We start from the raw sequence: 56724 nt of genomic DNA, 5'->3' as shown, positions 1-56724 counted from the left end.
TGAATGCAATGGAGACGCCCGAGGATGGCTAGACCCGAGGTCATTACAGTAAGCATGCGTGAGTTAGACAGGCTCAAGACCGTTCAGGCGGTCGTGGATGGTCAATTGCGGCCCAGCGTGGCCGCCGAACGGTTGGAGATCACGGATCGGCAGTTCCGGCGGCTGCTAGAACGCTATAGGCAGGAAGGCCCATCCGGGCTCGCGTCGCGGCGGCGCGGCCGGCCCAGCAACAACCGCATGCCGGTGGACCGCGAATCCGTAGCCCTTGGCCTGATCCGGGAACACTACGCCGACTTCGGCCCGACCCTGGCCGCCGAGAAGCTGCGCGAGCGCCATGGGCTGACGTTGTCCAAGGAAACGATCCGCCGACTGATGGTGAGCGCCGGGCTTTGGGTGCCAAGGAAGCAGCGCCCGCCCAAGGTCTACCAGCCACGCAACCGTCGCGCATGCCTGGGCGAGCTGATTCAGATCGACGGCTGCGATCACCGCTGGTTTGAGGAGCGCGCGCCGGCCTGCACGCTGCTGGTCTATGTCGACGACGCCACCAGCCGGATCATGGAACTGCGTTTTACCCACTCGGAGGCAACCTTCACGTACTTCGCCGCGACACGCGCCTATCTGGAGCGCCATGGCAAGCCCGTGGCGTTTTACAGCGACAAGGCCAGCGTGTTCCGCGTCAACAAGCCGAACGCAACCGGTGGTGACGGCCATACCCAGTTTTCCCGGGCCCTGTTTGAGCTGAACATCGAAGGCATCTGCGCCAACAGCAGCCAAGCCAAGGGGCGTGTGGAACGAACCCACCTGACCCTGCAGGACCGCCTGGTCAAGGAACTGCGTCTGCGCGCGATCAGCACCATGGAGGACGCCAACGTCTTCATGCCGGAGTTCATCGCTGACTACAACGCGCGCTTTGCCAAGGTGCCCCGGAACAGTCATAACGCGCATCGTTCGCTGCGACCTGATGAGAACCTGGACCTGATCTTCACTTGGCGCGAACCGCGCTGCGTATCCAAGAGCCTGACGATCCAGTACGACAAGATGCTCTACCTGCTGGCCGATACGCCAGAGCATCGGAAGCTTGCTGGGCGCTATATCGACGTCTATCACTATCCGGACGGTAGGATTGAGCCACGGGCGAATGGCGCTACCCTGCCCCACACCATCTATGACCGACTGTCGGAGATCGATCAAGGCGCCATCGTCGATAACAAGCGACTCGGAGCTGTGTTGCAGATGGCGCAATATGTCCAGGAGAAACGCGACAACACACGATCGCTCTCTTTGCCTGCCACGGAAGGCGTTGTCCGCAAGCGTGGACGACCACCAGGCAAGAAGTCGCAGCGCTCGCTGGATCAGAACGATATGTTGGAAGCGCTAAAACGCTTACAGCGGCAACCGTGGCCGCTTAACGGAACTGAGAATTGATTCAGCTTGACACCTGGGAATTCAAATCCGCCCTGCTGGCATGACAGCCCCACCCTGATCACAACTCTGCCGCTTCAGGCCAGCACCACCGCCCGACGGGAACCTCATAAGCAGAACAAACAACACTGAAATGACACCGAACAACCGGACATTTCAACTTTGCTGGCGCCCGGACATTTCAACTTTGCCTGGACAAATTGATGTTGGCCCCAATTAGTAATGTCACGTGCGCCATCTGACCATCGCCGAGGGTACCAACCAGATCCAGTCGATGCTGATGGCACAAAGCGCGCTGGAACTGTCCGCCCTGCGTTGACCCGGGCCAGACCACTTCGTCATCATTCCGTTCTGATCAGTAACCATGCCTCAAGTCGTTCCCACTGCCAGCCGTGTCCTGCAAGTCTTTGAAGTCTTCGCGCGCGAAGGGCGCCCGCTGAGCAACTCCGAACTGGCCCGACACCTCGAACTGGCTGACAGCAGTTGTTCCGATCTGCTGTTCACCATGCGCGAGGCTGGCTATCTGTTGCGTACGCCGAAGTCGCGCCAGTTCTACCCGACGGCACGCCTGAGCGATGTCGCGCAGCGTATCGCCGCACTGGACCCGCTGCATGCGTTCGCGACCGAGGCGCTGGAGATTCTGACCAAGGAGTCTGGGGAGACTTCGTTGTGCGGTTACCTGGAGGGCAACCACGTCAAGATCTTTGCCTGCCAGGAGAGCCCGCATGCGTTGCGCTACGTCGTGCGGCCCGGAACGGTCTATGACCTCCACTCGGCCGCGCTGGGCAAGGCCATTCTCGGGGCCATGCCGAAGACGGAGCGGGATGCGCTGATCGACGCCCTGCCCTTGCCGGCGGTCACTCCCAACACCATTCGCGACGTCAGCGTCCTTCGCAGCGAAATTGAGAAGTGCGCTCGTGAGAAATGGTACCTGGCCAAGGACGAAGGCAGTCAGGGCGTCGCCGCCGTGGGTATCGCCGGCGAGGTCGGTGGCAGGTTGACTTCACTGTCACTGGTGGGACCCACGCAGCGGGTCGAAGATAATCTCGACCGATACGTGGCGATCCTGCTCGATGCGCGCAAGGAGTTCTTCCCCTGAAGGCGGAGTCTCGCGGGCCAAATGGATAGCGCAGGATTCTCCGTCCGTGCGCGATAAATTCCGCGCCTGGCAAGGAGCACCGCATCATCGAATGCGAGGGGGGCTTGCACTGCTGTGTGGTCCCGCTGGCAGCCTTGCCATCGATGTAGCGAAGGAAATCTGCGGCCTGCTAGAACTTGTAGCCAGCCGAGACATAGGTGAAGTTAGTGTTGTGGCCGCCAACGCTGCTCAGGACCTTTGCCACGTCCACATGCACGATGCCGGCATTGATGGCTATATGCCGGTTGACTTGCCAGGACAAGTCGACAGAAAGCTGACTGCCCGTGTAGCGACCAGGGCGTCCCGCCGTACCGGCGATCGGAGTGGCTATCGCCGTATAAACTGCGTCGTTTGTCGTCTCTCTCCAAATGAAGTCGCAGGCGATGGTGATCTTGACCCGCTCATTGGGTCCCAGCGTTACGGATGGCTGTACGTCCAGCACGTTGGAAGCGCCGAGGAGACCGGCTTGATTGAAGTACGCAAGTTTTGGAAACAGGCCACCATAGGTACCAAGCCGGCCATCGCGGGAGTCATGGTCGCCGCTCCCCGCAGTGGCCTTGAAGCCCCCGCGGAGCTTCCAGTCGGCGACGGGAAATGTATAGCCGGTGTCCGTTGAGAACCCCCACGCCCGGATGTCTTGTTGGCCAAGGCTTCCGAATTGTGCCAGGGCCTCCCAGTCCCAATCCCAGCCCTTGCCGCTGCCGAAGATGCGCGCGCCGATCGAATGCCGTCTCTCGACACCAGCTCCTGCGCTGTACAGCGCTCGGCTGTTTTCGAAGCCCAGATAGTAGACATCGAGGCCGGATGCGGGGATGAAGCTCCTGGGAAAGGTCGTATACAGGCCCCAGAAGCCCTGCGCATGATTTGGATGGTCGTCGAAATTGCCCGTCTGCAGGAGAACCGGACGTGTGACGAAAGCATCGATGCGCACCTTGTCGACCGCGCCCCCCAGGCGAACGCCATCGAAAGCGCGACGGACGTTTGGCGCATCCCGAACCGAAACGAGGCGTTGCGATCCCAATGCCATCTCCTGACGGCCGATTCGCAAGTCGGGGTCGGCATTCGCGTCGCCCGTCAGTGGTGCCCTAAAGTCGACGAAGGCTTGCTGTACGTCGAGGCGGTCGACATAGGGCGGTGCCGCCGCGGTCTTGCCCGCTGCCAGTTGATTTCCCAGTTGAAGAAAGCCGCGGAAATAGTCACCGGCACGCAGGTCGGCGTGGAGCAGCAGGCGATGAAGCAGGTATCCGTCGGCGGATTTGCCCGGCACCCCGAAGTTGGCCTCGGAGTAGTTCTCAAACCGCTCCCGCAACTCGCCGCCAAGGCTTAGTGACCAGTCATGCGGTCCAATCGGGATGTATTTGACAGGATCCCAAAGATCGCCGCGATGAGTGGGATCCCGAAGGTATGTGAAATCCTCATCGTAGCGTAGCAACTTGTACGGCGGCGGCGCGCTGCCTGGAGCGACAAACGTCTGCTGGGCAACTGCATCGTTCGCGAGAATAAGAAACCCCAGGCTGGCAAGTATCGATTGAGCAATACTGTACTGCCCCACTTGGCGAACCAGCCGCCGGCTAACCGCCTGGACAAGTTTTGTCATCATGGGCATTCCGCATCGCAAGGATTCGCCGGCGACCGCTGAGATACCGCGTCAGCACAAGAATAGGATTGCGAGAGCAAGATCACCAGAAGAACCGGGTGACCGATTCGCCTTTACCTTCCTGCAGCCGGCCAAGGCCTGGATGCGGGCTTTGAGGAGCGTGTCGCGTGCCCCTCAAAGCGGGATTCAATCCGCGCGTGGCTACACCCAGTTCGGGCGGGCCGCTGTTCGAGCTCAATATCGACATCCTGTGCGCCAATTCCAGCCCCGCCAAGAGCCGTGTCGAGCGGATGAATGGCACCTTGCAGCAGCGCCTGGTCAAGGAACTGCGGCTGCGCGGGATCAGCGCCATGCCAGCCGCCAACGTCTTTGCGCCAGCCTTTATCGCCGACTTCCATGCTCGCTTCGCCAAGCCGCCGCGCAGCGACTTCGATGCTCACCGGCCGCGGCCCCGCACCGGCCGTCCGGACTAGTCGCCTTGCTGCTGGCAGGCGGTAGATTCGCGGTCCTGGATGCCGGGACCGAGGTGCCGCCGAACATGCGCCCCCCCTTTGTGGAGGCGTCGCCATGGCGCCCCAGCGCGGCTGCAATTGCTCCGCTATCACTTGCCGGGCGTGCTGCCTTTCTGCAAAAACCTGGTAAATATTGCCACCGTCTATTGCACCAAACTTCCGCAAATGAACAAGGTCTTCATCGCAGGTAGCGCTGCGTGGCCTGTTGGTGCTCCGACAACCATGCAAGTAGTCGTGGGACGATTGGCTGGACCAAATAATGCTTCGCTCTGGCTGCCATGCCGGGACTAGCCTGCCCCGGAAAGCGCGGGATAGGCCGATATCGACCGGCTTCATGGGCGGCCGCTGCAAGGGACCGGCGGCGCCACGATCGACCAGGCCCGGGACGCCAAGTGCCGTTAATCCGGTCATTCCATACTGCGGCGCGCGGCCGGCTGACAGCGCAAGGCAAGCGTGCGGCTTCCAATGCGATGACGGAAGGCGCGAGGCAGATGATGGCGGCCTGGACCGATGGGATGACAACCACGAAGCCGGTGAAAAGGCGCAAGCGCCGTTGAGCGCGCTTGACGCTCCGCGCAGCAATACCCCAACAGTGCGCATCCGCAGTGCGCAACTTTCCCCTACGGAGGTCCTCATGGACAAGTCAAAAATACCCGTTGAACAACGCACGACCCTCGGCCTCCTGATGGATGACCATCGTGCCGTGAAGAAGCTCTTCAAGCAATTCGAAGCCACCAAGGCCGTCGCAGAAAAACACGCGATCGCCACGGAGACATGTCAGAAGCTGTCAGTCCATGCGCAGATCGAGGAAGAGATCTTCTACCCTGCCCTGCGCGGCGTGTCGGAGAAGCTTGACGACATGCTTGATGAAGCCAAGGTCGAGCATGGCGTGGCGAAGGCACTGATTGCCAAAATCGAAGCGGGAGACCCGGACATGCTCGATGCGAACTACAAGGTCTTGACCGAGTATGTTGGCCACCATGTCGAGGAAGAGGAAAGCGAACTCTTTCCCGCGGTGATCAAGGCAAAGATCGACCTTCGCGAAGTTGCCATGCAACTGGAGGCACGGAAATCGGAGCTGCTGGGCGAGCCAGCGTGAGTGAGGATGGCTCTCTGCGGCGTTGCGTTTGGCTTGCGATGGACTGAGATGCCGTTCGTGTTTTCGTTCTGGCCGCGTTGCCACGGATGCTGAGGAACGCAGTAGACCTTGATGTCCGTGGCCACGATGAAACGCTTGTGGATCTGGATCTGGATCTGGCGTGGCGCCAGGCATGCAGCCGATCCACGATACCGCCTGTCCCGCACTGCCGGCTGAGCTTACCACCCGCGCAATGTGCCGGGCGCTTCGCCGGACTAGACAAACAGGGTGACGATGAGGCCGACGACAGACAGCGCCATGGCTGCCGTGGCAACCCAGCCGACCGCCTGAAGCCACGGCGACGAGCAGAACGAGCCCATGACAGCCTGTCGTCGCGAGAGCAACTGCAACATGATCATGACGGGTACGGCGGCCACGCCATTGAGAACCGCACTCCAATAGAGCATCTTGAATGGATCGAACGGCAGGAGGCACATCGCGGTGCCGGCCACCATCACACCGGTCAACACCAGGTAGAACCATTTGGCACCCGCCGGCTTTTCTTCAAGACTGCGCCGCCACCGAAACGCTTCGGCCACCGCATACGCCGCGGAGCCGGCCAATACGGGCACCGCGAGCAGCCCGGTTCCAATGACACCGGCGCAGAACAGCGCTTGCGCAAAACGACCTGCGACGGGCACCAGCGCTTTTGCTGCCTGGGCTGTCGTCTGTATCTCGGTCACCCCGTTGGCGTGAAGCGCAGCCGCCGCTACGATCATGATGAAATAGGCGATCGCCGCGGACACAACCATGCCCACCGTCGTGTCAAATGTGATACGGGACAGGTGATAAGGCGCTTGCATCGGGGCGTCCTTGAGCGGCCTGGCCTTTGGCTCAAGATCTACTTCCTCCACCTCCGAGGCGGCCTGCCATACGAACAGATATGGGCTGATGGTGGTGCCGAAGACCGCGATCAGGGTTGTGAAGAACTCCTTGGACCAGACTACGCGCGGCATGAACGTGCCCCGCAGTGCAGCGCGCCAATCGACGTGGAGCAGGAAGGCCGCGAAAACGTAGACAAGTAGTGAGAGTGCCAGCCATTTGAGATAGGCGGAATAGCGCCGGTACGGCAAGAACAGTTGGACCAGCAGCGAGAACAGCGCAAACAAATAGACGTACAGGATATAGGAGCCGCCCGCCAGAAGCTTCATGCTTTGCCCCATGGCAGACACATCGGCGCCCACGTTGATAACGTTTGCCAGCACAACCAGGACCGCGAAGGGGAGCGCCATCAGCGGGGAATAGTGTTTGCGGATATTCGACGCAATGCCGCGGCCTGAAACGCGTCCGAGTCGCGCACTGACCAGTTGGATGCCAATCATGAGCGGCAGCGTCAGAGGAATGGTCCATAGCATCAGGTAACCGAACTGCGCGCCTGCTTGAGAATAAGTAGCGATCCCGCTCGGATCGTCGTCCGAGGCGCCGGTGATCAGGCCGGGACCGAGCCGATTCACGAGAAAGCTCCGCCGATTCTTGGTCGTCCTTGTCACAGGCATTCGCCCTCCTTCTGACCGCGGTCCGATCTGCCGCCGCGACGGAGCGCTTCATTGACGGTTCCTTCTGGTCAGCTTCACATGCACAACGAATGGCATCTGCCGGTTGGTCATCGGGTTGAGGCGGAGCAAGTCTTCGGCGAGTTTGGGCCACCCACGCGGTGTTCGGTACTCAAGCACGCGCAGGGAAGAGATCCCGGGTGACCAGGTACGAAGCCGCGCCTCTATCTCATCCCTATCGACACCCCAAGGCATCGGAGGCAGGCGATAGCCGGACGTGAGCATGACGCCCCAGTCCGTTAATTGGGCGAACCAGCGCGGAACGGCGTCGAACGCTATTTCGGCACCTGGAACACGATTTGCTATGTGAATAAAAATGCCCTTCACCGCCTCCGGCTCAAGATACATGAACAGGCCTTGTGCGACGATAAACACCGGAGTGCCCGGTTTGATTCCGTCTGCCCAGCGCGCCTCGCAGGCACTCGACGTGACGTGGCGAAACCGTGCGCACGATGGTAGAAAGCGCTCCCTCAGCTTGATCGCGGACGGAAGGTCGACCGTAATCCAACTCATTCGGCCGTTGTCGACACGATGCGCTTGCGTTTCCAGGCCTTCACCCAGGGAAATGATCAGACCGTCAGGATGCCGCTCGAGCCAGCGCTTCAATAAGCGGTCGAACTCCACGGCGCGCGCAGAGAATGAGCCAATGGGCGTGCCGAAGCGGCCGGCGAAGTCATATTCCAGGGCGTCGCAGATGCGCACGCTATGGGGGTCTGCAATGATACTGTCAGCGCGGCGCGCTTCGCATGCGCGGTCGTATAGCGTCCATAGCATGGTTTCCGAAACCCCTTCGAGGGTCGGCGAGATCTTGATTCCGTCTTCGATGCTACTGGTCGCACGTCGCTCGCCGTTGCTCGCGAGATGTGCTTTCGCGGTCCGGACAGCGTTCATGGCGCCCCTAGGCGTTTCGCGTTGGCCGTCGCCCGGACGTGGATGGGTGCGAGAACCTCCTGCATCAGACATGTCCCCCAGTTGGTGAGCTGCAGCGGACTGGCGGGATGGTCGCAAGCCACTTTAAAGAACGCCTCCTGACGCTCGAGCCACTGAGATGTTGAGCGGCTGGCTACCAGCGTGGATGCCGCTGCGGAGGCGGCCCAAAAGTGATTTGTGGTCTCGCTCGCCAGCACCACGGTCAGGCTGAGCAAGCCTGCGCCCAAAGCACCTATCGACTCGGACGCGGCCTCGCCCTTCTCTCGGCCCATGAGGCTAAACTCGTGCGGGTCCCGCTCGTCCGGAGCCACCAAAGCCTTTGCCATGCGAGCCGTGCGAACAGAAACGACTTCGACGGTCGCGTGGAGCAGTTCAAATATTTCAGTGTAGAGGCGCGAGAAGTTCGAAGACGCGTCCGTGACAGACTTCGAGAGAATCGATGAAGGCATAAGGGGTTCCCAGGGCAACGCAGTGGAAAGGCGACTCGTGGCGGAGGAGAAAAGTCAACGCCGAGCTTTGCGCATCGGCGCTCCGAACTCCCGCGCAGGATCTATGCCATGCGCGCCCTATCGGGCACACGACAGCGGTGGCTCGAAGCAAGCCGTACGGAGCGTGCAAATGAAGGGCACCGTCTGCCAGGCCACCTGCCCAGATAGTAGCCTCGGCCGGTCAGTTAGCCATCTTTTTGTAGAAAATGCCGCAACGCAGCAACGTTCGTTGAAAAGCGGTGAAATGACGTCCAGGCTTGAGGACGCGTTGTTCGTTTGACCGGTTAAACGAACAAGGATGGAACTGGCAGCACATCCGAATCCAGGCGCTCAATATTTTCGTGGGCACTGTATATACATACAGTGCACTGGATCGCGAGGACTCAACCGCCAAATTTTCCCCGCCGCCGTTTGGCGAGGCAGTGGAGGTCATCATCCAGACCAACCCCGGGACATGTCCCGGGTGTTTCTCGGCCTCGCATCGGATTGTCGAAAAAAGCGCGAGGCGGTCCGCGGACCGGACAGGATCCGGCATTCACACCGGCGCGCCTTCGGGTCTCCAGGGCAGCGGCCCACTGCCCCACATCCTCAGCCACTAAAGAATTCCGCGTCGCTGCCGATAAGCGGGTGCAGCAACGCTGCGTCCGGCGTCGGCGAACTTTCGCAGCCAGAGCGCGGCCCCTTCTGTGCCCAGAAGCAACCGGGCGTGGAGCCCTCCACAACCTCGGATGCGGGCGTGCGCCGGGCGCAAAGCGAACGGAGCTACCAGCGGCCCCATCACGCGACAACCGGAGAGGCAAGACGGTCAACAAGAAAACAAAGAAATCACAAAAAACAATCAAGCGGCAAGTCTACTTCGCAATTTACCGATCACCGGGTCCTCGTAAGACATGAAACAGCATCGCAGCATTCGAGGGCAGGCACGCCCTGCCATCCGCAGCACCTCAGCAGCATCCACCCTGTGCGCGGCCACGCCGCCGTCCATACCCCGCTCGATCACCAGTGCCGCGCTGGTGGCGCTGGGCGCGATCGCGTCGATGCCGGCCCTGGCCGTGCCGCCGGCATGCGCGCCCCTGGGCGCGAACACCGTCGCCGGCTCGATGGCCCAGACCTGCGTGCTGGGATCGGCCGGCAGCGTGAACGTCACCTCGCCGAGCGGGCTGATCAGCGTGGCGGGCGCCGCCGGCGTCTCGGTGACCGGGCCGCTTCTCTCGCGCGCCATCAACATCGAAAATCACGGGCGGATCGAGAGCATCGGCACGGCCGGGATACCTGCCATGCCGACGCCGATGAACAACGGCGGCAGCGCCACCGCAATTACTGTCGTCAGCAACAGCGCCACGTCGGACACGCTGGGCGGCATCCTGAACGTCGCCGGCGGCACCATCGCCGCGTCCGGCGGCAACGGTGCCATGGGCATGCCGGGCCTCGACAACGGTGCCGGTGGGGCCGCCACCGGCATCAGCATTGCGACGGCCAAGGTCGGTAACATCACCAACCAGGGCGGCATCGCGGCTACCGGCGGCGCCGCTTTTATTAGCGGCGGCATTCCGATGCCGGGTACCAGCCCCGGCGCAGCCACCGGCATCAACCTCCAGTCGGCAACGGTTGGCGCGCTGGTCAACGATGGTGCGGCAAGTTCGATCACCGCCACCGGCGGCAACGCCATTGGCGCCGGGATATTCGGCAGCGCCGGCGGCTCTGCGACCGGCATCAATATTGGCGCCAGCACGGTGGCGTCGATCCGCAACGACGGCACGATCACCGCGACCGGCGGCACGGGCACGGTCCTCGCGGGGCTGCCGGGCATCAGCCTGGGTGGCATGGCATACGGCATCAACGTCCAGAACAGCACGATCACCGGCAGCATCAACAACAACGGCACCATCAACGCCACGTCGCCAGGCGGTTCGGGGACCGGCATCAACGTCGTGAACAGCACGATCGACGCGATCAACGTGGCCGGCACGATCAATGCCGCCAACGCGATCTCGATCGACACGGCCAGCACGATCACGCACGGCGTGAGCCTGACCGGCACACTCAACGGCGCTGTCTCGCTCGGCAACGCCATGCTCAACATCGACCTGAACAGCGCCGCGGTGACGGGCGCAGTCAACGGCAGCGCCAATTCCGTGGTCAATGTCAACGGCACGTTCACGTCGGGCAATACGTTCAATGTCGGCACGTTCAACATTGCCGAAAACGCGGTGTTCAACCAGCGCCACACGGTGAGCGCATCCGCAGGCGTGAACAATGCCGGCACGCTGGCGGTCGCGGCCGGCACCACCGCTACCATCGCGGGCAACTACACGCAAGCGGCGGGCGGCGTGTTCCAGACCGGCATCGGTGCCAACGGCGCGTACGGCAAGCTGGCCGTCACCGGCACCGCCGATATCTCGGCCAGCAACAAGATCGGCGTGAACGTCATCGGCGCGCCATCCCTCGTCGCCGGCACCAGCGTGCAACCCGGCGTGCTCACCGCCGGCACCCTGGTGGCCGGCCCGGCCCTGACGGTGACCGACAACAGCGCGCTGTTCGACTTCATCGCCACCCGCAACGGCAATGCCGTGGACCTGTGCGTTGCCCGCGCCGGCGCCACCTCGTGTTCGGCCGCGCCAGTCACGCCGACGTCCCCGACGCCACCGCAGGAGCCAACGCCCACCCCCGCGCCCGTGATCACCGTGGTGAGCAGTGTCACCGGTGCGCGCAACACGCCAGGCCTGGGCGCCGCGCAGGTCCTGGACGCGCTGATCTCGCAAGGCTCGTCGGCCCCGGCTGCCATGGCTCCGGCGATCACGGCGCTGGGCACCTTGTCCACGGAGCAAGCCGTATCGGACGCCGTCAAGCAGACCCTGCCGCTGATGACCGCCGGCATGACGGAAGTCAACAGCGCCGCCATGCACGCCACCAACCGCGTGATCCAGTCGCGTCAGGAAGCCAACCGCGGCTTGTCCTCGGGCGACGAGTTCGTCTCCGACCGCCAGCTCTGGTTCAAGCCGCTAGGCTCGTGGGCCAAGCAAAGCGACCGCGACGGCGTGGCCGGCTACAAGGCCAACACCTACGGCATGCTGCTCGGCGCCGACGGCGTGGTCAGCGACAAGGTGCGCGTGGGCAGTGCGTTCTCCTACATGCACAGCCGCATCGACGGCAACTCGCCGGTGGCGGCGCAAAGCGCCAGCGTCGACGGCTACCGCCTGATCGGCTACGGCAGCTACAGCCTCGATGCCAGCACCGACATCAGCGTGCAGGCGGACGTGGGCACCGGCCATAACGAAGGCCAGCGCAACATCAACTTCGGCGGCCTGAACAGCCGCGCGTCCTCCAGCTACAACAGCTGGAACGCCCACGTCGGCGTCGGCCTCGGCCGCATGCTGAACCTCGCGGCGAAGACTACCGTGACGCCGTCCGTGCGCGCCGACTACACGTTCATCCAGGATGCGGCCTACACCGAGAACGGCGCGGATGCGCTCAGCCTGGCGGTCGGCAAGAACTCGACGCGCGAGCTGATCCTGTCCACCGAAGCCCGCCTGAACCAGGGCATTACCGAGCACGCCATGTTCACGGCCAACCTCGGTTTTGGCTACGACGCGATGGCGGGCCAGTCGGCCATCACCGCTTCGTACGTCGGCGGCGGCGCGCAGTTCGTCACGCGCGGCATGTCGCCGGCGCGCTGGCTGGCACGCGGCGGCCTCGGCTTCGTCGTGACCAACAGCAAGGCGATGGAAGTGAGCGTGCGTTACGACGCCGAGGTGCGCGACCGCTTCACCAACCAGACGGCATCGGTGAAGTTGCGCCTGCCGTTCTAAGCCAGCGCAGTGACGGGGAGAACGCCGGGAGGCGTGCTCCCTTGTCTCCCTTGTCTGCCTTGTAGGAACCTCATCCCCCGATCGAGCAGTCCAGTTCGAGCGCCACGAACGCCGTCGCCGGCGGCTCGTCTCACCGTGGGCACCAGTGGGCTTGCCGCGCAATATTCTCCTGCCCGACCCCGGCTCCATCCTGTCGGACATACTCCAAGGCGCGCCAGCCTGGGTTCGGGCGGGGCCTCAGGCTGGCCTGCGGGCGATCATTTCCTCCACCTCGTCACACCAAGCGATATAGGCCTGTTCGGCCAGCACGCCGCGGCGTGTCACCAGCAGCGGTCCAGGCTGCTGCTCGGTCAGCACGGCCTGCCTTGCGAGAAAGAACTCAAGCTGGGCCTGGTGGTCCGAACGCACCTCGCGGATCTGCTGCAACGCTGTCTCGCGCGGCAGCAAATCGAAGCACAACACCCGCAGTATCTGTTCGTCCTTGATGGCCGGGCGCGGTGAACCTTTCGCCACCCAAGCCGTCAGCTTCTCGCGTCCAGCATCGGTCATGCTGTAGATCGAGCGTTCCGGCCCGCGCGTTCCCGGCAAGCGCTCCGATTTGATGAGTCCATCCGTCTCCAGTTCTCGCAAAGCCGGGTACACCGAGCTGTGCTCTACCGACCAGCAATGCTGGCCCGCCATCTGCAGCCATTTGGTCAGTTCGTAGCCGGAACGTGGCTGGCTATGTATCCCGGCAAGAAGAACATGCTTCAGCGGTTTTTCCTTGCTTGCCTTGGCTTCCTTCAGATCACTCACTCGCATTGCTCCTTGATTGCGTCAAACGCGCACGCGGGATGACTATGTTTTTTTTGACATAGTCAAAAAACCGTGACACTATGTATTTTTCCACATAGCCGATTTTACCCTATTCGCCGGCCAGCGACTGCGCCAGGCGTAGCAGCGTCGACCGGGTGCGGCCGCCTCCGAGCGCCAAGGTTGCCTGGCCGAGGCGGCGCCGGCAGGTGCCGACAGCATCAGCTACACCGGCTTCACTTCGCTCATTGATACAAGGAAGACAATGATGTCCCAAGAAACCATCCTCGTCACCGGCGCCGCCGGCAGCGTCGGCTCGACCGCGCGCGCGGCCATCGGCATCCTGCTGGAGCAAGGCCATCGCGTGCGCGCCATGGTGCGCAAGCTCGACGCGCGCGCCGACATGCTGCGTGACCTCGGCGCCGAAGTCGTGGTCGCCGACATGCTCGACATAGTCGCCGTGCGCACGGCCATGCGAGGCTGCTCCGTGGTGTATTTCACGATGTCGGTATCGCCCACATACCTGGAAGCAGCCGCCACCGTCGCGGTCACAGCCAAAAGCCTGGGTGTGAAGGCCTTCGTCAATCTGTCGCAGATGACGCTGTCACAGATGAGCGAGACAGAGACCACCGGCAGCCCGCAACAGCAGCAGCACTGGCTCGCGGAGCAGATGCTGCGCTGGTCCGGCCTGCCGGTGGTCTACCTGCGCCCAACCGCTTTCTTCGAAGGCTTGTTCCTGCCGGCAGCCAAGGGCATCCGCGACGACAACGCCATCCGCCTGCCGTTCGCCGACGGCAAGACCTCGCCGATCGCCGCCGCCGACGTAGGGGCTGCCGCCGCTGCTGTGCTGGCCAACCCAGAGCCGCATATCGGCAAGATCTACGAATTGACCGGCCCCCAGTCGCTGACGATGGCCGAGCTCGCGCAGGAGTTCAGCGGCGCTCTGGGCCGCACCATCCAATACCTCAACGTCCCACCGCAGATCTGGGAGGCCAAGCTCCAGGAGTTCCAGCAGCCGGCGCATCTGATCTCACACCTGGTCATCATGGCCCAGTTGCATCGCGACAACCGCTACGACCGTATGACCGACACCTTCCAGCAGTTAGTCGGCCGTGCGCCGATTTCCGCCGCCGAATTCGCTCGCCGCCACGCGGCCGCGTTCACGCCTGCCTGATCCTCCCTTTCAAAAAGGAAGCAACGATGGAATTTGTTCTCGCTTTTCAACAGCCACCGAACAGCTATGAAATCCACGCCGATCCGCTCAAAGGGCAGCAAGTCTCGCTAGCGTGGAAACAATATATGGACGCCATGGCGGGCGCCGGCGTCATGCGGGTCGGCACCCAGCTCGATCCGCGCAACGCCAGCACCGTGCGGGTGCGGGACGGCCAGCGCCAGGTCCAGGATGGCCCATCTCCGGACGGGCACGCACTGTTTGGCGGCTTTGTGGTGATCAATGTCGAGACGCTGGAGGAGGCTTTGAACTGGGCTGAACGCAGCCCCAGCTCATCGGCCGGATACACGGAAGTCATCCCGGTCGTGCCGATTATCCGCGGGTAGGCGGGTAGGCGCGTAGGCGCGCGTCGGCGCTTGCATATGGCACTGTCATCGCCCGGCCATTGTCGGGCGGTCCCTTCTTCTTGGCTTACATAAAAATCATGTCCGCTACTCTTGCTAGTCAGGCCGAGAAGATGTCTCCGCCTCCTGACAACCTGCCGGCCAACAAACTGCTCCACGGTCCGCTGTTGTCGACATTGATCCGCCTTGCCTTGCCGACAGTCGTCGTGCTGTTCATGACGACCTTGCTCAGTGTCGCCGAGACCTATTTTGTCAGCTCACTGGGCCTGGAAGCGATTGCCGCTGCATCGCTTGTGGTTCCCGTCACGGTGCTGATGGCCACGATGGCGAGTGCCGGCATCGGCGGCGGCGTGTCCTCGGCCATCGCCCGCGCCACCGGCGCCCGCCGCCGGGACGAGGCGGAAAGCCTGGCTTGGCATGCGGTGGTCATCGCCGCCATAGCAGGCGGACTGTTCTCCCTGGTGGTGGTGCTGGCCGGCCCGGCTCTGTACCGCAGCCTTGGCGGCAGCGGGCCATCGCTGGACCAGGCGGTGCGCTACTCTAACCTCCTGTTCGGAGGTGCGATCCCATTCTGGATATTGTTGCTACTGCAGGCGGCGTTGCGCGGAGCCGGCAACGTCAAGGTGCCGGCGATGATCATACTGGGCGGCGCGGTCGCCGGCCTGATACTGTCACCGGTGCTGATCAACGGCTGGCTGGACGCGCCGCGCATGGGCGTGGCGGGCGCCGGCGTCGCCCAAGTGCTGTGCAATATCGCCGCGCTGAGCGTTGTGGTCCTCTACATGCGTTCGCCCTCGTCGACGCTGCGCCTGCGTCGCTATCCCCTGCAACGTAAGCATTTCAGCGCGATCCTCGGCGTCGGCTTGCTGTCGGCGATCAACGCCGTCATGTCGGCCATGTCCGTCACCGCACTGACCGCTGCCGCCGGCGCCGTGAGCGTCACCGCCATCGCCGGCTACGGCATTGCCTCCCGCCTGGATATGCTGCTGGTGCCGGTGATGTTCGGATTCGGAACCGCGGCGATCACGCTGGTTGGCACGAACCTGGGCGCAGGCAACGTGGCGCGTGCCCGGCGCGCGGCGATGGTGAACGTGCTGTTCGTTGCCGGCGTGGTTGGCATAGTCGGGCTCGTTGTCTCCCTCTTCCCGCAGCTGTGGCTAGGCCTGTTTACCAGCGACAGCACCGTTGTGGCGGCCGGCGCAGGATACCTGCATGTGGTAGCGCCGTTCTACGCGGTGATTGGCGTGATCTTCGAGCTCTACTTTGCAGGTCAGGGGGCACAACGCATCCTCTGGCCGATGATCGCAAGCGTGGTGCGCTTCGTATTTGCGCTGGCTGCCATGGTGCTGGTCCTGCAAGGTTACGCGAGCCTGCATACCGCTTTCGTACTGGTGGCCGCCAGCATTGTCGTGGCAGCGACCATCAGTCTGCTTGGATTTCTGCGGACCCGCTGGGACCGCTAGACACCAGGGCATTGGCCAGGCCGCTCAACTGGCCGCGCCTGCCCGGGGGCCTCGGGCGGCGCTCGCAGGTATGCGTGCAGCCGCTGGCCAACCGCTCATGAAACCTGCGTTCTACAAGATTCCTGCTGCAGGCAGTCCTTTCCTATTCAACCAAGGGAGTTCAGATGATCCGCACACGCATGCCAATGCTGGCGATTACAGTCGCCGCTTTCGCCGCTGCCGCCAGCGTGGCTTTGGCCACGGTCAATGACCACACAGGGGGGCCACCGGCCGGCACGGTTCAGCCGAACGGCAATGCCCGCAGCGAACTTGCGGGCGACCCGCTGGACAACGCGCGCGAAGCCGACGGCACACTCTACGGGTATCGCGTCTGAGGGCGCGTCTGGAGACTGGTCATCTGCGACCCGCCCGCGTTCTGCCGCGGGCGGACATTGAGAGCAATCGAGGTGCGACGGGGGCATGGATGAAGACAGGTGGCCTTGGGAATCTGGCAGTTGCATTGGACGCGGCGCTCGACAGGCCGGCTATCCGGCTGCTGCGGCTGCTGCGGCTGCTTCGCTGCAAGCTGCGGTGGTGGGCGAAGTATCTGATCGCCCTGTTGCCGGTTTCCCTCACCTACCTCGGCTGGTGGCTGGTGGCCTTGCTCGAGCCGTTATCCGACAGCAAGGGAAGGCCCAAATGCCTCTACGACTGCCACGGGCCCGGCACCGACCTGACGTGGCTTACTGGCTTCGGCTTCTTCATGATGTTCGTGTGCATCTGTGTTGCTACCCGGCACTCATGCGGGCTCGTCATTAGCACGGTTGCAGAGGAATTCGCCATGCGCGACAGCCCCAGGCCACCCGCACGACGGTACGGGTGTGGCGGCCGCATTCTCCTTCGCCCGCAGCATGGCGACGTTCTTCCTTCGAAGTCGCCTCACAGCCCGGATTGAGTCATGCGCGCCCGGAAGCGCAATGGGGAAGTCTCTTCTCGCAAAGAGTGGTGGCCCCTTCCCTCATGCTCACCCGCATTGCCAGGAACCCGAAGCTGCCCGGGGAGAAAAGCATGGCGGGGCCTGGCGGCGGCCCCGGTGGCGATGTGCTCAGCCAGCTGCGCCGCGGCGCACGCTGGCAAAATCCACGGGCCGCTTCTCCAGAAATGCAGCAATGCCTTCGGCGGCTTCGGCGCCGCCCTGGGCCACGGCCATCGCGATGCGCTCGGCTTCCAGCTGGTCGTCGAGCGTGCGCTCATGGGCATGCCGGCACAGCGCCTTGATCGCCCCCATTGCCTGCCGGGGCCCTTGCGCAAGCCGCGCCGCCAGCGCGATCGCCACCGCGCCGGCTTGCCCGGCCTCGACCAGCTGGTTGACGACGCCGAACTGCTGCAACTGCTCCGCCGTGATGCGATCGCCGGTCAACGCCAGCTGCGTCAGCAACTGCCGCGGCAGGCTCTGCGCCAGGAGGCCCGTAATGCCGCCATCCGGCGTCAGCCCCACTTTCACATAGGCAATCGAAAAGGCGGCACCGGCGGATGCCACGAACAGGTCGCAAGCCAATGCCAGCGAGAAACCCGCGCCCGCCGCGCCACCATCGACTGCCGCCACGATCGGCTTGGGAAAGTCGCGCAGCTTGCACACCACGTCGTGCAGGTGTCCCAAGCGCTCGATGCGCTCCTCATAGGTCAGTTCCCGCCGCTTGCTGATCAGTTCCAGGTCACCGCCGGCACAGAAGTAATTGTCGGCGCCGGTCAGCACGATCGCGCCAATCTCCGGATTGTCCGCGGCAGCGGCCAGTGCGGCACGGATGTTGTCATAGAGGTCTGCCGCGATGGCGTTGCGCTTACCGGGATTGTTGATGGTGAGCACCAGCACGCGGCCGTCCGTGTGCTGCAGCAAAGAGGAGAAGGTGGTCATATCGTGAATTCTGTACGCGGGGCGAGGTTTGATCAGCCGGCAGTCTGTCGGGCAGCGCGCTGCCCCTCACGGAGCTGCGGGTGGCAATAGGCCATGCGACTCAACGGGAGTCGGCCGCGCGTCGTAGCGGCCTCCCATGGCGCAGGCATCGGGTATCAACTCTTCATGGCGCTCCCCCGTCTACGCGTTGCCAGTGGGACGGCACCGCACGACCAGGTTGACGACGCCGGCCTGCACGGGTTCGTCATGCTGGTTGAAGGTTGTGATGCGTACTTTCACGATGCCTTGGTCAGGACGCGACTTGGACGTCCGCACCTCCAGGATCTCGCTCTCGACATGCAATGCATCTCCAGGCCGCACCGGCTTGGGCCAACGCAGCTCCTCAAAACCCGCCCCGATGATGCCGCCCGCGGGCCGGAGTTCGCCGTCGACGAGCAAGCGCATGGTCAGCGCCGCTGTATGCCAGCCGCTCGCGGCCAGGCCGCCGAACAAGGTATCGCGGGCAGCCGTTTCGTCGAGATGGAAAGGCTGCGGGTCGAACTCGGCAGCGAAGGACTTGATCCTGTCCAGTTCGACGGGCAGCCGCCCTGAACCGTATTTCTGGCCCGGCGCCAGATCCTCGATGTATTGGATGTTCATGTTTGCTCCTACATATTTCCGCGCATGGCCGACCGTCTGGCGGGCGATGCCACATCTGCGCGGCAGCCGCGGTCTCGCACGTCCTCAGCCAAAGCGAAAATGGCTGAGATCGATCGAGACCAGCAGCAGGTCGCGGATCGGTTGCAGGTCGGGGCCACGCAAATAGGCACGGCGCCTGGTCGGAAAACGAAGGCCGTTCACCTCCACGATATCGTGGACATATTGCGCAGCCGGGAAGCCGCCCGCGACATCGACATGGTAGTCATGCCTGCGCAGCAGCAAGTCGTCGCCGAAGTAGAAATCCTGCACATTGCCATGGCTGGCAATGTGGTCGGGAAACTGCGCGCGCAACCCACGCCAGAGCTCCCTGCCCTCCCGCCATGGCGGGATCTCGGTGACATCGAACCCAGGCATCGCCATGAGAAAGGGCGTCGTCAGGTACGTCCACATCGCGTAGCCATTAAAGTATGCCCGGTGCAGCGGATCCCACGGCGTGTCCATTCCGTGGCCGGCGAACGAGGCCCTGGGATTGGCGCGCTCGCGAACGGTCGCGCCCGAGGTGGTCTCGATCGCTATCCGGTCTGGCCTGAAGGCAGTGCGCCAGTCCTGCTGCCCGAACGGAAAGACGGAGGCGGTTTGCTCGTGGAGCGCAACTGTCATCTCACGGGGAGTGGGGTCCTGCACCAGGCCCTTCATCCCCCACAATCCCCCGCCAGTAACGAGCGTCGCCGTCACCGAACTCAGTTTGTTCCATCGTTCAAGGCCACCATGTGCCTCAATGACTTCTGCCAACAGCTTGTTCAAGTGCAACTCCTTTGATCGCCCGAAAGATCCGGGGGCCGTGAGACCGGCCGCGACAAGTCGTCAATCAGCATCTTGCGGGTCCCTCGCGCGGCCACCGCTGGCCGCGCAGGAAAAGGCCGGGTCTGGCCACTTTTGTCGCCTGCGCGACTTGTTCTGGCGGTCGCCGGCTAGTTGCCTTCATGATAATCAGCGGAACTTTCAAATTGCAAGTTTCGCTGCTCCTCGTCGCTCCTTGGTGGGGAGAACGATTCGCGGTACCTGCCTTACAGCGAAAGACGATTGCGCGCCTGCTTGTACTCTTCCCGGAAGCGGCCAATCAGGTCGGCAGCGGGGACCACTTCCTTGATTGCCCCGATGCCCTGTCCTGCGCCCCATACGTCCTTCCAGACCCGGACCTTCGCATTGCCGCCCGACCCGAAGGTCATCGCCGAAGGGTCGGATTCAGGCAACTCATCCGGATCAAGGCCGGCTGCCACGATGCTCTTGCGCAGATAGTTGCCATGCACGCCCGTGAACAGGTTCGTGTAGACGATATCGGAAGCAACACTCTCGACCACAGCCTGCTTGTAGCCATCGACGGCGCTGGCTTCTTCTGTGGCAATGAAGGCGCTCCCTATGTAGGCAAGGTCAGCGCCCGCTGCCTGCGCCGCCAGGATGGCATTGCCGCCGGCAATCGCCCCCGATAGCAGCAGAGGACCATCGAACCACTCGCGGATCTCCTGGATCAGCGCAAAGGGGGACAGCACGCCGGCATGTCCGCCGGCACCCGCCGCCACGGCGATCAGGCCATCGGCCCCCTTCTGGATCGCCTTCCTCGCGAAGGTATTGTTGATGACATCGTGCAGCACGATCCCGCCCCACCCATGCACGATATCGTTGATTTCCTCACGTGCACCGAGCGAGGTGATGACGATCGGAACCTTGTATTTTTCGCATATCGCCATGTCCGCTTCGAGGCGATTGTTGGACTTGTGAACGATCTGGTTGACGGCATACGGTGCGGAAGGACGATCCGGATGCCTCGCATCGTGCTCGGCCAATTCCGTCGAGATCCTGTCCAGCCATTCGTCGAGCGCGCCCTCGGGACGCGCGTTCAGCGCGGGAAAGGAACCGACGATTCCGGCCTTGCATTGGGCAATGACGAGATCCGGATTCGAGATGATGAAGAGCGGCGAGGCGACGACGGGAAGCGAAAGGCGATTCGCGAGGACGGACGGTAGAGCCATGGTTTTCTCCGAAGCTAACACACTGTGTACAGGCGCACGGCCTCATCTTAACACCGGTAATATAGATTGCAAGTCGTTGCATGCCGCAGACCGCCGAACGACATGCCATCAGGCGACCCTAAGCGTTGGCAAGTTGTCTTTCCCGCCAGGATTGAAAACCAGATCGCCAGGGCAAGCGCATGCAGAAGCCCCCGCGCGGCGATGACCGAACAGGGTGGTTCCGAAAATGCGTTTGGCGTGCTGAGCCAGGAAGCTGGCCAGCGAGGAGAAGAGCCGGCGTTCCGGCTAGATGCCAATCCGGCCCTTGATGCCGGAAAAGATGAGATCGAGTGCATGGTTGACCAGTTGCTCACGGCTGACTTTCGGCGCGCCCCAGGGGTTGATCCTCTTTTCGATGATCAGCGTCGCGACGCCATGCATGGACATCCATGCGACGCGGGCTACTTCATGGGCCTTGTCCTCGTCCGTGTTGCCGTTCTCGGCAAGGTATTCGGCGGTAGCCCGAGCGACCGTCTGGTACGACTGGCTCGCCGCTATATCGAGTTCGGCGTGGGACTCCGCCGAGAATAGTTGCGGGGCGAACATCAGATGGAACAGCGTGGGGTGCAGCTTCGCAAAGGCCACATAGGACGACAACAGCGAGCGCAGCCGCTGCTCGGGGGACATGCTCGGGCGCAGGTGCGAGAGACGGAATTCCGTGAGATCACGGAAGCCGCTGGCCGCGATGGCCGCAAGCAAGCCTTCCTTGTTGCCGAAATGGTGCCGGGGCGCGACCTGCGACACGCCGACGCTGCTGGCAATACGCCGCAGACTCAACTCCGCCAGGCCGACTTCCTTGAGCTGTTCCTTGCCGCAACGCACCAGCTCTTCCCGGAGGTTGCCGTGATGGTAAGGGCGCGCCCCGGCCAGCTCCGCGCTCTCTGCGTTTGCCGCGCGGGCGCGTTTCGCAGCGGGAGGATCGGCCGCGCCTTCTTCGTTTTTCGCCGGTTTGCGCGCCGCGGTGGTCTTTGTCCGGACCGCGCGCCTGGCTCGTGCAGTGTCTTCCATGTCGGCGATCTTAACACTAGTCAGGTTGGGGAAAGACAACTTCCACCCGGCGATATCCGGCCCAAGGTTTGCTATGCTGCCTCGTTTTCCGCGCTGGATTCGGCAAGCTGCGCCCGCTGGTATCCGGCCCTGGCCCGCAGGCGTTCGTAGTAGCGTGCGACGGCCACCGGAAACTCATTCTCCAGGCCGTTCATGGCCGCGAACTGCAGCGCGTAGCCAATCGATATATCCGCAGCTGTGAAGCGATCCCCGCAGATGTATTCCCCCTCGCCTACGATTGCCTCGACACCGCGCAATCTCCCCAGGAAAAACCGCTTGTAGTCGGTCGCCGCCTGCGGCAGCTTGCGCGCATCCGGCTCGAGGCGGGAGTAGCGCATGAAGACGGCCAGGGGAAATGTGAGGGTGGCTTCCCCGAAGCTCAGGAAGTTGAGGTAGCGGGCGTACGCAGCGTCGCCAGGCCGGATGCCAAGCCGGTCCGGCGCATAGACGTCGGCCAGGTACTGGCAGATCGCGCTCGACTCGGTCATCCTGACGGCCCCGTCGATAAAGAGCGGGACTGTCCCGAGCGGGTTGACCGTCAGGTACTCCCTGGCCCGGACGCGCGGCGGGAACGGAAGCAGGTGAAGCGCGTAGGGAATCTGGAGCTCTTCAAGCATCCATAGCGGCCGGAACGACCGCGACCTCGCACAGTGATAGAGCTCCCTCATTCCCGGCGCTCCTCGCTTTCAAATGCCGTGCGCGGCGCGCCCTGGCCCGCTTGCCCGACGCCGCCTGATGCAGCCCATTCCCGCAATGTCGCCTTGGCAAGCTTGCCGATGCCGATACGGGGTAGCTTCGCCACCACGTGGATTTCCTTCGGAATCTTGAAGCGGGCGATGTTGCGCGAACAGTGCTCGAGAATCGTGCCGGGCAGCGCCTGCGCCTGGTCGTCCGACAGCCCGGCCGCCTGCCCGACAAACGCCACCACGTATTCACCCTGCATCTCGCTCGCCTTGCCGACGACTGCCACCTCGCGTACACCGGGGACTTTCAGGATGACTGCTTCGACCTCGGCGGCCGACACGTTCTCGCCGCGCACCTTGATCACATCCTTGACGCGATCGGTGAACTCGAACCATCCTTCCTCCTTGAGGCGGACACGGTCGCCGGTGATCAGGAAGCCCTGATCATCGAAGGATGCATCGGTCGCCGCGACATCGCCATCGTATTCCCGGAAGATCGACAGCCCGCGCACCCCCTTCACCAGCAGGTTGCCCGCTTCGCCAGGACGGACCGGAGAACCATTGTCATCGACAACCTTGACGCCGCAGAAAAGGCTCGGGCGTCCGATGCCTCCCGTGAGCGCCCCCTGCTCCGGCCGGGAGACCAGCACCTGGATCAGCACCTCCGTCATCCCCCAGCCGGCAACCATGTCGACGCCATAGTGGGCCATCGCTGCACGGTCGTGCGTGGAAGTCACCCAGCGGCGGAATGCGTGGTCAGGAACCGGCTCGGCCCGCAGGGCCGCCAGCGTGAAGTGAACGTGCGAGCCGACGGTCGCCCGGTGTTTCATCGCCACGGGCCAGTATCGGCTGCGGGAGAAGCCGGGCTGGAGAACGATGGTCCCGCCTGCCCACATGGTCGAGAAGAAGCACCACGAGAGGCCCACGACATGGAACAGCGGGAGAAAGAGCAAGTGGATATCGTCCTCCCGGATTTCCTGCTGCCGGCAATTTGCTTCCGCCGCCCAGAGCACATTGGCATGCGTCCACATGACCCCCTTGGGCCGGGAGGTCGACCCGGTGGTAAACATCACCGATGCCGGCGCGAGAGGGTCCGCGATGCGTTGCGGAAGCGGCTCGCCGATTAGCGAGGAAAAGGGCACCATTCGATCCGTCTCTGCGCGCGAGTGCGAATCTGCCGGCCCCTCATCGACAACGGCAATCCATGACAGGCCCGGGCAGTGCTCCGCGAACATGTCCGCGAACTTAGGCTGCGTGACCGCGCAAACGGCCCCTGAGGACTGCGCAAAGTACGCCACCTCCGGACCGGCCGCGAGCGGGTTTGTCGCCACACATACGGCGCCCGACCAGGCGCAGGCAAAGCGCATCAGTATCGTCTCAGGGCAATTCTCCATATGGACGATCACCCTGTCTCCCGGCTTCACCCCACGCGATGCGAGACCGCCGGCGAGCTTCCGGACGAGGTCGAGAAACGCCTCATACGTATAGGTGCGCCCCTCTGCGTCCATTGGCTCCCAGACCAGGAACGGATGGGCGCCGCGGCGACGAGCGAGTTCGACGAGCCACGATGCGATGTCGCAGCCTTCATAGGGATTCGCCAGATCCATGCCCGGCTGCCCAACTGCCAATGACGTCATGTTGCCTTCCTCTTCCTTGTGCTTCCTGTGCGTGTTGAGAGTGGAGCAGACCTTAATCGAGCGAGGCGCCGGAGTCTTTCACGACGCTCTCCCATACCGGAAGCTCGCGCTGATAGAGCGCCGCGAATTCCGCCGGCCCCGCGTAGTTCACGTTAAAGCCCAGTTCGCTGATACGCTTCTTGACCTCCGGACGATTGGCAGCCAGCTGGAACTCGTCCGCCAGGCGCTGGACGATCTCCTTGGGCGTGCCGGCAGGCGCGGCAATCGCGGACCAGCCGACCGTCTTGAACAGCTTTTCATCGAAGCCCTGCTCCGCCAGCGTCGGCACATTGGGCAAGCTCGGAAGCCGGCTGGTGCCGGTCACGCCGATCGCCTTTACCTTGTTGGTGAGGAGAAAGACGCTGGCCTGCAACGCAGTGGCGAAGCCGAGTTGCACATTGCCGGCGGCAAGATCCTGCACCATCGGCACTTCGCCACGATAGGAGGCATGCACCATCTGCGCGCCGGTCACTTCGTTGAGCTTGCTGCCGCTCAGATGGCCGACGGTTCCGACACCCCAGGAGCCATAGGACAGCTTGCCCTGATTCGCCTTCAGGTAGGCGCGCAACTCCCTGGCGTCCTTGACGGGTACCTTCTGGTTCACCAACAGCACAAGCGGAGAGTCGGCGATCTTCGCCACCAGAACAAGGTCGCGCCGCGGGTTGTACGGAAGATTCTTGTACAGGAACTGATTGACCAGCAATTGCGAACTCTGGGAGACGGACAGCGTATAGCCATCCGGAGCGGCCTTCGCTACGGCATCCACGCCGACGATGCCGGCCGCGCCCGTCCGGTTGTCCACGATGACCGGCTGGCCCAGGCGCGAGGACATGCCATGCGCCAGCTCCCGCGCCATCGAATCCAGCGCGCCGCCCGCCGAGAACGGCGCAACGAGCCGGATGGGCTTGCTGGGATACTTCTCGGCAGCGGCCAGCAGGGGCGTGGCAAGGAGTCCAAAGACTGCGACGCCCAGGCCGCCGATGCATAACTTCCTGATCATTTCCTGTCTCCATCGTGTATTTCGGAAAAGTGGGTGTGCGGCCGGGCCGGTTGCAACGATGCGAGCACCGATTCCCGAAGCGCCTTCTTCTGCAATTTCCCCGTCGGCAGACGCGGGAAGTCCAGGACGAAGGAGAACGACTTCGGCATCCGGACCGGACCTAGCGTCTCCCGGCAGATCGCCCTGAGTTCGGCGGAGAGCGTCTCAGGCGCAGCAGGCGAGCGCTCGACGTGGACCACCGCATGGACGGACTCGCCGAACTCCTCATCGGGAACGCCAAAGACCGCTGCATCCAGGACACGCTTGTCTGAGAGCAGGGCTGCCTCGATCTCCTGGGGATAGATGTTCACGCCGCCCGAGATGATGGTGAAATCCCGGCGATCCGACAGGTACAGGTAGCCCTCTTCGTCGAGATGCCCGATGTCTCCGTAGGTCCACCACCCTTGCTTGCTGCGGCTGGACGTGGTCTTGTCGGCGTCGTTCCAGTAGGCGAAGCTGGAGCGGTTCTCGAAGAACACCGTCCCTGTCGTGCCAGCCGGCACTTCGTCGTCGTCGAGGTCCAGAATATGAATGACCCCGTCCGTCGCCCTGCCGACGGAGCCCTTGTGTTCCAGCCATTCATGCGAACTGATGGAGCAGGCGCCGATGCCTTCCGTTCCCGAGTAATACTCCTCGAGGATCGGCCCCCACCACGCGATCATCGCCGTCTTGACGTCCACCTGGCATGGCGCGGCGCCGTGACGCGCGACGCGATGACTGGACAGGTCAAAGCGGCTGCGCGCGTCGGCATCCAGCCTCAGCAGGCGATGGAACATCGTGGGCACCCATACGCTGTGCGTAACGCGGAATGTCTCGATCGCGTGCAGAGCGGCAAGCGGGTCGAAACGCTCCATCACGACCGCGGTGCCGCCCAGCGCCAGCGTCGCCGATACGGCCCGGTGCGGCGCCGCATGATAGAGCGGCGACGTGCAGAGATGAACCATGGAGGCGTCGGCGCCCGGCCGCCGCGCGAATGGCACGTCGCGCGGATCCATCGCGTCGAAGGGAATCGGCGGAATCGGCTTGCGCACGCCTTTCGGCCGTCCCGTCGATCCGGACGAATACATCATCTCCCTGCCGCGCGCGGGATCGGCGATGGGCGCGACGGGACTATCCCGCAGCGCATCCTCCAGCCGCAGGAAGCCCGGGATGTCGCCGCCCAGTGCGAGGCAGGGAATGGCGTCGAAGTCGGACGCGGCCAGGCTTTCGCTGCCGACGGCAGTCACCGAGACCACCACCATGCGCGCGTCGCAATCCCGCGCAATGTAGCGAAGGTCCGCCGCGCTCAACCTGGTCGATGCCGGGGTAAAGATGACGCCAGCCCGCTGGCAACCCCACGCGAGGTAGAGGAATTCCGGGCAGTTGTCCACGGCGAAGAGCACGGCGTCGCCATTCCTGATGCCTGCCTGGCGCAGGAGATTGGCGACGCGATTGGACCCCTCATCCAGTTCCAGATAGCCAAGCTCACGCCCACCGGGAATGAACACGGCGGCAAGCTTGCCCGGCGTCGTCCGCGCGAAGTGCGATGGGTGCGACATGACAACTCCGTCACCAGGCCTCGATCCACGGACGCAGTTCGAGCTCGTGCGTCCACGCATCCTTCGGTTGCTGGTGCAGCATCCAGTAGGTATCTGCGATGTGGTCGGGATTGACGATGCCTTCCTGCTCCTTCAGCGCATAGCGTTCCGGGAACGACTCGCGAATGAACTCGGTGTCGATGGCACCGTCGATGATCAGGTGCGCAACGTGAACGCCCTTGGGACCGAGCTCCTTGGCCATCGACTGTGCCAGTGCACGCAATGCGTGCTTCGCGCCGCTGAACGCGGCATAGCCCGCCCTGCCTCGCAGGCTGGCCGTCGCACCGGTGAAGAAGATCGAACCGCGCTTCCTCGGCAGCATCACGCGGGCCGTCTCGCGCCCCATGAGGAACCCGCCGAAGCACGCCATCTCCCACACCTTGTGGTAGACGCGTGCGGTCGTTTCCAGGATGTCGAAACGCACGTTGGCGCCGATGTTGAACACCGCGACTTCGATCGGCGCGATCCTGGATTCGATTTCCTGGATGAGCGCAACCATCTGTGCTTCGTCGCGCGCGTCCGAGCCGAAGGCATGGGCTACCCCGCCCTCTGCCTCGATCTGTGCGACCAGCGGCGCCAGCTTGTCCGCGTTGCGCCGTGTCACGCACGCGATATATCCCTCACGCGCAAATCGTCGTGCGATCGCGCCACCGGTTGCGTCGCCAGCGCCGATGACAAGCACGGCCTTTTTCTCGTTCATGAATTGCTTCCCTAGTAGTCGTGTCCGACGGTGCCGGCAGTTAGCCGGCCTTGACCCGATCGATTTCCTCTTCGACCTCTCGCAGCCGATCCTTGCCGAAGAAGATCTCGTCATTGACGAAGAACGTGGGCGAACCGAAGGCGCCACGCTCGAATGCCCGCTGGGTGTTGGCCAGGAGCACTTCCTTGACGTCCGCGTCCTGGATCCTTGCCAGCGTCCTGGCGCCATTCAGTCCTGCCTGGTCCAGCGCCTCCCGAATAACGTCGGGGTCGTCCATCTTCTTTCCCTGTTCCCACATGGCGACGAAAACCGCTTCCACATAGGCGTCGAAGTTGCCGTCCAGCTGGGCGGCCACAGCGCCGCGCATGATCTGGATCGTGTTGACGGGAAAGTGCGGGTTGTAACGGTAGGCCGTGATCCCGTGGCGCTTCACGAAGCGCTCGGTCTCGAGCTGGGCGTATTCCTGCTTGTTCCTGATGCCCGCGAACGCTTCGGACGGCGCGCGATTGCCAGTGAGGCGAAACAGCCCGCCAAGGAGAATGGGGATGTACTCGAAGCGGGCGCCCGTACGGTCTTCGATCGCCGGAATGACGCGATGGCTGAGGTAGGCGTTGGGACTACCGAAATCGAATAGGAAATGGGCACGCAATGCGGCCATGGCTTGTCTCCTGGATCAATGTGCCTGGCTTTCGACACCGATGCGCAGATGCGCGGATGTTCGCCAGATCGGCCTGCTCCGGCATGGCGCCGCCATCTCTGCTGACGCCGTCCGGGAATGAATGGATCCTATACTACCACCGTTAAGATCGCAAGCGAGTCGCGGTGCGCACTGCTCGTATCCACAGGCCCCGTGCATCTTCCGCGACTTGCCTGGCAATGCGGTATTTCCGCGCCAATCGCGTCGAAACTCTGCTGCCATTGTCCGCTGACGTCCCGCAGATTTTTATATTACCATCGTTAACATTGATGCCATATCCAACCATGTCTGAAGGATGAACCCGCATGCCCGCCTATGAAGCCCCCCTGGCCGAGTTCCGCTTCCTGCTGCAGGAAGTTCTCGCCTACGAAAAGCGCCTTGCCGTGCTGCCCGGCTGCGAAGACGCAACCATGGACCTGGTCCTCCCGATCCTGGAAAGCGCCGGTGTGTTCGCGCGCGATGTGCTGTTGCCGATCAACGGTACGGGCGATGACGAAGGCTGCACGCGCCAGGACGGCACGGTGCGCACCCCTTCCGGCTATGCGCGGGCGTACGCCGTCTATCGGGATGCCGGCTGGACGACGCTGGCGGCGGATCCGGCCTACGGTGGGCAGGGACTGCCCGTCACGCTGGCAACCATGGTGCGGGAAATCGTCGGTGCCGGCTCGATGGCGTTCGGCATGTATGCGGGCTTGTCGCAGGGGGCGTACCGCGCACTGCTGGCCCACGGCACGGACGAACTGCGCGAGCAACTCCTGCCCATGCTGGTGAGCGGACGCTGGACGGGAACCATGTGCCTCACCGAGGCAGGCAGCGGCTCCGACCTCTCCAGGCTACAGACTCGTGCCGCCCCTGTCGGCGACGGCACCTACCGTATCAACGGCAGCAAGATCTTCATTTCCGGTGGCGATCACGACCTCGCGGAGAACATCCTGCACCTCGTGCTTGCCCGGCTGCCGGACGCCCCGGCAGGCACCCGGGGAATCAGCCTGTTTCTTGTCCCCAAGACGCTCCCCCGCCGGGACGGGACGCCGCTGCCGGCATTGAGCGACAACCATGTGTCATGCACAGCCATCGAGCACAAGATGGGCATCCGTGCATCGGCCACGGCAGCACTGGCGTTCGATGATTCGCTGGGCTGGCTGGTAGGCGAGCCCAACGGCGGCCTGATGGCGATGTTCACGATGATGAACTCCTCGCGCATCGGCGTGGCCGTACAGAGCATCGGCGCGGCGGAACTGTCTCTCCAGAATGCCCGGGCCTATGCCCTGGACCGCCGCCAGGGCTACGCCCCGGGCTCCGGACGCACTGCGAACGACGGGCCGGACCTCATCGTCCGTCATCCCGACGTCCGCAAGAACCTGTTGACGATGAAGGCACTGACCGAAGGCGCTCGCGCGCTATACCTCGACGCGGCCATTGATCTGGACGTCCGCAATCGCCATCCCGACCCTGTCGAGCGCACGCGCGCCGAGAACCGGCTCGCGCTTCTGACCCCGGTGATCAAGAGCTTCCTCAGCGACAGCGCGGTGGAGGTCACCCGGCTTGGCATCACCATCTTCGGCGGGCATGGCTACATCCATGAAAATGGCATGGAACAGCTCTTGCGCGACGCGCAGATCGTCCCGCTCTATGAGGGGGCGAATGGCATCCAGGCGCTCGATCTGGTGCACCGCAAGCTGTCGCTGGCCGATGGCAGCGTGGTTGCGGACTGGCTGGAAGCGGCCAGCGCCCTGGCCCGTGGCCACGCGGACGAGCCCGAGCTGGCAACGCTGTGCGAGGCCCTCGACATGGCAACCAGCCACCTGCGGGACGCGACGCTGCTCATGCAACAGCGCGCGCGTGACGACGCGCGGGCCGCCGCGGGCGCGGCAAGCCACTATCTGCAGATGTTCGGCCTCGTCGCGCTCGGTGTGGCATGGTTGCGAATGGCTGCCGCGGCGCTCGCGCCCGACGGCGATGAATCTCCCGCCTTTTACGCCGGCAAGCTCAAGACGGCGCGATTCTATGGCGAGTACATGCTCGTGCAGACTGGCGCGCTGGGGCAAGCCATTCACGCGGACGTGTCAGTGCTGATGAACCACGCACTGGAAGAACTGTAGTTTGCCGAAGAGGTTCCGGCTGCCGTCGCGCAATGCGCCCCGGCAGCCGGGCGCCGGGATCAGTAGATCTCGAACAGCCCCGCGGCGCCCATGCCGCCGGCGATGCACATCGTTACGACGGCATACTTCACGCCACGACGCTTCCCCTCGATCAGCACGTGGCCGGCCAGCCGCGCGCCGGTCATGCCAAAGGGATGGCCGATGGAAATGGCGCCCCCATTGACGTTCAGCAGCTCATCGGGGATGCCCAGTTTGTCGCGGCAGTAGATCGACTGCGAAGCAAACGCTTCGTTGAGCTCCCACAGGCCGATATCCGCGATCTTGAGGCCGTGTCGTTTCAGGAGCTTCGGCACCGCGTAGACCGGCCCGATACCCATCTCGTCCGGCTCCAGCCCGGCCACCGCCATGCCCCGGAAAGCACCCAGCGGCGCAATGCCGGCGCGCGCGGCTTCTCCCGCCTCCATCATCACGCAGGCCGAAGCGCCGTCGGAGAGCTGCGAGGAATTGCCGGCCGTAATGAAATGCTCCTTGCCGCGGACCGGTTCGAGCTTTGCCAGGGCTTCGTAAGTGGTGCCCGGACGGTTGCAGTTGTCCGCGTCCGCCGTCACCTCGCGGTGCGTGACGGTACCGGTTTCCTTGTCGGTTACCGCCATGACCGTCGTGCACGGCACGATTTCGTCCAGGTACCGGCCTGCGGCCTGCGCCGCCGCCGTGCGCCGCTGGCTTTCGAGCGAAAACATGTCCTGCGCTTCCCGGCTGATGCCATAGCGTTTCGCAACGACATCCGCCGTTTCGATCATCGACATGTACAGGTCCGGCTTGTGCTCGGCAATCCAGCGATCCACGCCGTTTTCGCCGTCCTCGCGCGTGCGGATACGCGAAATGCTCTCCGCCCCGCCCGCGATCATCGCCGGAACACCTTCGCTCACGATGCGGCCCGCGGCAATGCTGATGGCATTCAGGCCCGAGGCGCAGAACCGGTTGATGGTCGAGCCGGCAATGCTGACAGGCAGCCCCGCACGGATCACAGTCTGCCGTGCCAGGTTACGGCCCGTGGTGCCTTCCGGGTAGCCGCATCCCAGGATCATGTCCTCGATCATCTCCGGATCGATGCCGGCACGGTCCACCGCCGCACGCACTGCGAACGAAGCCAGCGTGGGGCCATCGGTGATATTGAATGCGCCGCGCTGCGACTTGACGAGCGGCGTACGTGCTGTGGAGACGAAGACAGCTTCACGGGTCATGGCATGGGACCTTTAAAAGGGAGGTTGAGTTAAGTTGAGTCGAGTTGAGTCGAGGACGGCATCATCGATCCGACAGGCGACAGACAGAATCATCCTTGCCGTATCTTACCGTTGTTAATATACTCGAAAACACGGAACGGAACCGAAGGAGATGCGAATGGAACAGTCAGTCGGCGCGCTGAGCAAGGGCGAGATCTACAAGCTTCTGAATTGCATGATCGTTCCCCGACCGATCGCCTGGGTCACGACACGCTCGGAGGAAGGCCTGGTCAACCTCGCACCTTTCAGCACCTTCAACATCATCTGCTACAACCCGCCGCTGCTCGGCATCAACATGGCGTTCAAGGACGATGGGTCGCGCAAGGACTCCGCACGCAACGTGATCGCCAACGGCGAACTGGTGGTGCACATCGCCGACGACACTCAGGTCGACGCGCTCCACGCCAGCGCCTTCCCGCACCCATCGGACATCAGCGAAACGACCCTGCTCGGCCTGCCGCTTCTCCCCAGCGTGGACATCTCGGTGCCTCGCCTGCGCGACGCACCGCTCGCGCTCGAGTGCAGGCTGTCGCAAACCATCCGGTTCGGCCCCACCTCGGACTTCATCGTCGCCGCGCCGGTGCGCATCCACGCACGCGACGGCCTCATCCAGCAGAACAAGATCGATAGCAGGGAGCTTCGTCCGCTGTCCCGGCTGGCTGGCCCGGTCTATGGAACCATCGGCCCCGTGATCGTCCGGAATCCGGCTGGCTGAATGGCGCGGCGCACTGCCGCGCCCCACCTTTCACGCCTTCGGTTCGCGCGGCGGCCCGCGGTCCACGGGGCAGTTGCCCAACGCCGCGCTTATATTAACACCCAAAAGATTAAGGAGTATTGGCGTGAGCGTTCATCACGGCGCATCGGCGGCCGCGACCTGGGATCAGGAATTGCAGCGCTGCCGCTCGTCGTTCTAGTCCGGTTTCCCGGCAGCCTGCGCCAGCATCTCGTCGCCGGTCGGAGAGCTCCCGCGGGATTTCAGCGCCTCGGCAGCCCCTCGAATATCCCGCGTTTCCCTGTTCTGACTGAGCTTGCTTTTCCCCACAAGGCGCGTGATCTCGATCTGCACACCGACGATCGCCTTGAGCATGGCCTCCAGGTAATCTCTCGGCGCATCTCCCATCTTCCATGGCTTCGGTTGCGATGCCTCGTGCGTGCGCGTCAGGCGACCGACCACACCACGCAGGTAGCGCTCATCGTCGAGAATCGTGATGCGTCCGTGCGCGTGGACGACCATGTAGTTCCAGGTCGGCACCCGCTCGTGAGACTCGTGCTTGCCCGGATACCAGTTTGGCGAGATATAGGCGTCGCCCGCATGAAAGACCGCAAGCACCTCATCGCCGTTTGCAACGCTCTGCCATACCGGATTGGCCCGCGCTACATGCGCACGCAGTGTCCCCAGTTCGCCCTCCCCTGTTACGAGCTCGAACGGAATATGGTTGGCGTCGAGTCCGCCGTCGCCATGCGTGATCAGCGTGCCAAATGGATGCTGGGTGATGCGAGCGTGTAGCACTTCCTTGCGTGTCTCGGCGAAATGGGCGGGAACGTACATGTGGATGTCTCCAGAAGGGGCGTGAACGGGGTGACCGGCTGCAGACCGCGACCGTTCCCAGTCTGCTCGAATAGTGGTTTATTCTTAAGATCCAGTTTGGTGGATTTTTTGTGAACCAGAATCATGGCAAGAACTGCACGAGTCGCGGAAATGCCCTCATTCGGCGTGCTTGACCGCACGGCGGGCAATCTGAGCCGCCAGGTGGCGGAGGCGTTACGAGAAGCCGTGCGCAGGGGCGATATCAGGGCGGGCGATGCGTTGCCTTCCACGCGCTCGCTCGCGGATTCGCTTCGGGTTGCGCGGGGCACGGTGATCGAGGCCTACGAGCAGTTGGTCGCCGAGGGCTTTCTCGAATCAAAAGCTGGCGCGGGGACCAGCGTCGCGCATGGCGTGGCCGAGCAGCAGCCTGCCCGCGAAGCCCGCGCGGTTTCCAGCCTCACGGTCGAGCCAGATATGCCTGCGCGCGCGCGCCCATTCGCGCAGATCGCGCAGGAGTTCCGGGCGCTGGCACCGGCTCCGTTCGCCATCTCGGTGCCGATCGGCTTGACCGCGCCCGCCGACATATGGCGCCGCCTTGGCAACCGGCTGCGCGCAAGAGGCCCGGGTGCGCCCACCGGATATGCCGATCCTCTTGGCGCGCTACCGCTACGCGAAGCAATTGCCGGCTACGTCCGCAAGTCACGCTCGGTGCGTTGTGAAGCGGACCAGGTCATCGTGACGAGCGGAACCCAGCAGGGACTGTTTCTCGCAAGCCAGGTCCTGCTGGGGCCGCATGACCAGGCCTGGGTGGAGAACCCCGCATACCGCGGCGTAACGGCAATATTCGAAAGCATGGGCCGTCGTGAAGACATGGTCCGGGTGCCGGTTGACGCCGAAGGTCTCGATGTCGAAGCTGGCATGCGCATGGCGCCACGCGCACGCGTGGCATTTGTCACGCCTTCGCATCAGTATCCGCTTGGCATGCCCCTGAGCATGGCCCGGCGCACCGCCTTGCTGGCGTGGGCAAGCGCCAGCAAGGCCTGGGTGATCGAGGACGACTATGACAGCGAACTGCGGTATCAAGGCTATCCGTTCCCCGCGCTTCAGGGACTGGACCCAGACCGCGTGGTCTATCTGGGCACCTTCAGCAAGATTCTGTTTCCATCATTGCGGTTGGGCTATGCGATCGTCCCGCATAGCCTGGTGGATGCCTTCTGCGGTGCGCGTGTGCTCATCGACCGTCACCCACCCACCGCGGATCAACATGTGCTGGCCGCCTTCATGGCAGAGGGCCATCTGGATCGTCACATTCGCAAGGTTCGCAACGCGTATGCAGAGTATCGACTTCGGTTGATCGAGACACTCGAAACGCTACTCCCCCATGATCTCGCGTGGATCGAACCCGGCGATCAAGGCATGCACCTGGTACTTTGGCTTGCCAGTGGCATGGACGACCGCGCGGTGGCGCAACGGAGTGCCCAGGAGGGTGTCGTCGTCCGCGCAGTGTCGCCGATGTTCGCATCCGGGACCGGGCGCCCCGGCCTGATCCTTGGATTTGGTGGCTTCAGCATTTCGCAGATGAAGACAGCTGCTCAACGACTTGCCGCGGTCATTGTCGAAATGCCGAGATGAAAATCGTGAACGTGGCTTCTCTCGCAGGAAACGTCGCCGCAGCGGTAGTCACGCCGTGTCGTGGGGCTTTCCAAGGCAGCGCTTTCCCTTTACGTCATTTTGATGCGTTCACTGTGCCCTGATACGGCAACTTGATTTCCTTCCCTCTACCATTCAGTCACCGATCTGTTCCTTGGTAGTGAATATCCGGTTCTGGAGGTCTATGACGACACAGATTCAGGTTGTCCCGTATCGGGATGGCTGGGATGTGATCCATGAAGGCGCACGTTACGCCGACTCGCATCACGCAGATCGCGAGGCAGCCATCATGGCCGGGACGGTACTAGCCCGGGCCGAGGGCGCGACGCTGGTGACATATGATCGCGCCGCCCGGGAGTGTGCGCGGGTTGATTACGCCACACGGACAGTGGGAGTACCTGCATGACTTCATTGTCGCCCGAGCGACGACCTTTGCGCGAGCAGGCGGATGCACGCCACCCCCTGCCGTCGGTGCGTGCCGTGACGATGCACATCGTCGTCGATGTCCAGCACGCAGTGCCACTGCGCCAGGCCCTGACAAGAGACTGCATCGGGCAGTCCTGGACGATCAGCCTTTCCTTGCTGCCCGGGGGCTCGCGGATGCGCCTTTCCCTGACCCTGCCGCGGGTGGTCATCCCCGATGCCTTGCGGCGCATTCGCGACGTGGCACCGGGCGCTGAATTCAGTCACGCGGTGGAAATCCCGGAATCGCCGTCTGGTGCATGGATGGACCTGGTTCATGGGGCGCGTCCAAGGCAATGGCCCGGCGCTGACGATCTGCGACCTCGATCGCTCGGCGAAATGCTACGTGAAGCGCATGTGGCACTTGACCTGCACGCGTCTGACCAGTCTGAATTGTTTCGTCAGATCGGTGCGCTCGCCGCGCACCGTTTCGGCCTCGACGCAGAGGCTGTGACGGCGGGCCTGGCGGAACGGGAAGCGCTTGGCTCCACGGGGCTTGGTCAGGGTATCGCCGTCCCACACGGCCGCGTCCGAGGTCTTGCGCAAGCATTGGCATGCTACGTACGTACCCGGGAACCGATCGCGTTTCATGCGCCAGACGGCCGTGGCGTTGACAATCTGGTCTTCATCCTCTCGCCGGAATGGGATAACAACGCTCACCTGCACTTGCTGGCTAGCGTCGCACAGTACTTCTGCGACGCACGCTTCCGCGCGCTACTGAGAGACTGCCCTGACGCGGCTTCCGTCTGCCGGCTTTTTGGCAGCTACCGCTTCTGATATCTCGCCCTTGCGTGGCGGGCGAGAAAAGATACAGGCCGTTGATTCTCCACACCTCAGCTTCTTCGTGGCATTTATGCCAATCTCGATATCGTCTCTGTCCTGATGCTGCTTTTTCCAGCGCGCATCCGTTCGGAGATCATTTATGTTTGAAATTGGCAAGGAATACACCCGCGAACTTATCCATACGGTCTGTGGCGGTAGCAAGCAAGCATTTCTTCCTACAAAGAATGGCAAGGTAGTGGCCGTATGTCTGCGACAGGACCTCAATCCTCACGCCCCGGAGGCCATTCTTTGCAGCAGTGGCGCGGCGGCTCGCGCTGCCGGCAGGACGCTGGCAACGCAGCCGGAAGCCATCCCGGTATTTGTCAGGCGGGAGACCGACAAGTACCGTTATCTCGGCCACTTCACCGCGGCGGAGTCGCTGACGTCGCCACTGGCATGCGCGCCGTATGTCGTCAACAGTGGCTTTACGCTTGGGCAGATTTCCCGCGTCATCAAGCTAAAACCAGTGACCACCAAGAAATGAGGCACTTATGCCGAGGCAACAGACGGGGGCGGCAGCCCCCCATGAACGCGACGGCTGCACGCATGGCTTCCGGTATTACATCGCCGTGTCAGCCTGTCTTGTTGCAATCGGCATGCTCTACGTTCTTTGACCGGCGATCTCGTCGATCGTGTACTCGCCGAGCGTCTCGCGCATGCTGCCTTAGCCTCGAAAATTCATGAACACATCGTTGAGGGCGTCGCGAGACGACCAGGGTTCGATCGGCTCGAACGAGTGGGCGTCGCCAAACCAGACGTATAACAAGGACGGGGGGGTGGACCGTTCCCCACGCGATGAAAAGTATTGGGCATATCGACTCCGATGCGAATGGCATGCAGCGAAGTGCCCACCCTTGTCGACCCGGTTGTAGCGGATGAGCTTCGGATAGGCCCGCTCCGTCCGGCTGCGCGGCGCCGCATGGCTTTCGTCTGGGAATACGCTCGGCCACCGGAATCTCGAGGCTCTTGACGTCGAAGAACGCCAGCTTGCTTGCGGTGGGCGTTCAGCCCCTGTGGCGCAGCGCTCAGGCGACCCGCGTCATGGGATCGTTGGCCTGCGCAGGGAGCTGGTCGATGGTAGTCATCCCGGGCGTGACCGGTTCCGTGTCGAGCGGACCGGAACCCGTCAGCGCCGGCGCGTCGACCCGATGCACGTCGTGCGTCACGAAGCCGACATCGTGGCTCGGAATCGCCAGGCACTCGGGATGGGCGAGCGTGTCACGGATGTCGTCCAGCCCGCTCGTCCAGTGCTCGCCCATCGTGTCGGCGCTGAACTCAAAGTCCTTGTAGTGGCCCTCGAAGAACTTGTTCCGATAGATCAGGTGCACGACGTTGACGGCGCTGCCATCGGCAATGCGCTGCGCCTCGCGCATCAGCGGATGCGTATCGCGAACGGACTTTGGCACATGCTCCAGCAATGCCTTGATCAGCCGCGCATGCTTCTGGCGGCCTTCCATGAACGCGGTAATGGCGCGCGTCCGGCTTGAGTACTGGATATCCTTGGTCCGCTCGGACACGTCGAGGAAGTTGCCCGGCAGCGCCCCGCTCGCGCTCCACAGGTCCACCTGGAAGATGAGCGTGTCCTTGTGCTGGGATTCGCGCACGATCTCGGTAAGCGGGGTGTTGGAGACGAGTCCGCCGTCCCAGTAGAACTCACCATCGATCTCGACGGCCGGGAAACCCGGCGGCAACGCGCCCGATGCCATGAAGTGCTCCGGCTCGAGGCGCATTTTCGTATTGTCGAAGTACACGAGGTTGCCGGTCCGTACATTGACGGCGCCCACGGAGACGCGCATTTCGCCATCGTTGATGCGATCGAAATCGGCGTATTTCAGCAGCGTCGCGCGCAATGCGCTGGTGTCATAGAAGCTCACCTGGCTCGGCCCGTCGCCATGGCCGCCGAAGCCATGGAGCGGTGAACGCGGCAGGAAGAAGCCCTGCTGGCCTTCCATCAGCGCGCGGCCGGCGGCCCACATGCTTGACCACTTGCGCGCGATGTCCGGGAAGCCGAATGTCGCGGGCAGCCAGGCTCCGGCCTTGCCAATGGCATCGGGCGTAAGGCTTATGGTCTGCCAGAATCCGCGTAGCGCTTCCACGCGATCCTCGCGGGCATTGCCGGCAATGATCGCCGTGTTCAAGGCGCCGATGGAAATGCCTGACACCCAGGTGGGATGGATGCCCGCCTGGGCCAGGCCGTCATAGACGCCAGCCTGATAGGAGCCAAGCGCGCCGCCGCCCTGAAGGACGAGGCCGACCTCGTCATAGGGCGGCAGCGCCAGCGGTTCGGCGGGATGAGACGTGTTGCGTTGACTGCGGCGCACTGGGTTCCTCCTCTTATTGCATGAACCAGCCATGGCTGACGACGATCGACTGGCCTGTCAGCGCGGCCGATTCGAAGCCGGCCAGGAACGACACCGTGCGGGCCACATCGGCCACAGTCGTGAACTCGCCATCGACCGTTTCCTTGAGCATGACATTGCTGACCACTTCGGCTTCGGAAATGCCCAGCGCCCTGGCTTGCTCGGGAATCTGCTTGTCGACCAGCGGCGTGCGGACAAAGCCGGGACAGACGACGTTGGCGCGAACCCCGCGCGGACCGCCTTCCTTGGCCACGACGCGCCAGGCCGAGAAGCCCGTGCTTGGCCGTGACGTAGGCCGACTTGAGCTTCGAGGCCTCGTGCGAGTGAACCGAACCCATGTAGATGATCGCCCCGCCCTTGCCCGACGCGTACATGTGCCGGATCGCCGCACGGGTGGTCAGGAACGCGCCGTCGAGATGGATGGCCAGCATCTTCTTCCAGTCCGCGAAGGCATAGTCCTCGATCGGATTGACGATCTGGACACCCGCGTTCGAGACCAGTACGTCCAGGCCGCCCAGCGTTGCCACGGTTTCATCGATGCCAGCATTGACGACGTCTTCGCTTGTGACATCCATCGCCACGGCAATCGCCTTGCCGCCGCCGGCGACGATCGACTCGGCCACCTGCCGTGCGGCCTGGATATTCAGGTCGGCGATGACGACTGTCGCGCCATCATTCGCCAACTGGCGCGCGCATTGCTCGCCGATACCACTGGCTGCGCCGGTAACAAGCGCGACTTTTCCTTGCAAAGACATGGTTGCTCCTTGTGCGGTGGGTTATTGGTTGACGACCAGCTTCGGCGCCTCGGCCGGCGCGAGGTAGTCGTAGGCGACTTCGCCGATATCGAGGGTGAGGTCGGCAATGAGATGCTTCGCGCCCACCACTCGGCGAACCGGCAGGTCGGCAACGGATGCCAGCGCATGCGCATGCAGCTCGAGCGCGCCGGGGCCTTGCCATGCGCCGTGCACCGTCACGTCGCGCAGGTGGAAGCGAACCAGTTCGCAGATGCGCGCCGAACCGTCGACGTGCGGGATGACCTTCAGCAGGTAGTTGGGGGTATCGGCGAGCGCCTTTTGCTCCGATGCCGGATCGAGTGGGCGGAACTTGAAGCCCATGGTGCCGGTGGCAACGCGCTGCGAGCCATAGTCGAGCGTCCCGAGCAACGTGTCGTGTCCGTCGATCGACAGGCGCGGCGAGCCCAGCTTCTTGGGAAACCCCCAGATCTCGCGGCCTCCGGCGATGGGGCCCTCGTCATCGAGATACATGGCGTGTGTGTAGCTGCCCTTGCGCCCCTGCGCGTCGACGACGGGGATTGCCTGGCCGCTTTCGGTGTAATTGCCGAAGCCGGACGAGTCCGGCATGCGGATGAACTCATAGTTCACCAGATTGCCGTCGGGCATCAGCGGTTCGGGCACCACCGCACGTAGCGCGTCCGGGTCGGTCTCATAGGAGACGATGAAGTACTCGCGCTGCAGGAAGCGGAATGGCGGACGCGGATATGACGGGTTGTGCACCGGCATGGCGAAGGCGTTGCGGCGGATATCTTCAATTTTCACTGTGCGTTCCCTTGTGCGATGAGAACCCTCCGATCGCCCAACGCGCCCTTCGGGGACGAGCGAAGCCAGCGTGTGAAAACACGCACATGGCCCGGACGACGCGTCGCGGATGGATTGGCCGGCCTGCCGGCCGGACATGGGCAGGTAGAGGTGGCGGACAACTGCCACGCAGTGGACGCATCCTAGGGTTTTTCCGGACGCAGTAACACCATAGCAACGGCAAATGTATGTTTCGTCCTTTGGAAGGAACGAACAGAGAGTCCAGGGGTCGTTGCTGTCGCCGCGCCGAAATGCACAACGGCGCATTGCAGCATGTGCCGAGATCGGCCTCGTTCTTCGCAGCGCCCAAACGGCGCTCCCGATTCTGGCAGCGCCGAATTGCTTATCAGACGCTTCGACTGCCCTTACGCGCCGTCAGTGTGCGGAGCGCGGGCTCCGTCACGGATCGGTTCGTGCCACTGTGGTAGCACGCTTGTGCCATCGAAAGATTGTATCCATGACAATAATTTGATTGTCATGCATGCGCAGACTACGATGAGCCCGACTACTCAGCCGATACCCTGGCGCCCAGGCAAACCGCTCCGTTCGCGTGACCGGTCCAAGCGCTCAGCATCCTGCTCTGGGCGTTGGGCGGAGTCGCAATGGAACTCGTGTCTGCAATGCATTGGTACCTCATACAAGCCACCGCACAGGCCGTGGGTGGCGGCGCTCTTCTGCATGGCCGCTCTGCCCGCTATTCGGGCGAAGGGAGATGGTCAACATGGAACTGAGCGCCACCACCATCCTCGTCACGTTCGCGGGTGACTTCCTGATCTGCTTCATGAAAGGCGCGTTCGGTGGCGGTTTTGCCATCGTCGGCATTCCACTGCTATCGCTCGTGATGGACCCGGTGACAGCGGGCGGCCTGCTTGCGCCCCTGTTCATCGCGATGGATCTGTATAGCCTGCGCTACTGGAAGCCATCCACGTGGTCCAAGGCCGACCTCCTTTTGCTTTTGCCCGGACTGGTGGTCGGCATCGGTATCGGCTACGTGCTGTTTCGCGTGCTGGATCACCGCGCTATCGCCATCGTGATGGCAGCGGTCACGCTGACTTTCGTCGGCCTGTGGTTTATGCGCGGCGGAGAAGTCGTGGTGCGGCCGCGCTCATCGCCCAAGGCCATAGGAGCCGGCTTCACGTCGGGCATTACCACCATGGTCGCGCACTCCGGCGGGCCGCCGCTGGCGATGTACCTGTTGCCGCTTGGCCTTAGCAAGCAGGTCTATGCCGGGACGACCAGTCTGTTCTTCACGGTAGGGAACATCATCAAGGCGGCGCCATGGCTGGCGCTGGCCAGGCCGGCGGGCGCCGTCTGGACTTTGATGGCGATTTGCCTCCTCGCCGTTCCCTCTGGCGTCTGGCTGGGCTGGCGCCTGCATGCCAAGCTGGACCAGCAGCAGATGTACAAGGCCTGCTACGGCTTGCTGGTGGTCACGGCCGTGAAGCTGCTGTGGGATGGCGCGTCGGGTTATCTGCACTGAAGGTGGGGAAGGGGTGCGAAGGAAGGCATGCGCTGGCGCTCGACAGCAGGCCCCCCCGAACGCGCTGGTGCGCACAGCGGCCGCATGAATGTCGAACCAAGGGGTGTCGCGGCGTGGTGCTCCCATCGACGCCCGCTTGTCCCATTCTTCATTCCGTCTACTGGCAGGTAGCGAGTCTGCACGCGAGCCAGATATCCAAAATGGCTGCCCTTCTGGACGGATCACCATCTGCGAAATAGCGGTTCATCGCCGATTTCAGGGGAAGGCTCGCCCGGATCAGGGAACATTCGGTTGAATCCTGACTTCATAGCCGGCTGTCGCCCTGGAAAATAGAAAGGTCTTTGCTTACGCTACTTTTCGCCACTCCAGAAGCCGGCGGCGAAGCACGCTTCGAAAGTCGGGTGTGAGCTTGCGGGAAGCACCAAAGTCTCTGCATTTTTCCGAGAACCTTGGCGACGTAATCGCCAACAGCACGGGAAGCGCCTGTCACGACGGCATTTCGCCGCGCAATCGTTCAAGTCTTTGCCGAAAGTTGCCGCCACGACCTCGCTGTCGACGCGCGGATCCAGCGGAGTCCGTCGCTAGCCCCATTCCCCTTGCCCGAAGGCCGCCAGTTCGGCCAGCGCAGCCTCCACGGTGGACGCGGTGTACACGGGCTTGCGATCCGCGACGACTGCCCGGCGCTCCTTCCAGCCGGCGTGCTCCAGGCTGATCAGATGCACGATGCAGGTCATGACATGCTCCTTGCCGACTTGTTATGCCCTAAACACAACATTTCTGACAGGCCTCATATTCCCGCACGGAATCAAATATCGAAGCGAATTCTCGGTATTCAGCAGAACAATATCAACAGGACGCCCCCCCATAGCGCTCTCCAGAGAGCCGCATTCTGCCCCGAAGACAAAGACATCAAGGAGACATCGTGAACCAGGTTGCACAAGTTCTGACGGCAATAGTAGTTGGAGTCATTGGACTGTCGGGTAATGCACAGGCGAAGGAGTATCCGGGCGATCGGCCCATAACGGTGGTTGTTCCGTTTGCGGCCGGCGGTCCTACCGACAAGGTCGCGCGTGAAGTATCGGTCGTGATGTCCAAGTACTTGAAGACCTCGATGGTTGTCGAGAATCTCGGCGGTGCCGGTGGCACGATTGGCGCGAGGAAGGTGGCTCAATCGCCAGCCGACGGCTACACCGTTCTTGTCTACCACATCGGCATGGCCACCGCTCCGGCGCTGTACCGAAAGCTCGGCTTTGATCCGCTCAGGGACTTCGAGATGTTGGGTGAAATTGCCGACGTACCGATGGTCTTGGTTGGCACCAGGAACTTACCTCCGGCAAACCTCAAGGATCTACTCGGGTACATCAATGCCAACGCAGCCAACCTTTCACTCGCCAACGCGGGAGTTGGATCGGCGTCTCATCTCTGCGGTCTTCTCCTCCAGGACTCCATTCATACGACCCTCACAACTGTCCCATACAAGGGCTCCGCGCCGGCGTTGAGCGACCTCATGGGCGGCCAGGTCAGCCTGATGTGCGACCAAACCACCAGCCTCGCAGGCCTGCTCCAAGCGAACTCCCTTAAGCCTTACGCAGCTATGCAGAGTCGTCGTGTCGAGGCTTTCAAGAACATTCCAACTTCGGCCGAGCAAGGCCTGATCATGGACGTGAGGAACTGGCACGGAATGTATGCTCCGAAGGGGACGCCCAAGCCAGTTATCGACAAGCTCGTGTCTGCGCTTCAGAGCGCCGTCTCCGACCCCGACTTTCGCGCCAGGATGAACGCTCTCGGTGCAGAAGCGGTTAGCGCGCGTCGCGCCTCTCCGGAATCCTTGCGAGCCGTCCTGACATCAGAAATTGGCAAATGGGGACCGGTGATCAAGAAGGCAGGGATATACGCGGACTGAAGAAAACGCTTTCCCCATCGAGCCGGAACCGACCAAGGAGGCCAAATGCTATACGAACTCGCAACACTCAACTTCAATCTCCAGGACACCCAAGCGGTCATCCGCGGTGCAGAAGCCTATGTCAATGCCGCTTGCGTGGCTGGGCGCCTACTCGGCGCATGGACTACCGATGTAGGCGCTCTTGGTCGAATGCTTATCCTGCGCGAGTTCGAATCCGCCGAGATGCTCGCCGCCGAACGCGAGAGAACGCTGTTCCATCCGGGCCCATTCAGCCTGTCTGCAAGCGGAGAAAGCGAGCGCGCCGTCATCACTTCCTTCGAGACGGATAGCTACAAGGCACTGCCTTTCCTCCCACCGATAACGCCGGGCACCTATGGTTCGATCTATGAGATCCGCACCTACCGCCTCAAGCCGGGCGGGTTGCCTCCGACGATAACAGCCTGGGAGGCTGCAGTACCCGATCGCGTCAAGCTCTCTGCGCTGGTGATCAATATGTACGCATTGGACGGCGCTCCTCGCATCACGCATATCTGGCCCTATGCCAATGCCAGTGAGCGCTTTGAAATCCGCGCCGAAGCAGCTCGCGCGAAGATCTGGCCGCCAAAGGGAGCGCCGGCTCACCTCATCGACGCCAACTCACTTCTTTGCGTCCCTGCACCATTCTCGCCGCTTGCATAGCTGCACACGCGCGGCAGACTCCGGGATGAGGGACGACGCGTCCGGCGCCCGCAGAACGATGACGAACCGCTAGTGCCTGAGCGGCGATAGCTTGAGTCGTCGCCAGGGCCCTATTCCGCATCGGAATCGATTCGGGCCACAGATTCCGCAACCCGTCGCCAAAATATCAGCAAGACGCTTGCACAAACCGAGAAGCGTGAAGGATGCCATGAACTTCAATCATCACATTTCAGGCCAATACAGCGACGACCACTCCACGTCGATAAAACGGTCTCCCACACAATCGCCGCGAGATGATGTCGGAGCCTTCGTGCCAGGCAAGGCTGTCGAATGGCAGCCAACAGGCTCCGGACACCTTGACGGGCTCACTTGCGGCATCAAGGACGTCTTCGATATCGCCGGGTGTCCCACCGGTTACGGCAATCCGCAATGGGAGGAGACGCATGCGTTGCCTGCCGCAGACGCCTTCGCCGTGTCGAAGCTTCGTGAGAATGGTGCCCGCATTGTCGGGAAGACCGTGACCGATGAGCTTGCCTTCAGCCTGGCCGGCAACAACTTTCACTATGGGTCTCCGATAAACACCGCCGCGCCTGACCGGCTCACCGGAGGATCCTCCTGCGGATCCGCAGCAGCCGTTGCAGCCGGCTTGTGCGATATCGGCCTGGGTACCGACACGGCCGGCTCGATTCGTGCACCAGCGAGCTTTTGCGGTGTCTTTGGCATCAGGACGACACATGGCGTGATTCCCTCCGATGGCGTGCGTGCTCTCGCGCCTTCGTTTGACGCTGTCGGCTGGTTGACACGCGATGCCCGGACACTTGCTGCGGCAGGACGCGCTCTGCTCCCTGACGCGATGCGGCCGGAAGCGTTCACGGGCTGGATGTCATTCGACGGCGCCTGGTCGGTCCTGCCCGAAGCAACCCAGCGAGCGGCAGCATCCGTATTGAGCACATGGCATCCGTGCCTGGAAGACCGTCGCTCCCTTCACACGGCAATCCCTGAGCTCGACGAGTTCGTCAACGCCTTCCGTACGGTGCAGTTCTATGAAGTCTGGAAGGAACTCGGTCCTTGGGTTGCGCGAGCGCAACCCGCGCTTGGGCCGGACATCGCCGAAAGAATCATGCTGGCGAGCAAGGTAACGCGAGATGAGTATCTCGCGGCAAGCGTGGTACGCGACCGCATCCGTGCACAGTTCCATGCCACACTGGAGCAAGGACAAGTGATCGTCATGCCCACGGTTTCCGGCCCCGCCCCCTTGCGCGCCTCGACAGTGGCCGAGCTCAACAGCCAGAGGCTTTCGGATCTGCGCTTCCTCAGTATCGCCCCGCTGGTGGGATTGCCACAGATTTCCCTGCCACTACTTACCGCCAACGGTGCCCCACTTGGCCTGTCCATCATCGGTGCGGCTGGGTCAGACAAGTCCCTTCTGGCTCTTGTCGAGAAGCTCGAAGCACAGAGCTTGCTGACCCGGCCGACCCGGCCGACCTGAGCGACATGCTTCCTCGCGCCAGTGACACCCGCGGGGAAAAGCCGCTTGAACGCAGCAGGTGGCAGGCCTTCCCGCCCACCCGAGCAAGACCGGCCGCCGAGGACGAGGCCAACCCAGGAGAAACGCTCATGACCAACCTTGTCGATACTGAATTTCCAGCCCCGATTCCCCACGGGGGAGATCTTCGCGCGGTCGTTCGCCGTTACGGCATTCCGCGTGAAAAATGGATAGATCTGTCGACCGGTATCAATCCCGTCGGCTACCCGGTGCCGCCCATCGATGCAGACGCGTGGCTGCGCTTGCCCGACGATCACGACGACCTCGAAGAGGTAGCGGCACAACACTACCGCGCGACACGTGCATTGGTGATGCCCGGGTCCCAGGCGGCGATCCGCATGCTACCCAAGATTCTGCCAAAGGGGCGTATCGGGGTCGGTTACCTCGCGTACGGGGAGTATGAACGGGCGTTCTCGGCTGACGGGTTTCCTCTCGAGTACTTTGTGACAGCGGAGGTCTCCGACGTGCGCGATCGCGCGGGCTTTCTTCTCGAACCTGGCCGCACCCTCCCCGCGGATCTGCAATATCTGGTGGTCGTCAACCCGAACAACCCCGGGGCCGAGCTCTTCACGCCCGACGCGCTGCTCGCGTGGCACAGCGAGCTTGCCGCACGCGGTGGCGCACTGATCGTCGACGAGGCGTTTATCGATGCAACGCCCGAATTCAGCGTAGCCTCGCACGCGAACGTCGACAGCCTGATCGTGCTGCGCTCCGTCGGCAAGTTCTTTGGCCTGGCAGGCGCCCGAGTGGGCACCGTCATCACTGGCGAGCGCGTCCATCGTGCCATGGAGTACCTGCGCGGACAGTGGACGATTTCCGGACCCGCCCGTGTCGTCACACGAGCAGCACTCCTGGATGGCGCCTGGCATAGACAAGCGTGTTCCCGTCTCACCGAGAGCAGCGCACGCTTCGTAAAGTTGCTGGGTGAGTACGGCCTCGACGCCTCCCGCACCCACACGCCGCTTTTTGCGTGGACACGTACGCCGGCTGCGGAAGTCTGGCAGGATTGCCTGGCACGCCACGGCATTTGGACACGACGCTTCGAAAACGTGCCGGGATTGCGCATGTCCCTGCCGCCTGATGAGCACGCATGGATGCGCATCGAGCAAGCGTTGCGTGATGCGCGCCACATCGTAGGCGGCAAGTAAAGCCACGACAGCGAAACGGCCCGAGCTTCCGAAGAAGTTCGGGCCGTTCATCATTGGCGTGCTGACCTGATCTCCGGATGCCATGCCCATCGGCAAGGCGCCCGACCTGGATAGCGGGTCAGATAGACGTACACACGTACTTCACCTCCACGAACTCATCGAGGCCATACTTCGACCCTTCCCGGCCGACACCGGATTCCTTGACTCCTCCGAATGGTGCGACGGCATTCGTAACGGCGGCTTCGTTCACGCCCACGACACCAACCTCCAAGGCCTCGGTGACGCGCCAGGAGCGCCCGAGATCGCGCGTGAAAACGTAGGCTGCCAGCCCATAAGGCGTCGCATTCGCCATGGCAATGACTTCGTCCTCTGTATGGAAGCGGAAAAGCGGGGCCACCGGGCCAAAGGTTTCTTCGTCTGCCAACGCCATGGAGGGGGTCGCATCGACAATAACCGTCGGCTCGTAGAAGGTACCACCGAGCCCATGCGGCTTTCCGCCGAGGACCACACGAGCGCCTTTTCCGACGGCATCGGTCACGTGCCGGTGGACCTTCTCCTTCGCTGCCGGGTTGATCAACGGGCCTTGTGTAACCCCCTCCTCCAGTCCATTACCCACCTTCAAGGCCGTCACCTGTTCGACCAGGCGACGCGAGAACTCGTCATACACGCGATCATGAACAAAGATGCGATTCGCGCAGATGCACGTCTGTCCGGTGTTCCGGTACTTGGATGCCATCACGCCACGAATGGCTACGTCGAGGTCGGCATCATCGAAAACGATAAGCGGCGCATTACCGCCAAGCTCGAGCGAGACGCGCTTGATCGTGTGTCCCGCCTGGCTTGCCAGCAGCTTGCCCACACGGGTGGATCCGGTAAAGCTGATCTTCCGTACACGTGTGCTACCGGTCAGTTCGGATCCGATGACCGCGGCGTCGCCAGTGATGACATTCACCACGCCCGCAGGAAAGCCGGCCTCCTCCGCAAGGCGTGCCAGCGCAAGCGCCGACAAGGGTGTCAGCTCGGACGGCTTGAGGACGATCGTACATCCTGCCGCCAGCGCCGGTGCGCATTTCCGCGTAATCATCGACACCGGAAAGTTCCACGGCGTAATCGCCGCCACCACGCCGATAGCCTGTTTGAGTACGGTGAGACGCGAACTCTGGATCGGCGCGGGAATCACGTCGCCATACACGCGCTTGGCCTCCTCGGCAAACCACTCGACAAACGACGCGCCATACTCGATCTCCATCCGGCTCTCGCCGATTGGCTTACCTTGTTCGGCGGTGATGATCCGGGCAAGGTCTTCCTTGTTTGCCAGGATCAGATCGAACCATCGCCTGAGAAGCCAGCTGCGATAAGCTGCCGTCTGCTTCTTCCATTGGTCGAACGCCCGATCGGCGGCGGCAATCGCCTGCCGCGTCTCCGCCACACCGCACCACGGAACCGTGCCGAGTTCCGCATTGTTGGCGGGATTCGTTACCGCCGCAGTCGCGCCATCCTGCGCACCCACCCATCGTCCATCGACGTAACAGGCGTTCCGCAGCAAATCCCCGTTTGCGATCTCGAGTCCGAAGTCCGCACCTGCATGAATCTCTTGTGTAACAGTAGCCATATCAACTCCCAAATGTATCCACTCATCCCTGTCCTTGCAGAACGCATCGACTGGATGTACTCCGTCTCGTTCATGGATCAGGCGCTAGCTGCTCTGCGCCTGCGTTGCGTTCTCCCGGATGACTTCCCGCATGGTTTCGATCATCTGGGTGAGTTCACTTTCCGTGGAGAAGAACGGCGGGGAGATCGACGCGATGTCACCAGTCCAGCGCGTATAGAACCCGCGATCGAGCAATCGCTCGGTGATCTGATACCCGCGCAACGTCGGTCGACCGTCGATCGGCGTGAACTCGACTGCGCCAGCCAGGCCGATGTTCCGGACGTCGATCACATTCGGCTCGCCCTTCAATGAATGGAGCGCATCCTCGAAGAGCTTTTCGCGCGCCCGGACCTGCGCAGGCACGTCTTCCTCGTCGAAGACATCCAGCGCGGCCAGCGCCGCGGCTACCGGCACAGGATGCGCCGAGTACGTATAGCCATGGAAGATCGTGTTCACGTGTTCGGGCGTCGTCATGAACGTATTGAAGATTTCGTCGGTCATGATCACGCCACCCAGCGGCTGCGTCCCATTGGTCACCGTCTTTGCAAAGGTGATCATGTCGGGCTTCACGTTGAAGCGCTGCGCAGCAAAGTTCTCCCCCATTCGTCCAAAGCCGCAGATCACTTCGTCGAAGATGAGGAGGATTCCGTGCCTGGTGCAGATCCGGCGCAATTCCTCGAGATAGCCCACAGGCGGGACGAGTACGCCGGTCGATCCTGCCATCGGCTCCACGATGACGGCGGCGATGGTCGATGCGTCGTGCAATGCGACCAAGCGCTCCAGTTCCCGGGCGAGATGCGCGCCCCAGGCCGGCTGCCCTCTGGAGAACGCCATGTCGTTCAAGCTGTGGGTATGGGGAAGATGATCGACACCCGGCATCATCATCGTCGCGAACATCTTGCGGTTCGGAACCATCCCGCCCACGGAGATGCCCCCCATCCCGACACCGTGATAGCCGCGCTCGCGGCCGATGAAGCGGAAGCGCGCCGCGTCGCCGTTAATGCGGTGATAACCCATGGCGATCTTCAGCGCAGTGTCCACGGCGTCCGATCCGCCCGTCGTGAAGAAGACGTGATTCATCCCTGCCGGCGCCAGTCTGGCAATGCGATCGGCGAGCCGGAACGCGGATGGGTGGGACATGTTGAACGCGGCAACGTAATCCAATTGCCGCATCTGCTGGCTCACTGCCTCGGCGATCCTGGGATGGCAGTGCCCCATGCCCGTACACCACAGGCCCGAGAACCCATCGAATATGCGCTCGCCTTGCGGCCCGTAAATATAGCTACCTTCGGCTTTGACAATGAGGCGGGGACGACGCTTGAATTGCTTGTTCGGCGTGAACCCCATGAAGTACGACTCCAGATTCAATGCGTTCTGCTGGTTGGTGTCAGACTCAGCCACGAGTACTCCTTTTATGCTGGTTTCTCAGTAATTCCGAGCGGTCTTGAGCCTTTACAATACGCGCACCCGACGCTACCCTGTGAGACCAACTCGATCAGATTGATAGGGCCAATATGGCCGATTCTCTGCTTTCCGATCTACTGAACAGCACGTTGCGCCGAGACGACGACGTGCCACTGCAGCGGCAGATTTCTAACCTCATTCGCGACGCCATCCTGGACGGCACTTTGAGAGCATCCGCACGGATGCCCGCGTCGCGCGCGCTTGCGTCTGCGCTAGGGGTGGCGCGTGTAACCGTCGTCAATGCATATGGAAATTTGCTGGACGATGGCTATCTCTGCGCCGGCTCAACCAACGGCACCTTTGTCTCGGACAAGTTGCCGCTCTGCGAGCGACCCTTCGTAAAGAATTCCGACGCCCGTCCGCTTTCACGCAGGGGGATGCAGATCGTGCAAGCGCCCACCGGGATACAGGAATTCAAAGGTGCCTTCGTTCAGGGGGTGTGCGACGTCAACTACTTTCCGGTTCGGACATGGCGAGCGATTCAGAATCGCTATCTCGGTGAGCAGCATGCTGACCTGATGGGATACTCGAGCCCGGGAGGCTACCTGCCCCTGCGCCGTGCCCTGGCGGAGTACCTGCGCGTGTCGCGGGCCGTTCGTGCTTCGCCTGAGCAGATCATCGTGACGATGGGTGTCAACCAGTCCATCGATCTGTGTTCGCGGATATTGGCGGATGAAGGACAGCTCGCCTATGTCGAGAATCCGTGCCATTGGGCGGCACCCATCGTATTGAAGGCCAACGGGCTTGAGGTCAAGGCTGTCGATGTCGATCGGGAAGGCATGCTGGTCGACCAGTGCGAAGGACACCCGAGATTGATCGTCACAACACCATCACATCAGTTTCCGATGGGCGTCACCCTGTCTGACGCGCGACGCCGAACTTTGCTGGCGCGGGCCGAGGAGTGGGACGCGTTCATTCTCGAGGATGACTACGACAGCGAGTTCAGATACGACCAGAGCCCGTTGCCCTCGCTGCAAGGTGTCGATACCAGCGATCGTGTCATTCTGATGGGCACGTTCAGCAAGGTGATGTACCCGGGGATGCGCCTGAGCTACATCGTTGTCCCAACGGATCTCGTCGACGGCTTTGCAGCCGCATCCCTGCGCCTGTATCGGCCAGGCTACCTTTCGCTGCAAGCTGCCCTGGCGGATTTCATCGTCGACGGACACTTTGCAAAGCATATTCGACGCATGCGTGAGATCTACGGCGCGCGTCAGGACGAACTGCTGCGATGCCTCGACCAGCATTTCGGCGCGGAGATGGAAACCTCGCGCAATGCCGCAGGCCTGCACCTGACCGTCAGGATCAACGGCCTGGCCGATTTCGAGGCTGCCGTCTCCCGCTCGCGTGCGGAGGGAATCTATCTTCGGCGCCTGAATACCTACAATCAGAATGCCACGCCGTTTCGCGATGGTTTCGTGCTGGGCTATGGCGCCATCGAAGTCGAGGCGATCCGCGCATCTGCCGACGCCTTCGCTCGCGTAGTCAATGAACTGCGCAGATGATTGTTCCGCACTGGCGGCCGACATGGCCACGGCACGGATGATGGACGGCACAGTCAAGCAACGTGCCATCTCGCGCCGCGGCAGCGAGCCCTCCTTATCTCATCCTCAGAGATCAAGCACCATGTGATCGGACTTGCAGCGCGAGACACACACCATCATCACGCTGTTCGATGCCTTCTGCGATTTGCTGAGAATGCTGTCCCGGTGATCGGCCTCCCCAGCGAGGATGCGCGTCTCACAGGAACCACACACACCCTCTTCGCAGCTATACAGGACGTCCACGTCTGCCTCCAGCAGACAGCTGAGCAACGGTTTTTCCTTGGGGACATGCAGGGTGCGGCCGCTCTTGGCGAGTTCGACCACGCACTGCCCGCTGGGGACAGCCTGCCCGGAATCGACCGTGGCGGCCCTGAAGCGCTCGACGTGAACATTGGGGAAGCCCAACGCCTCGCATGCTGCCTCGAACGCGTCGAGCATCCCCGAAGGGCCGCAACAGTAGAAGTGATCGTTGGGCGTGAAGGCCCGCAGATAGTCTTCAAGACTTGCCGTCGCACCAGACTCCTCCGAGAAGTGAAGCTGCATTGCAAGCCTGTCGCCGACCATTTTCTCCAGGTCACGCAGAAACGGCGCCTCGCGGCGGTTACGCGCACAGTACAGAAGATGCGCCGCCCGATCGAGACTATCGAGACGACGCATCATGGAGAGGAGCGGAGTTATCCCGATGCCGCCAGATACGAATACGGATCTCGGCGCATCTTCGACCAGCGCGAAGTTATTGCGCGGCTTCGAGATGGGAAGCACATCGCCGGCCCGCAACTCGCTGTGCACCCAGCTCGATCCGCCACGGCTGGATCGGTCACGCAACACACCGATCCGATAGCGACCGACATCCTCCTGCGAATTGTGCAGGGAGTAGCTACGAACGAGGCCATTTGGCAGGTGCAGATCGATGTGAGCGCCGGCGGCGAACGCGGGGAAACTGATGTCGGGCAGCGCAGGATGCAGTTCAATGCTGATGACGCCATCCGCAACAGCGACCACGCTATGCACGAGCGCATGCAGGGCATCCGCGGCAGCGTGCGTGGAAGGATGGGCGACCTTCTGCGCCACATGTGCGGTCGCCGGGGAAGCGGGTGTTTGCGTCATCATGGGTAGTCTCCACAAATTCGATGAGATGCTTGGCAGGCGACGCTGGGTCGATCAGGTTCGCAGGATTCGTCAAGTGAACCGACGCCGCAGGTGGCCGAGAGTGACACCCCGATTTTCGTCCAGCGAGCGAGGAATGCGGAGCACGATTTGATTCCATACCGGAATCTGGCCTTGCGCACCCCGTTGTGGCTTCCACCCCCGTTTGAATTCCGTTACATTCGGCCTGGGCACCACGCGAGCAGCATACGGAGGCAAGATGAGAATCGAGGATCTACGTGTATTTTCGGTACTGGCTGAGGCTCGCAGCCTGCATCGCGCTGCGCAGAAACTGGGCCTGACGCAATCGACCGTCACAAAGATCTTGCAGCGACTGGAGGCCGAATTCGAAGTCCGGCTCGTCGATCGAGGTGGAAGAGGTGTTGAACTGACGTACGCAGGACGCGTCCTGTTAGAGCGCATTGCGGATGTGAGAGAGTCCGTCGCGCAGACCTACGCCGAAATGTCCGCTGTCAAGTCTGCGTCTGCGGGGCGGATCCGTCTCGGCGTCGTGCCTGCACTCCTGGAATCCGCACTTCTGCCGATGGTGGCACGCTATACAAAGCGCGAAAAGGAAATATCCTTTGCGCTCTCCGTGCAGGTGTCGACACTGCTTTTCGAAGAGTTGAAAGATGGCCAGCTGGATCTTGCGCTTTGCTTCATGCCGGAGGCCATACCCGACGAACTCCAGTCCGATGACTTTGGCCGTCAGCGGTACGTTATCGCTGCCAGGCGTGGCCACCCCTTGGCATCTGCATCGGTGGAGCCGGCACTGCTCAAGTCCGCGCAGTGGTTACTGCCACTCCCTGGTCACGGCATGCGCCAACTCGTCAGCAAATTCTTTCAGGAGCACGGGCTCGGCGCGCCACAGGTCGTCATCGAGACCGACGCATCAACCGCACTCCTCCCGTCATTGCTACGCGACAGCGATCTGATCACGATCCTGACGGATCAAATGCTCCAGACCCATGCTGGAAGAGATCTCGTTGCGCTCCCCTACGAGACAGCGTTCGAGACCCGCATGCAGCTTTTCTACCGCAGGAAAGCCTATATGTCGCCAGCGGTACAGAAGTTCCGCACCGCCCTGCATTCGGCCATGAAGCCAGCATGAGGATGTCGGGCTCGGCGCCGGGGCGGGGCCCGCGTCCTTCGTTCGTGCCGCAGCCCTGGCATTTTGAGCTTGGCTCATACGCGACCGGAGCAAGGGTCGCGGCATTCTGCCGCAACTCTACTCAAGCACGAAGATCGCCAAAGCTGACTTGAATAACGCCTATTCTCCCGGCGCGAACGCAGCGAGTCCGCCTCGATACTCCGCCATGGAGAATACGTCAGGCAAGACGGCGGCCAACTCGTCCGGATCCATTTCGATCCCGTTCGCCTCAAGCAGCGGCGCAGCTTCGTCCACCATCGTACGCCAGTCGTCACGGCCACGAAATTGTTCCAGCATGTCCGCATAGGGCTCATGTCCGAGCGCACGGACAAGCAGGTCGGTGAAACTCACTACCTTGAATCCGTGCACCTTGCCATCGGAGGCCAGGCTGCGGTGGCAGGCATGGTATAGCGAGACAACGGCATCCATGTCGCCGCGCTTGTAATGGTCGACCGTCCTAGTGCGCTCCTGTTGCTTCAGTCCTGGGCAACGGTCAGAGCCGGAATTGCCGCACATATAACCCTGCTCTTCCACTTCATCGACGATCGTGAGTCCGGGGATGGCCTGCAAGAGCTCTTTGACGTCCTGGCTAACCTGCAGCAGGCCTCGATGGGTATGCAGGAGCACGCGCATATTGACGGGCGTGGTAAAGAGCGCGCGCAACTGGTCCTTCCTCTCGATCAGGTACTTTGTGATGTGATCGATATCGAACTTGACCTCGCGGTACCCTTCAATGGTTTGCGTGAAATGAATCTGGCAGGACGGGCACCAGTTCAGGACGCGTTCCGGCTTGAAATCACCGAATTTCTGGAGCGTCTGCTCGCTCACCCTGCCGCCTTTTGGCAAATCCCCTTCCCACTTGCTGTGGACGATCCCGCAGCATGACGCGGGGCCGCCCATTACTTCGTAATTGACGCTAAGGGCGTCAAGCACGCACATTGCATTGAATAGCACATGCGGCGTTCGAATCGCATTACAACCCGTATAGAACACGACGTCGACGGGCCGGGGCTTCTTTGGCCTCAGCAGGCGGGCGGCGTCAGCCGGCACCATCTGCATGGAAACCATGATGCGAATCGCGCGGGAGAGCTTGTGAAAGAGGTGTGGCGTAGGACTTGTGCGTCGCGCAATCTCGGCATTGGCGAGGGCTAGCATGCGGCGTGGGTTGATGCCTTCCGGGCACGCCGGAATACAATCCCCGCACCCATTGCATTGCTTTGCCCACGCGTACGAGGCTTTCGAGATCGTAGCGTCCGGCTCGCCGACAAAATCAAACACGCCTTTCACTACGGCCTTCGGGTCTTCCCCCGCGGCATCGGCAAACGGCACGACCGGGCAGACTTCCACGCACTTCCCGCATCGAGTGCAAGCATCTTGCAGATCCTGCCACGACCGGGCCACGTAGCTGCTCAAAATCTGGGGACTGTGGGTGTTGTTTTCCATGGGGATCCTTGAGGCACCGCTCTCCCGCCCAATGTCGGGCGCTTGAGAACCATTGTGGCGATCCGCCCGCGAAAAGTTGGCTTCAGTTGATTCCTTTCTGGAATAGCGTGCCGCAATTTCGCCCCAATTCCTCAAGATTTGCGGCTCTTCTCCAGGCAGCGTAATGTTCCCGGAATCTCAAGGCGACTTCGCACGCCTGCATCTCGATGGGCGAACCTCGAGCGCGCGGCCGCGGCCCGTCAGACGAGTGAGGAGCCGGGCCGCGCCGCCGCCAGGAACCAATCCGAACGCGGCTTCCATCTGGCTGAACGGCGCGGATTCCTGCGCGGCAAAGTGCATGTCGCGCGTCGGCACCGACTCGCTGCCCGCCCGGGCGCTCAGCGTTGCGCCATCAGCATGTAGTCCACCGTCAGGTTGGACAGCGCGCGCACGCCGCTGACCAGGGCCGGCTCATCCACATAGAACTCGGGCGAGTGGTTGGCGGCCGCCTTGCTCACATCCTGGCCCTTGGGCGTCACGCCGAGGTAGAAGAACAGCCCCGGCACCTTCTCCTGGTAGAACGAGAAGTCCTCCGATTCGCTCCGTTTGGGCGCGATCATCCAGTTACCTTCGCCGGCCACCCGCTGCAGCGTGGGCGCCATCTTCTCAGTGAGGGCCGGCTGGTTGATGGTGGCGTTGTACAGCTCCACCACGCGGAAGCTGGCCTCGGCGCCAGCGCTGGTTGCCATGGCCTCGGTGGTGCGCTTCATGCGGGCATGGATGTCTTTCTTCATGCCTTCGTCATAGGTGCGGATGGTGCCCATCATCTCGACCCTCTCCGGCACAATATTCATGCGGTTGCCGCCGTGGATGGTGCCCACGGTAATCACCGACGGTTCCAGCATGGCATCGACCTGCCGGCTCTGGATGGTCTGCAGGCCCATCACGATCTGCGAAGCCACTACGATCGGGTCGATCCCGCCCCACGGACGCCCACCGTGGGTCTGGCGGCCCTTGACGTCGATCCAGAACTGGTCGGCCGCCGCCATCGACGGGCCGCTGCGCCAGCCGAGCTTGCCGGATTCCATGCCGCTGGTAACGTGCAGGCCGAAGATGGCATCGACTTTCGGGTTGTCCAGCACGCCTTCGGACACCATCTGCTTGGCGCCCCACATATTGCTGCCGTTGGGCTCGAAATCCGCCGGGCTTTCCTCGGCTGGCTGGAAGATGAACTTGACCGTGCCCGGCAACTGGTCCTTCATGCCGGCCAGCACCTCGGCCGTCGCCATCAGTATCGCCACGTGGGTGTCATGCCCGCATGCGTGCATGACGTCCACTTCCTTGCCGAGGTA

47 protein-coding genes and 4 pseudogenes are annotated in these 56724 nt (G+C 62.6%); 23 read left to right on the top strand and 28 right to left on the bottom strand.

Features of this window, described 5'->3' with window-relative positions:
• Positions 1–24: 24 nt before the first annotated feature.
• Entirely contained in the window at positions 25–1425 is a 1401-nt protein-coding gene (locus AC1DKV_RS27025; protein WP_441619482.1) for an ISNCY family transposase, read from the top strand.
• Between the two features lie 361 nt (positions 1426–1786).
• Complete coding sequence (locus AC1DKV_RS27020; protein WP_441619484.1) at positions 1787–2521, top strand: IclR family transcriptional regulator; 735 nt, start codon at positions 1787–1789, stop codon at positions 2519–2521.
• Between the two features lie 169 nt (positions 2522–2690).
• Here AC1DKV_RS27020 and AC1DKV_RS27015 read toward each other — a convergent pair whose 3' ends face one another.
• On the bottom strand, positions 2691–4160 hold the full coding sequence (locus tag AC1DKV_RS27015; RefSeq protein ID WP_441619485.1) for an alginate export family protein: 1470 nt from the start codon (positions 4158–4160) through the stop codon (positions 2691–2693).
• A gap of 196 nt (positions 4161–4356) precedes the next feature.
• On the opposite strand from AC1DKV_RS27015, the pseudogene AC1DKV_RS27010 reads away from it, so the two are divergent.
• Positions 4357–4603 (top strand): annotated as a pseudogene (locus AC1DKV_RS27010) (ISNCY family transposase); the annotation flags it as partial.
• Positions 4604–5303: 700 nt separating this feature from the next.
• Positions 5304–5768, top strand: a complete 465-nt coding sequence (locus AC1DKV_RS27005) for a hemerythrin domain-containing protein (RefSeq protein WP_441619487.1) — start codon at positions 5304–5306, stop codon at positions 5766–5768.
• Positions 5769–6022: 254 nt separating this feature from the next.
• Here AC1DKV_RS27005 and AC1DKV_RS27000 read toward each other — a convergent pair whose 3' ends face one another.
• Genes AC1DKV_RS27000 through AC1DKV_RS26990 form a run of 3 tightly spaced genes read right to left on the bottom strand, consistent with a single transcriptional unit; the run spans position 6023 to position 8739 of the window.
• On the bottom strand, positions 6023–7303 hold the full coding sequence (locus tag AC1DKV_RS27000) for an Nramp family divalent metal transporter (RefSeq protein ID WP_441619489.1): 1281 nt from the start codon (positions 7301–7303) through the stop codon (positions 6023–6025).
• A gap of 48 nt (positions 7304–7351) precedes the next feature.
• Entirely contained in the window at positions 7352–8251 is a 900-nt protein-coding gene (locus tag AC1DKV_RS26995; protein ID WP_441619491.1) for a class I SAM-dependent methyltransferase, read from the bottom strand.
• On the bottom strand, positions 8248–8739 hold the full coding sequence (locus AC1DKV_RS26990) for a polyhydroxyalkanoate granule-associated phasin (RefSeq protein WP_441619493.1): 492 nt from the start codon (positions 8737–8739) through the stop codon (positions 8248–8250). Before AC1DKV_RS26990 ends, AC1DKV_RS26995 begins: the two co-directional genes overlap by 4 nt.
• Before the next feature lie 929 nt (positions 8740–9668).
• On the opposite strand from AC1DKV_RS26990, the gene AC1DKV_RS26985 reads away from it, so the two are divergent.
• Positions 9669–12587 (top strand): autotransporter outer membrane beta-barrel domain-containing protein, encoded by a 2919-nt coding sequence (locus AC1DKV_RS26985; protein WP_441619494.1) that lies wholly within the window; start codon positions 9669–9671, stop codon positions 12585–12587.
• A 237-nt stretch (positions 12588–12824) separates the two neighbouring features.
• Here AC1DKV_RS26985 and AC1DKV_RS26980 read toward each other — a convergent pair whose 3' ends face one another.
• Entirely contained in the window at positions 12825–13388 is a 564-nt protein-coding gene (locus AC1DKV_RS26980) for a PadR family transcriptional regulator (RefSeq protein WP_441619497.1), read from the bottom strand.
• A gap of 256 nt (positions 13389–13644) precedes the next feature.
• Here AC1DKV_RS26980 and AC1DKV_RS26975 point away from each other — a divergent pair, with 256 nt between their 5' ends.
• The 5 genes from AC1DKV_RS26975 to AC1DKV_RS26955 all read left to right on the top strand — a co-directional run bounded on the left by AC1DKV_RS26975 (position 13645) and on the right by AC1DKV_RS26955 (position 17351).
• Positions 13645–14553 (top strand): NmrA family NAD(P)-binding protein, encoded by a 909-nt coding sequence (locus AC1DKV_RS26975; protein WP_441619499.1) that lies wholly within the window; start codon positions 13645–13647, stop codon positions 14551–14553.
• A gap of 26 nt (positions 14554–14579) precedes the next feature.
• The gene (locus AC1DKV_RS26970; RefSeq protein ID WP_441619501.1) at positions 14580–14936 is read left to right on the top strand and encodes a YciI family protein; all 357 of its coding nucleotides are present in this window, start codon (positions 14580–14582) and stop codon (positions 14934–14936) included.
• Between the two features lie 98 nt (positions 14937–15034).
• Positions 15035–16417, top strand: coding sequence for an MATE family efflux transporter (locus tag AC1DKV_RS26965; RefSeq protein ID WP_441619503.1), 1383 nt, complete (start codon positions 15035–15037; stop codon positions 16415–16417).
• A gap of 164 nt (positions 16418–16581) precedes the next feature.
• Positions 16582–16791: a hypothetical protein gene (locus AC1DKV_RS26960; RefSeq protein ID WP_441619505.1), complete on the top strand. Its 210-nt coding sequence runs from the start codon at positions 16582–16584 to the stop codon at positions 16789–16791.
• A gap of 89 nt (positions 16792–16880) precedes the next feature.
• Complete coding sequence (locus AC1DKV_RS26955; protein WP_477138358.1) at positions 16881–17351, top strand: hypothetical protein; 471 nt, start codon at positions 16881–16883, stop codon at positions 17349–17351.
• A gap of 150 nt (positions 17352–17501) precedes the next feature.
• Here the strand turns inward: AC1DKV_RS26955 and AC1DKV_RS26950 are convergent, their stop codons facing one another.
• From AC1DKV_RS26950 to AC1DKV_RS26900, 11 genes are all read right to left on the bottom strand, one after another.
• Positions 17502–18311 (bottom strand): oxepin-CoA hydrolase, alternative type, encoded by an 810-nt coding sequence (locus tag AC1DKV_RS26950; RefSeq protein ID WP_441619509.1) that lies wholly within the window; start codon positions 18309–18311, stop codon positions 17502–17504.
• A 180-nt stretch (positions 18312–18491) separates the two neighbouring features.
• On the bottom strand, positions 18492–18950 hold the full coding sequence (locus tag AC1DKV_RS26945) for a MaoC family dehydratase (protein WP_441619511.1): 459 nt from the start codon (positions 18948–18950) through the stop codon (positions 18492–18494).
• A gap of 84 nt (positions 18951–19034) precedes the next feature.
• Positions 19035–19754, bottom strand: a complete 720-nt coding sequence (locus tag AC1DKV_RS26940; RefSeq protein WP_441619513.1) for a hypothetical protein — start codon at positions 19752–19754, stop codon at positions 19035–19037.
• A 263-nt stretch (positions 19755–20017) separates the two neighbouring features.
• Entirely contained in the window at positions 20018–20980 is a 963-nt protein-coding gene (locus AC1DKV_RS26935) for an NAD(P)H-dependent flavin oxidoreductase (RefSeq protein ID WP_441619514.1), read from the bottom strand.
• A gap of 285 nt (positions 20981–21265) precedes the next feature.
• The gene (locus tag AC1DKV_RS26930; protein WP_477138357.1) at positions 21266–22027 is read right to left on the bottom strand and encodes a TetR/AcrR family transcriptional regulator; all 762 of its coding nucleotides are present in this window, start codon (positions 22025–22027) and stop codon (positions 21266–21268) included.
• A gap of 71 nt (positions 22028–22098) precedes the next feature.
• A complete protein-coding gene (locus tag AC1DKV_RS26925) occupies positions 22099–22734 on the bottom strand; it encodes a glutathione S-transferase family protein (RefSeq protein ID WP_441619517.1) in 636 nt (211 codons plus the stop codon).
• Positions 22731–24386: a class I adenylate-forming enzyme family protein gene (locus tag AC1DKV_RS26920; RefSeq protein WP_441619519.1), complete on the bottom strand. Its 1656-nt coding sequence runs from the start codon at positions 24384–24386 to the stop codon at positions 22731–22733. The genes AC1DKV_RS26925 and AC1DKV_RS26920 overlap by 4 nt, the downstream gene beginning before the upstream one ends.
• 52 nt (positions 24387–24438) lie before the next feature.
• Positions 24439–25425: a Bug family tripartite tricarboxylate transporter substrate binding protein gene (locus tag AC1DKV_RS26915; RefSeq protein ID WP_441619521.1), complete on the bottom strand. Its 987-nt coding sequence runs from the start codon at positions 25423–25425 to the stop codon at positions 24439–24441.
• Entirely contained in the window at positions 25422–27002 is a 1581-nt protein-coding gene (locus AC1DKV_RS26910; RefSeq protein WP_441619522.1) for an AMP-binding protein, read from the bottom strand. The genes AC1DKV_RS26915 and AC1DKV_RS26910 overlap by 4 nt, the downstream gene beginning before the upstream one ends.
• A 10-nt stretch (positions 27003–27012) precedes the next feature.
• A complete protein-coding gene (locus AC1DKV_RS26905) occupies positions 27013–27741 on the bottom strand; it encodes an SDR family oxidoreductase (protein WP_441619524.1) in 729 nt (242 codons plus the stop codon).
• Between the two features lie 40 nt (positions 27742–27781).
• Positions 27782–28399: a 2-hydroxychromene-2-carboxylate isomerase gene (locus tag AC1DKV_RS26900; RefSeq protein WP_441619526.1), complete on the bottom strand. Its 618-nt coding sequence runs from the start codon at positions 28397–28399 to the stop codon at positions 27782–27784.
• 344 nt (positions 28400–28743) lie between these two features.
• Between AC1DKV_RS26900 and AC1DKV_RS26895 the strand changes: the two genes are divergently transcribed.
• The gene (locus AC1DKV_RS26895; RefSeq protein WP_441619527.1) at positions 28744–30540 is read left to right on the top strand and encodes an acyl-CoA dehydrogenase C-terminal domain-containing protein; all 1797 of its coding nucleotides are present in this window, start codon (positions 28744–28746) and stop codon (positions 30538–30540) included.
• A 59-nt stretch (positions 30541–30599) separates the two neighbouring features.
• Here the strand turns inward: AC1DKV_RS26895 and AC1DKV_RS26890 are convergent, their stop codons facing one another.
• Entirely contained in the window at positions 30600–31784 is a 1185-nt protein-coding gene (locus AC1DKV_RS26890; protein WP_441619528.1) for an acetyl-CoA C-acyltransferase, read from the bottom strand.
• A 157-nt stretch (positions 31785–31941) separates the two neighbouring features.
• Here AC1DKV_RS26890 and AC1DKV_RS26885 point away from each other — a divergent pair, with 157 nt between their 5' ends.
• Positions 31942–32538, top strand: coding sequence for a flavin reductase family protein (locus tag AC1DKV_RS26885; RefSeq protein WP_441619530.1), 597 nt, complete (start codon positions 31942–31944; stop codon positions 32536–32538).
• A 195-nt stretch (positions 32539–32733) separates the two neighbouring features.
• Here the strand turns inward: AC1DKV_RS26885 and AC1DKV_RS26880 are convergent, their stop codons facing one another.
• The gene (locus AC1DKV_RS26880) at positions 32734–33372 is read right to left on the bottom strand and encodes an FMN-binding negative transcriptional regulator (protein WP_441619532.1); all 639 of its coding nucleotides are present in this window, start codon (positions 33370–33372) and stop codon (positions 32734–32736) included.
• Between the two features lie 123 nt (positions 33373–33495).
• On the opposite strand from AC1DKV_RS26880, the gene pdxR (AC1DKV_RS26875) reads away from it, so the two are divergent.
• The 4 genes from pdxR (AC1DKV_RS26875) to AC1DKV_RS26860 all read left to right on the top strand — a co-directional run bounded on the left by pdxR (AC1DKV_RS26875) (position 33496) and on the right by AC1DKV_RS26860 (position 36769).
• Positions 33496–34983, top strand: a complete 1488-nt coding sequence (gene pdxR / locus AC1DKV_RS26875) for a MocR-like pyridoxine biosynthesis transcription factor PdxR (RefSeq protein ID WP_441619534.1) — start codon at positions 33496–33498, stop codon at positions 34981–34983.
• 202 nt (positions 34984–35185) lie between these two features.
• The gene (locus tag AC1DKV_RS26870) at positions 35186–35407 is read left to right on the top strand and encodes a DUF2188 domain-containing protein (protein WP_441619536.1); all 222 of its coding nucleotides are present in this window, start codon (positions 35186–35188) and stop codon (positions 35405–35407) included.
• On the top strand, positions 35404–36240 hold the full coding sequence (locus tag AC1DKV_RS26865) for a PTS sugar transporter subunit IIA (protein WP_441619538.1): 837 nt from the start codon (positions 35404–35406) through the stop codon (positions 36238–36240). The genes AC1DKV_RS26870 and AC1DKV_RS26865 overlap by 4 nt, the downstream gene beginning before the upstream one ends.
• Before the next feature lie 145 nt (positions 36241–36385).
• A complete protein-coding gene (locus AC1DKV_RS26860) occupies positions 36386–36769 on the top strand; it encodes a DUF6697 family protein (RefSeq protein WP_441619540.1) in 384 nt (127 codons plus the stop codon).
• A 351-nt stretch (positions 36770–37120) separates the two neighbouring features.
• Here AC1DKV_RS26860 and AC1DKV_RS26855 read toward each other — a convergent pair.
• The 4 genes and pseudogenes from AC1DKV_RS26855 to AC1DKV_RS26840 form a co-directional block, all read right to left on the bottom strand.
• A pseudogene (locus AC1DKV_RS26855) lies at positions 37121–37277 on the bottom strand (epoxide hydrolase); the annotation flags it as partial.
• 33 nt (positions 37278–37310) lie between these two features.
• Entirely contained in the window at positions 37311–38606 is a 1296-nt protein-coding gene (locus tag AC1DKV_RS26850) for a DUF3734 domain-containing protein (protein WP_477138356.1), read from the bottom strand.
• Positions 38607–38619: 13 nt separating this feature from the next.
• Positions 38620–39400, bottom strand: a pseudogene (locus AC1DKV_RS26845) (3-hydroxybutyrate dehydrogenase).
• 21 nt (positions 39401–39421) lie between these two features.
• Positions 39422–40201 (bottom strand): acetoacetate decarboxylase, encoded by a 780-nt coding sequence (locus AC1DKV_RS26840; RefSeq protein WP_441619544.1) that lies wholly within the window; start codon positions 40199–40201, stop codon positions 39422–39424.
• Between the two features lie 760 nt (positions 40202–40961).
• On the opposite strand from AC1DKV_RS26840, the gene AC1DKV_RS26835 reads away from it, so the two are divergent.
• Positions 40962–41720, top strand: a complete 759-nt coding sequence (locus AC1DKV_RS26835; protein WP_441619546.1) for a sulfite exporter TauE/SafE family protein — start codon at positions 40962–40964, stop codon at positions 41718–41720.
• A gap of 584 nt (positions 41721–42304) precedes the next feature.
• Here AC1DKV_RS26835 and AC1DKV_RS26830 read toward each other — a convergent pair.
• Positions 42305–42457: pseudogene (locus AC1DKV_RS26830) on the bottom strand (IS256 family transposase); the annotation flags it as partial.
• A 206-nt stretch (positions 42458–42663) separates the two neighbouring features.
• Here AC1DKV_RS26830 and AC1DKV_RS26825 point away from each other — a divergent pair.
• From AC1DKV_RS26825 to cobD, 4 genes are all read left to right on the top strand, one after another.
• The gene (locus tag AC1DKV_RS26825) at positions 42664–43623 is read left to right on the top strand and encodes a tripartite tricarboxylate transporter substrate-binding protein (protein WP_441619655.1); all 960 of its coding nucleotides are present in this window, start codon (positions 42664–42666) and stop codon (positions 43621–43623) included.
• Positions 43624–43668: 45 nt separating this feature from the next.
• Entirely contained in the window at positions 43669–44301 is a 633-nt protein-coding gene (locus tag AC1DKV_RS26820; RefSeq protein ID WP_441619547.1) for an NIPSNAP family protein, read from the top strand.
• 208 nt (positions 44302–44509) lie between these two features.
• Positions 44510–45790 (top strand): amidase, encoded by a 1281-nt coding sequence (locus AC1DKV_RS26815; RefSeq protein ID WP_441649737.1) that lies wholly within the window; start codon positions 44510–44512, stop codon positions 45788–45790.
• Positions 45791–45918: 128 nt separating this feature from the next.
• A complete protein-coding gene (cobD, locus tag AC1DKV_RS26810; RefSeq protein ID WP_441619551.1) occupies positions 45919–46995 on the top strand; it encodes a threonine-phosphate decarboxylase CobD in 1077 nt (358 codons plus the stop codon).
• 118 nt (positions 46996–47113) lie between these two features.
• Here the strand turns inward: cobD and AC1DKV_RS26805 are convergent, their stop codons facing one another.
• Together AC1DKV_RS26805 and aptA are read right to left on the bottom strand one after the other, a co-directional pair.
• A complete protein-coding gene (locus tag AC1DKV_RS26805) occupies positions 47114–48607 on the bottom strand; it encodes an NAD-dependent succinate-semialdehyde dehydrogenase (RefSeq protein ID WP_441619553.1) in 1494 nt (497 codons plus the stop codon).
• 84 nt (positions 48608–48691) lie between these two features.
• Entirely contained in the window at positions 48692–50047 is a 1356-nt protein-coding gene (gene aptA, locus AC1DKV_RS26800; protein WP_441619555.1) for an omega-aminotransferase AptA, read from the bottom strand.
• A 113-nt stretch (positions 50048–50160) separates the two neighbouring features.
• Here aptA and pdxR (AC1DKV_RS26795) point away from each other — a divergent pair, with 113 nt between their 5' ends.
• A complete protein-coding gene (gene pdxR, locus AC1DKV_RS26795; RefSeq protein WP_441619557.1) occupies positions 50161–51615 on the top strand; it encodes a MocR-like pyridoxine biosynthesis transcription factor PdxR in 1455 nt (484 codons plus the stop codon).
• A gap of 105 nt (positions 51616–51720) precedes the next feature.
• Here the strand turns inward: pdxR (AC1DKV_RS26795) and AC1DKV_RS26790 are convergent, their stop codons facing one another.
• A complete protein-coding gene (locus AC1DKV_RS26790; RefSeq protein WP_441619559.1) occupies positions 51721–52764 on the bottom strand; it encodes a PDR/VanB family oxidoreductase in 1044 nt (347 codons plus the stop codon).
• Between the two features lie 256 nt (positions 52765–53020).
• On the opposite strand from AC1DKV_RS26790, the gene AC1DKV_RS26785 reads away from it, so the two are divergent.
• On the top strand, positions 53021–53911 hold the full coding sequence (locus AC1DKV_RS26785; RefSeq protein WP_441619561.1) for a LysR family transcriptional regulator: 891 nt from the start codon (positions 53021–53023) through the stop codon (positions 53909–53911).
• A 159-nt stretch (positions 53912–54070) separates the two neighbouring features.
• Here AC1DKV_RS26785 and AC1DKV_RS26780 read toward each other — a convergent pair whose 3' ends face one another.
• A complete protein-coding gene (locus tag AC1DKV_RS26780) occupies positions 54071–55393 on the bottom strand; it encodes a (Fe-S)-binding protein (protein ID WP_441619563.1) in 1323 nt (440 codons plus the stop codon).
• Positions 55394–55770: 377 nt separating this feature from the next.
• Positions 55771–56724, bottom strand: a 954-nt coding sequence (locus AC1DKV_RS26775; RefSeq protein ID WP_477138355.1) for an amidohydrolase, incomplete at its 5' end; no start/stop codon positions are given.

It is taken from the genome of Cupriavidus sp. 05T41, from assembly GCF_056396525.1.
This window is presented reverse-complemented; position numbering and strand designations above follow the sequence as displayed.

Coding starts and splice junctions, on each gene's coding strand:
- AC1DKV_RS27025 (WP_441619482.1), top strand. CDS start 25: ATGGCTAGACCCGAGGTCATTACAGTAAGCATGCGTGAGTTAGACAGG.
- AC1DKV_RS27020 (WP_441619484.1), top strand. CDS start 1,787: ATGCCTCAAGTCGTTCCCACTGCCAGCCGTGTCCTGCAAGTCTTTGAA.
- AC1DKV_RS27015 (WP_441619485.1), bottom strand. CDS start 4,160: ATGATGACAAAACTTGTCCAGGCGGTTAGCCGGCGGCTGGTTCGCCAA.
- AC1DKV_RS27005 (WP_441619487.1), top strand. CDS start 5,304: ATGGACAAGTCAAAAATACCCGTTGAACAACGCACGACCCTCGGCCTC.
- AC1DKV_RS27000 (WP_441619489.1), bottom strand. CDS start 7,303: ATGCCTGTGACAAGGACGACCAAGAATCGGCGGAGCTTTCTCGTGAAT.
- AC1DKV_RS26995 (WP_441619491.1), bottom strand. CDS start 8,251: ATGAACGCTGTCCGGACCGCGAAAGCACATCTCGCGAGCAACGGCGAG.
- AC1DKV_RS26990 (WP_441619493.1), bottom strand. CDS start 8,739: ATGCCTTCATCGATTCTCTCGAAGTCTGTCACGGACGCGTCTTCGAAC.
- AC1DKV_RS26985 (WP_441619494.1), top strand. CDS start 9,669: ATGAAACAGCATCGCAGCATTCGAGGGCAGGCACGCCCTGCCATCCGC.
- AC1DKV_RS26980 (WP_441619497.1), bottom strand. CDS start 13,388: ATGCGAGTGAGTGATCTGAAGGAAGCCAAGGCAAGCAAGGAAAAACCG.
- AC1DKV_RS26975 (WP_441619499.1), top strand. CDS start 13,645: ATGATGTCCCAAGAAACCATCCTCGTCACCGGCGCCGCCGGCAGCGTC.
- AC1DKV_RS26970 (WP_441619501.1), top strand. CDS start 14,580: ATGGAATTTGTTCTCGCTTTTCAACAGCCACCGAACAGCTATGAAATC.
- AC1DKV_RS26965 (WP_441619503.1), top strand. CDS start 15,035: ATGTCCGCTACTCTTGCTAGTCAGGCCGAGAAGATGTCTCCGCCTCCT.
- AC1DKV_RS26960 (WP_441619505.1), top strand. CDS start 16,582: ATGATCCGCACACGCATGCCAATGCTGGCGATTACAGTCGCCGCTTTC.
- AC1DKV_RS26955 (WP_477138358.1), top strand. CDS start 16,881: ATGAAGACAGGTGGCCTTGGGAATCTGGCAGTTGCATTGGACGCGGCG.
- AC1DKV_RS26950 (WP_441619509.1), bottom strand. CDS start 18,311: ATGACCACCTTCTCCTCTTTGCTGCAGCACACGGACGGCCGCGTGCTG.
- AC1DKV_RS26945 (WP_441619511.1), bottom strand. CDS start 18,950: ATGAACATCCAATACATCGAGGATCTGGCGCCGGGCCAGAAATACGGT.
- AC1DKV_RS26935 (WP_441619514.1), bottom strand. CDS start 20,980: ATGGCTCTACCGTCCGTCCTCGCGAATCGCCTTTCGCTTCCCGTCGTC.
- AC1DKV_RS26930 (WP_477138357.1), bottom strand. CDS start 22,027: ATGGAAGACACTGCACGAGCCAGGCGCGCGGTCCGGACAAAGACCACC.
- AC1DKV_RS26925 (WP_441619517.1), bottom strand. CDS start 22,734: ATGAGGGAGCTCTATCACTGTGCGAGGTCGCGGTCGTTCCGGCCGCTA.
- AC1DKV_RS26920 (WP_441619519.1), bottom strand. CDS start 24,386: ATGACGTCATTGGCAGTTGGGCAGCCGGGCATGGATCTGGCGAATCCC.
- AC1DKV_RS26915 (WP_441619521.1), bottom strand. CDS start 25,425: ATGATCAGGAAGTTATGCATCGGCGGCCTGGGCGTCGCAGTCTTTGGA.
- AC1DKV_RS26910 (WP_441619522.1), bottom strand. CDS start 27,002: ATGTCGCACCCATCGCACTTCGCGCGGACGACGCCGGGCAAGCTTGCC.
- AC1DKV_RS26905 (WP_441619524.1), bottom strand. CDS start 27,741: ATGAACGAGAAAAAGGCCGTGCTTGTCATCGGCGCTGGCGACGCAACC.
- AC1DKV_RS26900 (WP_441619526.1), bottom strand. CDS start 28,399: ATGGCCGCATTGCGTGCCCATTTCCTATTCGATTTCGGTAGTCCCAAC.
- AC1DKV_RS26895 (WP_441619527.1), top strand. CDS start 28,744: ATGCCCGCCTATGAAGCCCCCCTGGCCGAGTTCCGCTTCCTGCTGCAG.
- AC1DKV_RS26890 (WP_441619528.1), bottom strand. CDS start 31,784: ATGACCCGTGAAGCTGTCTTCGTCTCCACAGCACGTACGCCGCTCGTC.
- AC1DKV_RS26885 (WP_441619530.1), top strand. CDS start 31,942: ATGGAACAGTCAGTCGGCGCGCTGAGCAAGGGCGAGATCTACAAGCTT.
- AC1DKV_RS26880 (WP_441619532.1), bottom strand. CDS start 33,372: ATGTACGTTCCCGCCCATTTCGCCGAGACACGCAAGGAAGTGCTACAC.
- pdxR (WP_441619534.1), top strand. CDS start 33,496: ATGGCAAGAACTGCACGAGTCGCGGAAATGCCCTCATTCGGCGTGCTT.
- AC1DKV_RS26870 (WP_441619536.1), top strand. CDS start 35,186: ATGACGACACAGATTCAGGTTGTCCCGTATCGGGATGGCTGGGATGTG.
- AC1DKV_RS26865 (WP_441619538.1), top strand. CDS start 35,404: ATGACTTCATTGTCGCCCGAGCGACGACCTTTGCGCGAGCAGGCGGAT.
- AC1DKV_RS26860 (WP_441619540.1), top strand. CDS start 36,386: ATGTTTGAAATTGGCAAGGAATACACCCGCGAACTTATCCATACGGTC.
- AC1DKV_RS26835 (WP_441619546.1), top strand. CDS start 40,962: ATGGAACTGAGCGCCACCACCATCCTCGTCACGTTCGCGGGTGACTTC.
- AC1DKV_RS26820 (WP_441619547.1), top strand. CDS start 43,669: ATGCTATACGAACTCGCAACACTCAACTTCAATCTCCAGGACACCCAA.
- AC1DKV_RS26815 (WP_441649737.1), top strand. CDS start 44,510: ATGAACTTCAATCATCACATTTCAGGCCAATACAGCGACGACCACTCC.
- cobD (WP_441619551.1), top strand. CDS start 45,919: ATGACCAACCTTGTCGATACTGAATTTCCAGCCCCGATTCCCCACGGG.
- AC1DKV_RS26805 (WP_441619553.1), bottom strand. CDS start 48,607: ATGGCTACTGTTACACAAGAGATTCATGCAGGTGCGGACTTCGGACTC.
- pdxR (WP_441619557.1), top strand. CDS start 50,161: ATGGCCGATTCTCTGCTTTCCGATCTACTGAACAGCACGTTGCGCCGA.
- AC1DKV_RS26790 (WP_441619559.1), bottom strand. CDS start 52,764: ATGATGACGCAAACACCCGCTTCCCCGGCGACCGCACATGTGGCGCAG.
- AC1DKV_RS26785 (WP_441619561.1), top strand. CDS start 53,021: ATGAGAATCGAGGATCTACGTGTATTTTCGGTACTGGCTGAGGCTCGC.
- AC1DKV_RS26780 (WP_441619563.1), bottom strand. CDS start 55,393: ATGGAAAACAACACCCACAGTCCCCAGATTTTGAGCAGCTACGTGGCC.